The following is a 57,264-nucleotide window of genomic DNA, read 5'->3' on the forward strand; positions in this document are numbered from 1 at the left end:
GAAGGGGATCAGCGCCGGGCGTTCGAACAACACCTATCGCGGCCTCGTGCGCGTGGCGCCGGGCGCGGAGGGCGTGCGCAACTTCACCCAGTGCGACAGCCTGCTGCTGGGTGACCAATGCGGCGCGCATACCGTGCCCTATATCGAGGTGCGTAATCCCTCGGCGCAGATCGAGCATGAGGCGACCACCAGCAAGATCAGCGACGACCAGCTTTTCTACGCAATGCAGCGCGGGCTGGATCAGGAAAGTGCGGTATCGCTGATCGTGAATGGTTTTGCCAAGGAAGTGCTGCAACAGCTGCCGATGGAGTTCGCCGTCGAGGCGCAGAAGCTGCTGGGCATTTCGCTGGAGGGCTCGGTAGGATGACGCGAAATGCAGCCATCGTGAGTGACATAACTCTGTTGCTTACGGTGATGATTGCTGGGCCGATGATTGGATGGTTTTTCTCCAAAGGTTGGAAAACTGGGCTGGTCGAAACTTGGTATGGCAATTTCGTTAAATCTGAACGACCTGCCGCCTTTTGGCTTTTTATGATGATTTATGGCGCTGGCCTGTTGGTCGTAGCAGCCAGTTTTGTGATGGTTTGTGCGGACCTTTTCGGAAGCGTGACAAACTGAACAGCAAATTTGAGATTCTGAAGGACTGAAAGTTGAGCGACGAAGACGATATTCAGGATGCCCTCGCTGATTTCGCGGAGGATGTCGGCAATGGTCAGGCATGGACCGCCGCGATCCGCATCCTGACCGAGGATTATGAGTTGGAGGAGGGTGAGCTTCAGGCCCGCGCGGCCAAGGATTTCGGCGACCTCGACGCTTATCAGGCCGAATGCCGCGCCGCGCTGGAAAAGGGCGACCTCGCCTTTACCGAGAAGCTCAAGTCCGACAAGGCTTTCCACAAGGCCAAGGCGCCCAATCTCGCCCGCATGGGTCCGGTGACCGAGTTCGTGACCGGCGTGCTGGAAAAGGGCGCGCCCGAACCCGGCGCCGACTGGTGGCCCTATATGCCGATCAAGCGCCATATCGACACGCTATTCCCCGCGCCGGGCGATGTGCGGGACATGGCCTTCTGGACCGCGCGGACGCTCCAGCGCGCGCAGAGCAAGTGATTTTCGGGGATAAGAGATGCTGACGATTGAGAACCTCACCAACGAAATCGACGGCAAGGCGATCCTGAAAGGACTCTCGCTCTCCATAAACGCGGGCGAAATCCACGCGATCATGGGGCCGAACGGCGCGGGCAAGTCGACGCTGGCTTATACGCTGGGCGGCCGCCCCAATTATGAAGTGACCGGCGGCACCGCGACTTTCGAAGGGCAGGACCTGTTCGAACTGGAACCGCACGAGCGCGCCGCTGCCGGCCTGTTCCTCGGCTTCCAATATCCGGTGGAGATTCCGGGCGTTTCCAACCTGCAATTCCTGCGCGAGAGCCTCAACTCGCAGCGCAAGGCGCGGGGCGAGGAGCCGCTGTCGGGCGGCGAGTTCATCAAGCTCGCCAAGGAGAAAGCGGGCCTGCTCGGCCTCGACATGGAGATGCTGAAGCGTCCGGTGAATGTCGGCTTTTCGGGCGGTGAGAAGAAGCGCGCCGAAATGGTGCAGATGGGCATTCTCGACCCCAAGCTGGCGATCCTGGACGAGACCGACTCCGGCCTCGACATCGACGCGCTCAAGATCGTGGGTTCGGGCATCAACGCCATCATGCGCAAGCCCGACAAGGCGGTGCTGCTGATCACCCATTATCAGCGCCTGCTCGACTATGTGAAGCCGGACTTCGTCCACGTCCTCGCGGCGGGCAGGATCGTGAAGTCGGGCGGTCCCGAACTGGCGCTGGAACTGGAGCGCGAAGGCTATGCGGAGGTGGTGGCCGCGTGACCACGCTCACCCTTCCCACGCGCAAGGCTGAAGAATGGCGCTACAGCGATCTCGATGCACTGGCGACCGTCTGGCCCACGCCTGCGCCGACGCGCATCGATGTCGCCGCCGGGGAAACGGCGCGCCATCATCTGTTGCAGGACGTAGCCGATGGCGCGGCGGCGGTGCATGATTATGCGATCAGCATCGCGGACGGCGCTCGGCTGGCGTTCCATGTCCTCAACATTGGCGGCAAGTTCGGTCGCGTGACCTTCACCGTTACGCTGGGCAAGGGTTCGCATTTCGAGCTGAACGGCGCGATCATCGGCGGCGGGGACCAGACTCTGGAAATCATCACCGCCGTCACCCATGCCGAACCTGACGCGACCAGCGGCCAGACGATCCGTTCGATCCTCGGTCAGCACGCCACCGGCAGCTATCTCGGCTCGATCAATGTCGCCCGCGATGCGCAGCGCACCGACGCCTTCCAGTCGGTCAAGGCGATGCTGCTCGACCGCACCGCCACGGCTAATGCCAAGCCGGAGCTGGAAATCTACGCCGACGACGTGAAATGCGCCCATGGCGCGACCGTGGGCGAGCTGGACAAGCAGGCGCTCTTCTACATGGCCTCGCGCGGCATGGACCCGGCAACGGCCAAGACGCTGCTCTTGAAAGCCTTTGTCGCGGGCGTGTTCGACGATGTGGCCGACGAAGCCGTCAAGGACAGGTTCGAAGCCGCCGCGCTTGCCAAGCTGGAGACGCTGGTATGACGGACCTCGCTCAAGCCCTGCGTCTGCGGGATGATTTCCCCGGCCTTTTGAATAGTGAGGGGGGCAACTGGCACTATCTCGACAGCGCCGCCACGGCGCAGAAGCCCAATGCGGTGATCGACGCCATCGCCCGCGCCTATGGCCCGGACTATGCGACCGTCCATCGCGGCGTCTATGAGCGCTCGGCCAATATGACGCTCGCCTATGAAGCGGCACGCCGCAAGGTGGCGAATTTCATCGGCGCGGCGTCGGACAGCGAGGTCGTCTATGTTCGTGGCGCGACCGAGGGCATCAACCTCGTCGCCCAAAGCTGGGCTGGCTCGCAACTCAAGGCAGGGGACCGCATCCTGCTCTCGATGCTGGAGCATCACAGCAATATCGTTCCCTGGCAGATCGTGGCCGAGAAGGTCGGGGCTGAGATCGACGTTGTGCCGCTGACGGCGGACGGCAAGATCGACCTCGACGCCATGGCCGCGATGATCACCCCCGCGCACAAGATGGTCGCGCTGGCCCATGTGTCGAATGTGCTGGGCAGCGTCCTCGACGTCCGCCGCGCCGCTGACATCGCGCACAGCGTCGGTGCCAAGATCCTGATCGACGGCTGCCAGGCCGTGCCGCGCCTCGCCGTCGATGTGCGGGCGCTGGATTGCGATTTCTACGTCTTTTCCGCGCACAAACTCTACGGCCCGACCGGCATCGGCGCGCTCTGGGGGCGGAAGGAACTGCTCGATGCCATGCCGCCCTATCAGGGGGGCGGGTCGATGATCGACAAGGTGACGTTCGAGAAAACCACCTATGCCCCCGCGCCGACCCGGTTCGAGGCAGGCACCCCGCACATTACCGGCGTTGTCGGCCTGTCGGCGGCGATCGACTATGTGCAGGCCATCGGGCTCGACGCGATCCACGCCCATGAGTGCGCGCTGGTCGCCAAGGCGCGGACGGCGCTGGAAAGCCTCAACAGCGTGCGCGTCTTCGGGCCAGAGGATAGCGCCGGAATCCTCTCCTTCGAGGTAGAGGGGGTGCATCCGCACGATGTCGGCACCATATTGGACGAAACGGGCGTGGCGATCCGGGCGGGGCATCATTGCGCGCAGCCGCTGATGCGCCACCTCGGCGTTGAGGCGACCGCGCGGGCCAGCTTCGGCATCTACAGCGACGAAAGCGATGTGGATGCGCTGGTCAAAGGCATTGAACGAGTGAGGAAAATCTTCGCCCATGACTGAAGTAAATCGCGAAGAGCGCAAGATTTTGGTGGAAGAGGTCGAAGCGGTGGAAACCCCGCCCAAGGCGCGCGTGGATGAAGAACCCCGCCAGCGCGATTATCTTGACGGCTTCCTGAGCGCCAAGCCCACTGAAACGCCGAAGGGTGAACCGGGCGGCAGCCTCTATGACGCGATCATCGATGCGCTCAAGGAAATCTACGACCCGGAAATCCCGGTCAATATCTATGATCTGGGCCTCGTCTATGGCGTCGACGTGACCGGGGACGGCCACGCCGTCGTCACCATGACGCTGACCACGCCGCATTGCCCGGTGGCCGAATCCATGCCGGGCGAAGTCGAACTGCGTGTCGGTGCGGTGCCGGGCGTTGGCGATGCGCAGGTGAACCTTGTCTGGGACCCGCCATGGGACCCGCAGAAAATGTCGGACGAAGCCAAGCTCGAACTGGGAATGCTCTGATGACAGCAGAAACCAAAATCCGCGCCCGCCCCGCCGCCGTCATCCTGACGCCCAGCGCCGAGCAGCGCATCGCGGACCTGATGAACCAAGCGCCTGAAGGCACGATCGGCGTCAAGCTGTCGACCCCGCGCCGGGGCTGCTCGGGCCTCGCCTATTCGGTCGATTATGTGAGCGAGGAAGCCAGGTTCGACGAGAAGATCGAAACCCCCGGCGGCGTCTTCTACATTGACGGCGCGTCGGTGCTCTATCTGGTCGGTTCGACCATGGACTGGGTGGAGGACGACTTCACCGCCGGTTTCGTGTTCAACAACCCCAACGCCAAGGGAAGCTGCGGCTGCGGCGAGAGTTTCACGGTCTGAGGGGCTGTCCATGCCCCATATGCTGATCCTGGGGCTGGGCTACACGGCCTCCCGCCTCGCCACCCGTCTGCGCGCCGAGGGCTGGCAGATCACCAGCGTCCGTCGCACAGCCAACGCTGACGCCATCGCCTTCGATGACGAAAGCGCCGTCCGCACGGCCATCGCGCAAGCCACCCACATCCTCTCCTCCGTTCCGCCGGAGGGTGACGCGGACCCCGTATTGACCCGCTACGGCGCCGCCATAGCTGCCGCGCCCGCGATCTGGACCGGCTACCTCTCCTCCACCGGCGTCTATGGCGACGCGGCAGGGGCGTGGGTCGATGAAAGCAGCTCCATCGGCTTCGGCCGCCGTGCCGCACGGGCGCAGGCCGATGCGGACTGGGGGGCGCTGCGCCCCGACATGCGCCGCTTCCGCCTGCCGGGCATTTACGGTCCCGGCCGTTCCGCGCTCGACCGGGTGCGGGAAGGGCGGGCGCATCGCATCGACCTGCCCGATCAGATTTTCAGCCGCGCCCATGTCGATGACATCGTCGCGGGCGTCATCGCCTCGCTTCACCGGGGGCCACCCGGCATCTACAATCTCTCCGACGATCTGCCCTGCGCACAGAACCGGCTGATCGAGACCGCCTGCGTCCTCCTCGGCCAGCCAGTCCCGCCGCTGCTGACGCTGGAGGAAGCGCAACTCTCCCCGATGGCGCGGGCCTTCTATGCCGAAAACCGACGGGTCGCGAACGGCCGGGCCAAGCGCCTGCTCGGCTGGTCGCCGCTTTATCCCACCTATCGCGAAGGGCTGCGCGCCTGCCTTTGATGCAACTCACCGCAGAGCGAAAACATCGATAACATCTTATTAACCATCCATGCCCGACATGGCGCTGTCAGCTTTGCATGAGGACAGACAGATGGACCGCTTCGATCACGCCTTCACCGCTCTGGGCCAGCGCATCAGCGGCCTGTCCATGCCCGAACGCTCCGTATCCGCGCCGGTCCCGCTCGCCAGCCTGATCGACAGGGTGAACGCCGCCAAGCGGCTCTACCGGCCCGGCGTCCGCCGCTAAGCCTGCTTGGTCCTGAGCGCCACGACCATTCCGATAATCGCCAGCAACGCGCCCGTGATCGCCAGCGCTGTCCAGCGATAGCCCTCGGCCAAGGTCGAGATCAGCATGGCGAGCACTGGGATCAGCACGCTGGTATAGGCTGCCCGTCCCGCACCCATGCGCTGGATCAGCCGGAAATAGAGCGGGAAAGTCACCACTGACCCCGCCAGCCCCAGCCACGCAATCCCTGCCACATAGGCCAGCCGCGCCTCGAAAACCGGCGGGCCGGTCGTGATCCAGGCGAACAGCGCATTCACCCCCGCGCCGATCAGCATGGCCCATGCCAGCACCGCCACCATCGGCAGCCGCCGCGCAATCTCCATCCCCTGCATGACATTGGCGGTCGACGCGCTCAGCAGCCCGGCAATCGAAAAGCCCGCGCCCAGCAGCACCATATCGGGCCGCACGCTCGCCGCATGATATTCATGGGCCAGCATCAGCGCGATGCCCGCCACCGCAACCACCGATCCGGCGACAAAGGCCCGGCTCACCGGCTGGCGAAAGAAGAGGAAAGCCAGGATGCTGTTGGGGATCAGCAACATCGCATAGACCACCGCCACGACGCCGGAGGTCAGATAATGTTCCGCGCGATAGACGAAATTGAAGTTCAGCACGAACTGCGCCACGCCCAGCAGCCCGGCGAAGACCAGCCCCTTGCCGCCGATATTGAGCGACACCCCACGCGCTTTGGCAAAGATCGCCATCGCCACCCCGGCCAGCAGGAAGCGATAGCAGACCGACCAGCTTGCAGGCACGCTGCCCAACTGGTCGCGGATCACGATCCAGGTCGAACTCCAGATCAGTGTGACGAGAATAAAGGGCAGGATGATTCCACCCTTGCTGTCGGTCATGCCTTCAAAGCCCGCAGCGCCTCGGCCAAAGGCTGAACGCTGGCGGCGTCCTGCGACCAGTTGGTGACCAGCCGCGCCGCGCCCTCACCCCAATCGTAGAAATCGAAACCCTGCGCCCGCAGCGCCGCTGCCTCTTCCGCCGTCAGCCGAATGAACAGCTCATTGGCTTCCACCGGATGCATCAACCGTTCCTCGGTTCCCGCCGCGAGCGCGCCCCTTGCCAGAGTTTGGGCCGCCGCATTGGCCGTCCGCGCATTGCGCAGCCACAGCCCATCCTCGACCATCGCGAGAATCTGCGCCGCCAGATAGCGCCCCTTGGAAAGCAGATGCCCGCCCCGCTTGCGCCAGCGCGCCGCCTCCGCCGACCGTACTTGCGCCTGATCCCCGAAGAAGACCAAAGCCTCGCCCATCATCCCGCCATTTTTGACGCAGCCGAAGGAGAGGATGTCGACCCCCGCCCGCCACGTCACATCGCCCGGATGGCAACCCAGATGCGCCACCGCATTGGCGAAGCGCGCGCCGTCCATATGGAAGCCCAGCCCTTGGCCTTGCGCCACCGCGCCCAGCGCCGCCACCTCATCGGGCGTATAGGCCAGCCCATATTCGGTCGCCTGCGTGATGCTGATCGCCCGAGCGGGCACCTGATGCACGTCCGGCCGGATCATCTTCACCCGCTCGCTCACGGCGTCGGGCGACAATTTGGCGCCATTGCCGGGCAGCGCCATCAGGCTCGCGCCATGGGTGTAGAAGCCCGGAGCGCCGCATTCATCGACGACGACATGCGCCTCCTCATGACAGAGCACGCCGCCATAGGGTGGGCAGAGGCAGGCCAGCGCAATGCTGTTCGCCGCCGTGCCGGTCGCGATCCACAGCGCTTCGACCGGCGTGCCGAACAGATCGGAAAAAGCGCCGTTCAGCCGGGCGCTCCACTGGTCGCCGTCATAGCCATGATCGGCTCGGTCGGCCGCCGCGATCGCCGCCATGACCTCCGGGCACACCGGCGTCGCATTGTCGGAAAAAAAGTGCATGAATGGGGGGATAATCGGCCCTTGGCAAAGCGCAAGCGGGGAAGGTGAGGCCAATTGCGCTCCAATGGCCTTAAACGGTTTGCGCAATATTGTTTCAAAGCTCCAACTGTGACATAGGCGGCCCGTCCAACCCAAAGGAGCTTTTATCATGGACGTCCAGCAGACATCGCGCTTCACCGTCACCCGCAACAGCCAGGCTGTATCGGCTGACCAGCGCGCCGTACTGCTGCAGGACCCCGGTTTCGGGCGACTTTTCACCGATCATATGGTGACCATTCGCTATACCGAGGGGCAGGGCTGGCACAGCCTTGCCATCGGCCCGCGTGCGTCGTTCCAGCTCGATCCGGCCTGCGCCGTGCTGCATTATGCGCAGGAAATCTTCGAAGGCATGAAGGCCTATCGTCTGGAAGACGGCAGCATCGCCATGTTCCGGCCGGAGGAAAATGCCCGCCGCTTCGCCGAGTCGGCTGAACGCATGGCAATGCCTGTCCTGCCGGAAGACCTCTTCATGGAAGCGGTCGAGGAACTGGTGAAGATCGACGCCGACTGGATTCCTGGCGGCGAAGGCAGCCTCTATCTGCGCCCCTTCATGTTCGCGAGCGAGACTTTCCTGGGCGTGCGTCCGTCGAACGAATATATCTTCTGCGTCATCGCCTCGCCCGCCGGCGCCTATTTCAAGGGCGGCAAGAAGGCGGTTACGCTCTGGGTGTCGGAACATTTCACCCGCGCGGCGCGGGGCGGGACCGGCGCCGCCAAATGCGGCGGCAACTATGCCGCGTCGCTGGTCGCGCAAAAGGAAGCCACCAAGCATGGCTGCGATCAGGTCGTCTTCCTCGACGCTGCGGAAAACAAGTGGGTTGAAGAACTGGGCGGCATGAACGTCTTCTTCGTGATGGACGACAATTCGATCGTCACGCCCCCGCTGTCCGGCACCATCCTGCCGGGCATCACCCGCAACAGCCTGATCAGCCTTGCCCGCGCCAAGGGACATGAGGTGCGGGAGGAACTCTACAGCTTCGCCCAGTGGCGCGCCGACGCGCAGAGCGGCAAGCTGCGCGAGGCCTTTGCTTGCGGCACCGCGGCGGTCGTCACCGCGATCGGGACGGTGAAGAGCGTCGACGGCGACTTCACCGTCGGCAATGGCGATGGCGGCATCGTCACCGAAACGCTGCGCGCCGAGCTGACGGGCATCCAGCGCGGCACGGTGGCCGATCCGGCGAACTGGGTGCGCAAGCTGTAAGCCGATACTTCTTCATGAGGCAAAGCATCGCCCCCGCATTCCCGTCGAATGCGGGGGCGATGCTTTTCAAACGGATGGAGAACGCCTAGAAGAACCGCCATGCAACGGTTCGACGTGGTAATTTTGGGTGGCGGTCTTGTCGGCCTGACCCTTGGCATCGCTCTTTCCGGACATGGCGTGCGCTGCGCCGTGATCGACCCCGCCAACCCCGTGGAGACGACTGCCGCCGGTTTCGACGGCCGCGTGTCGGCCATTTCCTCGACCAGCTATGCGATGCTCTCGGCAATTGGCGTGGCGGAAAATCTGCATGGCAAGGGCTGCCCGATCGACCGCATCTGGGTCAGCGACGGCCTGCAACCGGGTGCGCTCGACTTCGCGCCCGATGAGGATGACGGGGTGATGGGGATCATGTTCCCCAATCGCGACCTGCGCGTCGCGCTGGCCCAGACGGGGAGCCAAGCGGAAAACCTTACCCGATTCCAGCCGGATCGAGCCACCCATGTCGACCGCAATGCCGATGGCGTGACGCTGACGCTGGCAAGCGGCGAAACCATCCATGGCGCGCTGCTGGTCGCTGCCGAGGGGCGCAACAGCCCGACCCGCGAAGCGGCGGGCATCCGCACGACGCGCTGGAACTACAAGCATGTGGCGATGGTGACGGCGCTCGACCATGAGGTGCCGCACGCCAATACGGCCTATGAAATCTTCTATCCCGGCGGCCCCTTCGCGTTGTTGCCGATGCTGCCGGGAACGCGCTCCGCCATTGTCTGGACGGTCCCGACGGAGCAGGCGCCCGCCATGCTCAAGCTTTCCGAACGGGGCTGGCTGGCCGAAGCGCAGAAGCGCATGGGCGGCTTCCTGGGCGATATCAAGCTGGCCGGGCCGCGTTCCAGCTATCCGCTCGGCTTCCACCATGCCGCGCGCATCACCGACACCCGGCTGGCGCTGGTGGGGGACAGTGCGCATGCCATCCATCCGATTGCGGGGCAGGGCCTCAATCTCGGCTTCCGTGACGTCGCGGCGCTGGTGGAGGTGCTGGTCGAAGGCATGCGTCTGGGCCTTGATCCGGGCGATGCGCAACTGCTCGCCCGTTATCAGCGCTGGCGGGGACTGGATGCGATGATGACCAGCGTCGCGATGGACGGGCTGGTTCGCCTGTTCGATGTGCCCGGCCGCATTCCTTCGCTCGTCCGCCGGGCCGGGCTGGCGGCGGTGCAGCGCACCTCCTTGCTCAAGAACCGCTTCATGGCGGAAGCGCGGGGCCGGTCAGGGGCTTTGCCGCGGTTGCTGACCGGCGAGATGGTCTGATCGCGTCAGATCATCCGCCGCAGCACATTGTCCCTCAGGATGAAATGATGGCGCAGCGCCGCCAGCACATGCACGACGATCAGCGCGGCCCAGGCGAAACCGATAATCTCATGCGTCTCGCCTGAAATCCCGACGATCGCATCGCCCTTCGACACGGCGAATTTCGGCACGTCGAACAGGAAGAACCAGTTCAGGGGCCGGTTGCCGGCGGAGGACATGATCCATCCGGTCAGCGGCATGACCAGCATGAACGCATAAAAGGCGAAATGCGTGCCATGCGCCGCCCCCTTTTCCCAGGCCGGCATTTCGGCGGGAAGGCGCGGCGCCCTGTGGGTGAACCGCCAAAGGAGGCGTGCGACCGTCAGGGCCAGCACCGTCAGTCCGACCGATTTGTGGACGGGCATCACCTGCCAGTCCCGGGGCAAGACGTCATGCGCGAAGCCCAGGACAAGATTGAAGAGGATGAGGATCGCTATGATCCAGTGCAGCGCGCGGGCAACATGATTATAGCGATCCACCAGCATCTCCCTGTTTGACGTCAACCCTGACGATTGGCGACCAGATTATCCACCACCGAGGGGTCGGCAAGTGTACTTGTGTCGCCCAGCGCCTGTGCCGATACCTCGCCCTCCGCGATCTTGCGCAGGATGCGGCGCATGATCTTGCCGGAGCGGGTCTTGGGCAGGCCCGGCGCGAACTGGATGACGTCGGGGGTGGCGATCGGCCCGATCTCGGTGCGCACCCATTTGATCAGCGTCTTGCGCAGTTCGTCGCTGGGTTCCTCGCCGCTGTTGAGCGTCACATAGGCGTAGATGCCCTGACCCTTGATGTCGTGCGGGAAGCCCACGACCGCCGCTTCCGCCACCGCTTCATGCAGCACCAGCGCGCTTTCGACCTCGGCCGTGCCCATGCGATGGCCCGACACGTTGATCACGTCATCAACGCGCCCGGTGATCCAATAATAGCCGTCCGCATCGCGCCGCGCGCCGTCGCCGGTGGTATATTTGCCGGGGAAAGTGGTGAAATAGGTCTGGAAGAAGCGCTCATGATCGCCCCAGACGGTGCGCATCTGCCCCGGCCAGCTGCCCGCGATGACCAGATTGCCCTCGGTCGCGCCCTCCAGCACATGGCCTTCGCCATCGACGATCTGCGGCACCACGCCGGGCATGGGCAGGGTGGCGGAGCCGGGCTTGAGATCGGTTGCGCCCGGCATCGGCGCGATCATCGCTGCACCCGTCTCGGTCTGCCACCAGGTATCGACGATCGGGCAGCGATCCTCGCCCACGACATGATGATACCAGCGCCAGGCTTCCGGATTGATCGGCTCGCCCACGGTGCCGAGCAGGCGCAGCGACTGGCGGCTGGTGGAATGGACGAACTCGTCGCCTTCCTTCATCAGTGCGCGCAGCGCGGTGGGTGCGGTGAAGATGGTCCGGACCTGATGCCGGTCGACCACTTCCCAGATGCGGCTGGGCGTCGGGTAATTGGGCACGCCCTCATACATCAGCGTCGTCGCGCCGTTGGCCAGCGGGCCGTAGACGATATAGCTGTGCCCCGTCACCCAGCCGATATCGGCGGCGCACCAGTAGATGTCGCCGGGCCGATAGTCGAAGCACAGCTCATGCGTCAGGCTGGCCCAGAGCAGATAGCCGCCGGTCGTGTGCAGCACGCCCTTGGGCTTGCCCGTGGACCCCGAAGTGTAGAGGATGAACAGCGGATCTTCCGCATTCATCGGCTCGGCCGGGCAATCGGCGGCGACCTTCGCGGCTTCGTCATGCAACCACAGGTCGCGGCCATCCTGCATCGCGATGGGACCGCCCGTCGCCTGGACGACGATCACCTTGCGGACGCTGGTGCATTCCTTGAGCGCCGCATCGACATTGGCCTTGAGCGGCACCTTCTTGCCCGCGCGACGGCCTTCATCGGCGGTGATCACCAGCGTCGAATCGCAGTCCACAATCCGCCCGGCCAGCGCTTCGGGCGAGAAGCCGCCGAACACGACCGAATGGATCGCCCCGATCCGCGCGCAGGCGAGCAGGGCAAAGGCCGCCTCCGGGATCATCGGCAGATAGACGGTGATGCGGTCGCCCTTCTTCGCGCCTGCCCCTTTCAGCACATTGGCGAAGCGGCAGACCTCCTCATGCACCTGATTGTACGTGTAGCGGCGCGGCTCTTCCTCCGGTGAATCCGGCTCCCAGAGGATCGCGGTCTGATCGCCCCGGTCGGCAAGATGCCGGTCGATGCAGTTGGCGCTGACATTCAGCATGCCGTCGGCGAACCACTTCACCCCGAAATCGGCTTCGGCAAAACTGCTCTCATTGGCTTTCGTCGGGAAATTCACCCAATCCAGCCGCTGCGCCCGCTCCAGCCAATAGGCGTCCGCATCCTCGATCGAGCGCGCATAGTCCGCCGCGCGCCCATCCCGGTCGAGCAGCGCCGAGGCCGCCCATTCTGCAGGAACCGGGAAGAAATCGTCAGACATGCAGCATCCTTTCCTTTGCGAAAACCTCGCTTTGCGTCGCTTCTAATGACTGGCCGTTGCGACCGGAAGCCCGGATCGTTCACCATCCTGCGCAGTTTCCACTTATATCGTCGGCAAATCAGCAGGATCATCCCATTTGCCGCTTTTCGCGCCGCCCTGCACGGCCTAACAGGAAGGGAATATGTGGCAACTTTTCCAATTTCCGCTCTGTCCCTTCTCCCGCAAGGTTCGCCTGTTGCTGGGGGAGAAAGGCATCGGTTACGACTTGGTGCGCGAATCGCCCTGGACGATGCGCGATGAATTTCTGGATCTCAATCCCGCCGGCACGACTCCCGTGATGGTGGATGAGGAAAAGAACATCACCCTGATCGACAGCCAGGCGATCTGCGAATATTTCGAGGAAACGGTCGAAAAATTCCCGCTGATTTCCGGCACGGCGGCGGGCCGGGCGGAAGTGCGGCGGCTGACGGCCTTTTTCGATCAGAATTTCTACGGCGATGTCGTCGGCCCCCTGCTGCACGAGCGGATGAAGAAGCGCCTGATCGAGCGGGCGCCGCCAGATGCCCGCGTCCTGCGGGAGGCGATGAAGCGGGCCAACGTCCATATGGACTATATGGACTATCTGCTGGACCATCGCAGCTGGATGGCGGGGGGCACGCTGAGCCTTGCCGACATCGCGGCGGCGGCGCATCTGTCGGTGGCCGACTATCTGGGCGGCATCGACTGGGCGGGGCATGAGACGGTGAAGCGCTGGTATGCCGGCTTCAAGTCGCGCCCTTCCTTCCGCCCGCTGCTGTCGGAGCGGATGGAGGTCATCACCCCGCCGCCCCATTATGAGAAGCCGGATTTCTGACCTCTGTTTGGAAATGCGCGAAAGCGCATTTCCTGTGCGGCGCCAGCCCTCTCCCCCATAAGATACTGCCCTTGGGCGGCCGGATGGGGGAGAGGGCTGGCGCCGGGTTCAGTCCCCCTCGACCGCCAGATACACCCGGTTGCGGCCATGTTCCTTGGCCAGATAGAGCGCCCGGTCGGCGGCCTTCAGAGCGGTGCGGGGATCTTCATAGGCCAGCACATTGGCCACCCCGGCGGAAAAGCTCACCCGCTCCATCCGCTCGCCATTGGAGCGGTTGACCAGGCTGCGGGTGGACAGATCCTCCCGCACGCCGTCCACCGCTTCGCAGGCTTCGGCCGCCGTCTTGCCGCGGAACAGCATGACGAACTCCTCCCCGCCATGGCGGGCGACATGACACTGGTCGTTGCTGATCCTGGCCAGCAGCCCCGCCACGAATTTCAGTACCCGATCGCCGGTGTCATGGCCGTGGGTGTCGTTGATCAGCTTGAAATGATCGATGTCGCAAAAGGCGACGGCCAGCGCCTGCCCCTGTTCCTGCGCCAGCTTCAATTCGTCGCGCAGCACATTTTCGAAAGCCCGGCGGTTGGGCAGGCCGGTCAGATGGTCATACTCGGCGGCGCGGCGCGCACTGTCCAGATTGGACTTCAGCAACTGTGTCTGCTTCTGATTGTCGCGCAGCTGGGTTTCGACCTGCCGCGTCTTTTCGACCATGGAACGGGTGAGCGCCACCAGCCGCGTCAGCACCGGCTGATTGTCCGCGGCGGCCGCCAGGCCCTTGACCTCTTCCTGCAGCGCCGCCCCATAATCCTTGGCGGAATTGCGGGATTCGGTCATGAGGCCGGTGACCTGGGCCAGATTTTCCTCGACCTTGTCGAGCATGGTGGCCAGGGCTTCGGGGGTGATCTCATCGGTGCGTTGTTCGGCGGCGACGCTTTCGATCCAGCCGTTGGTGATCTTGCCGCGCTCGGTCAGAACGGCCTTCACCGCCTTTTCCACGCCGATATGCGCGCCGGTCAGATAATCATGGGCGACACCGAAATTGAGCGGCGTCAGGTCCAGGTCATGGGCGAACAGGAAGTCGCCAATATCCCCATAGAGTTTGCGCCTTCTGGTGATTTCGCGGTTGCTCGCGCTGCCCGACCGGGCGCGCTGCGGCTCCGGCGGTTCGTCCGGTTCCTCATGATCGGCCTTCCCCGAAAGGCCCCGGGCCCAGCGGGCGAGACGATCGGTCAGGCCGTGCTGCACATTGGCGGTGGATGATGATGCCCCAGTCATGACCGCTAGAACGGCGGCAGCGAAACAAGGTTAAGACGCATCCGAGAAGAATCGAGACAAATGCCTCTATTCACGCTTTTATATGTCCGCACCGATCAGCCAGTCGCGGAAAATACGCACCGCGCGGGTCTGTAACGCCCGGGGACGGCAGACGAAATAATAGCGGTAGGGGCTTTTGACCTTGGTCGCCGGGAACAGGCGGACCAGCCGGGAGTCGCCCGATTCATTATAATGGCTGGCGTGCATCACTGCGACGCCCAGCCCCTGGGCTGCCGCCTCCAGCATGAGCTGTCCCGAATCATAATTGTCCACCGCCAGCGGCTGCAGGTCGGGCAGGTCCACCGCTTCCTTCCATGCGTCGAACGCCATTGTCATGTCGCGATGCAGCAGGACGGTGTGATTGGCCAGTTCCTGCGGGGAAGTCAGCGCGTTGGGCGCTTCCAGCAATGCCTTGCGCCCGATCAGATAGACTTCGTCATGATCCAGTTCATGGGCATAGAGCGCCGGATCGATATCCTTGGCCAGCACGATTGCCGCGTCCAGCCCTTCGCCCAGCCGCGCCACGGCATAGGGGGTGGTTTCGATATCGATGTGAAGCTGTGGGTGCCGTTGCCTGAGCGCCCCCAGATGGGGAAAGAGCCTCTGGGTCGCGAACAGCGGCATCACCGCCAGTCGCAGGCGAAGCTGGTTGCCGCCGCTCTGGATATTCTCCAGCGCCTGACTCAGCGAATCCAGCGCCGGGGCGATATCGTCCAGCAGCCGCTGCCCGTCGGCATTGATCTCCAGCGCCTGATGCTTGCGGTCGAACAGCGGGCGTCCGATGAACCGCTCCAGCGCCTGAACCCGGCGGCTGAGCGCCGGCGTGGACAGCGCAAGTTCCTCGGCAGCCGCCTTGACCGAGCCAAGGCGGGCGACCTGCACAAAGGCCTCCAGGGCCGTAAGAGGCGGCAATCTACGCATAAACAATCAATTTCATCTGACCGATCCCGCTGCGACGCATCATTGTCCTTCTCGAACGACGCGCGGTTCGGTTCTCAAGCATCCTCATTTCACTGAGCAGCAAAAAGGGGCGGTTGGCAAGATGCAAAAAATGCAACTCCTCGATTCTTTTCGCACTTGCGAAAATACATACTGCGCTGCACATAGGAAAGGCCTTTCAGGCATCCTCTCCTATAAACTTTCCGGGCTGGCCTTCGGGTCGGCCCTTTTTTTATTCCTTCCACGACGAACCACGCCCCCTTTTGTTCGGCGGCGACGTTTCCTATCTCGTTACGCAGTGACAAGAATGGGGATGGCGAGTGTCTGAGGAAGAAAGCACAGGACGCAGGATCCAGGTGGCCAATGCACGGCCGGAAGACGCGGGGCGCGGCCTTGCGCGGCTGCCGCTGGCGGTTATGGCGGAACTGCATCTGGCGGAAGGCGATGTGATCGAAATTGCGGGCAAGCGTGCGACGCCGGCCCGGGTGGTGCGCCCCTATAAGGAAGATGAAGGGCTCGACGTCCTCCGCCTCGATGGGCTTCAACGCGCCAATGCGGGGGTCGGCTCCGGCGATTTCGTGCAGATCAGGAAGGTGGAGCCGCGCCCTGCGCAGCGGGTCGTGTTCGCGCCTGCACAAAATAATTTGCGGCTACAGGGCAATCCCGATGCGTTGAAACGGGTGTTCTTCCAGCGGCCGCTGGCCTCCGGCGATATTGTGGCGACGGCCGGGCAGCAACAGGTGCCGCCGGGCGACATGCCGCCGCATCTGCGCCAGATGCTGGCCGCGCCCGCCTATGCCCTGCAGGAAATCCGGCTGGTGGTGGTGTCCACCATGCCCAAGGGCTTCGTCCATATTGATGCCGACACCGAAGTCGAGCTGCGCGCCGAATATGAGGAGCCGCGCGACATGCGCCGCGCCGACGTCACCTATGACGATGTCGGCGGCATGGCGGAGGCGATCGACCAGCTCCGCGAGATGGTCGAGCTGCCCTTGCGCTATCCCGAACTGTTCGAGCGGCTGGGCGTCGATCCGCCCAAGGGCGTCCTGCTCCACGGCCCGCCGGGAACGGGCAAGACGCGCCTTGCCCGTGCCGTCGCCAATGAATCGGAGGCCGAATTTTTCCTGATCAACGGCCCGGAGATCATGGGCTCGGCCTATGGCGAGTCGGAAAAGCAGCTGCGCGAGATTTTCGAGGCGGCCGCAAAATCCGCCCCGTCGATCCTGTTCATCGACGAGATCGACTCGATCGCGCCCAAGCGCGGCAATGTGACCGGCGAGACGGAAAAGCGGCTGGTCGCGCAATTGCTGACGCTGATGGACGGGCTGGAGCCGCGCACCAACCTCGTCGTCATCGCCGCGACCAACCGGCCCGAGGCGATTGACGAGGCGCTGCGCCGTCCCGGCCGTTTCGACCGCGAAATCATCGTCGGCGTTCCCGACGAACGCGGACGGCGGGAGATATTGGGCATCCATACGCGCGGCATGCCGCTGGGGGACAAGGTGGACCTGAGCGAACTGGCGCGCATGACCTATGGCTTTGTCGGCGCCGATCTGGCCGCGCTGACCCGTGAGGCGGCGATCGAGACGGTGCGCCGTTTCATGCCGCGCCTCAATCTGGAGGAAGGGACGATTCCGCCCGACGTGCTGGAGGAGCTGTCCGTCACGCGGGAGGATTTCATGGCTGCGATCAAGCGCGTCCAGCCTTCCGCCATGCGTGAGGTGATGGTGCAGGCGCCGAACATCGGCTGGGCCGATATTGGCGGGCTGGACGACGCGCAGATGCGGCTGAAGGAAGGGGTCGAGCTGCCGCTCAAGGACCCGGACGCCTTCCGTCGCATTGGTATCCGCCCGGCCAAGGGCTTCCTGCTCTACGGTCCGCCCGGCACCGGCAAGACCCTGCTGGCGAAGGCGGTGGCGCGAGAAGCGCAGGCGAACTTCATCGCGACCAAATCGTCCGACCTGCTCAGCAAATGGTATGGGGAGAGCGAGCAGCAGATTGCTCGCCTCTTCGCCCGTGCGCGGCAGGTGGCGCCGACGGTCATCTTCATCGATGAACTGGACAGTCTGGTCCCCGCCCGTGGCGGGGGGCTGGGCGAGCCGCAGGTGACGGAGCGGGTGGTGAACACCATCCTCGCCGAAATGGACGGGCTGGAGGAACTGCAATCCGTTGTCGTCATCGGAGCGACCAACAGGCCGACGCTGATCGATCCGGCGCTGCTGCGGCCGGGACGGTTCGACGAACTGATCTATGTGCCGGTGCCGGACAAGGCCGGGCGCAAGCGCATCCTGTCCATCCATACGGGCAAGATGCCGTTGGCGCAGGATGTCGATCTCGACCTGCTGGCTGAGAAGACCGAGCGTTTCACCGGCGCCGATCTGGAAGATCTTGTCCGTCGCGCGGGTCTGGTCGCGCTGCGCCAGTCGCTCTCGGTCGATCAGGTTCGTCAGGCCCATTTCGAGGCGGCGCTGGAGGATACCCGTGCCTCCGTCACGCCCGAAATGGAGCGCGAATATGAACAGATCCAGGCCACACTCAAGCAGAGCGTGATGCAGGTCGATCCCATCGGCTTCGTCGCGCCCGGCATGTTGCGCGCGCGCGGCACAAAGGCCTGATCGAAAACGGGCGGGGAAGGGGCATCCTTCCCCGCCGATTTCCCATTCAAAGTACCGCATTTCACCGCGAAGACGCTTGCAAGCCCGGCTGATTTTTGCGAGTCGGGCGTATGAAGGCAGACAGGCGAGAATTGATGGCCTCCATCCCCTTGAAGAAAAAGAATTTGGTTCGGCCCTCCACTTTCCTCGCGCAATGGGGGATGTTTTTTCGGCAGTTCGTCAAGCATCCGGGCATGATCGGGTCGATCATCCCGTCTTCGGCTTCGCTGGTCGACGCGATGTTGGCGGATGTCGATTGGGCCCGTGCCCGTTTGTTCGTCGAATATGGGCCGGGGGTGGGCACCTTCACGCGGACCGTTCTGGAAAGGATGCACCCGGACGCGACCTTGCTGGCGATCGATCTGAACCTCGATTTCGTCGCCTTCCTCGAAGCGCAGATCGACGATCCCCGCCTGCGCGTCGTGCATGGATCGGCGGCCGACGTGCGTCGCTTCATTCGGGAATCGGGGCATCGTCAGGCGGACTATATTCTCTCCGGCATTCCCTTTTCGACCCTGCCTGAAGGAGTCGGCGAGGACATCTGCGCTGAAACGCGGACCGCGCTGAAACCGGACGGGGCTTTTCTGGTCTATCAATATTCCGCCTATATGCGCCGCCTGCTCTCGCCGCAGTTCGAGGAACTGCAGGAGCGGGTCGAATGGCGCAATGTCCCGCCGTGCCGCATGTTCACCGCGACGAAACGGGAAGTCCTGGCCCAGGCGGCCTGATCCTTCCCCTTTCCGCCTGAAATTCGACGATTGCGACAGGAATTTCCGCATTTTCGCGCACATATACCCCATTCGGGGTATGCGCGTGTCGGACCTCCGCGCTACGCCTGAGAAAGAGGCAGTTTCCACTGCCTGCCAGCGATTGGGCCATTTGCGACCCATGGCCCGGTCGCTGGCTTCGGGACCTGCCCGCAGCCGATGGTTTCGCTTTGACGCGCTTTCATGATAAGGCCCGCGCAAACATGGCGAGACCTTTCATGAACGACCTGACCCAGACCCCCGAAATGCTGATTGCGACCATGGGCGCGCGCGCCCGCACGGCTGCTCTCACACTGGCATCGGCCAGCGACGCGCAGAAGATCGACGCATTGTGCCGCGCTGCGCAGGCCTTGCGGGATCAAGCGCCGCAGATCATCGCCGCCAATGCCCGGGATATGGAAAATGCCGCCGCCAACGGTCTTTCGCCAGCCATGCTGGATCGGCTGCGTCTGGATGAGGACCGCATCGCCGCCACTGCGGCGGGCGTGGAGCAGGTCGCGACGCTCGACAATCCGCTGGGCAATGTGATCGACAGGCAGGTTCGACCCAATGGCATGGAACTGTCCCGCGTCCGCGTGCCGCTGGGCGTGATCGGCATCATCTACGAAAGCCGCCCCAATGTGACCGCCGATGCCGCCGCGCTCTGCCTGCGCGCCGGCAATGCCGTGATCCTGCGCGGCGGCAGCGAGGCAAAGGAAAGCAACCGCGCCATCCACGCCGCCATGGCCGAGGGTATCGCCGCCGCCGGCCTGCCCGCCGAGGCGGTGCAACTGGTGCCGACGACCGACCGCGCTGCCGTGGGTGCGCTGCTCAAGGCGGCCGAATATATCGACCTCATCGTGCCCCGTGGCGGCAAGAGCCTGGTCGCCCGCGTGCAGGAAGAGGCGCGCGTGCCGGTCCTCGCGCATCTCGACGGCATCAACCATAGCTATGTTGATGGCGCGGCCGATCCCGACATGGCGCAAAAGCTGGTGGTGAATGCCAAGATGCGCCGCACGGGCATTTGCGGCGCGACCGAGACGGTGCTGATCGACAAGGCTTTCGGGGCCGCGCCCGTCATCGTGAAGGCGCTGCTCGACGCCAAGTGCGAAGTGCGGGGCGACGAAGCGGTGCAGGCGATGGACGCCCGTGTCGTCGCTGCCGCGGACGAGGATTGGGACACCGAATATCTCGACGCCATTGTCTCGGTCCGTCTGGTTGACGGGCTGGACGAGGCGCTCGCCCATATCGCGAACCATGCCAGCCACCATACTGATGCGATCATTACCGAGGACGCGGAAAGGGCAGAGCGCTTCCTGAACGCGGTCGACAGCGCGATCGTCATGTGGAACGCGTCGACCCAGTTCGCGGACGGCGGCGAATTCGGCCTTGGTGCGGAGATCGGTATATCGACCGGCCGCCTCCATGCCCGCGGCCCGGTCGCGCTGGAAGGCCTCACCACCTATAAATGGGTCGTGCGCGGGACGGGCCAGACGCGCCCCTGATTTTGACCTGATGCGGGCAGGTGAGGGGGCTTACCCCTTCACCGCCCCATCAATTGCCTTCAGCTTCTCCAGCAACGGCCCGACCCACTCGACCGGCAGCATCACCGGCCCGTCGGAGGGCGCATTATCGGGATCGTCATGCGCCTCGGCAAAGATCGCCGCGACCCCCGCCGCGACCGCGCTGCGCGCCAGCACCGGCGCAAATTCGCGCTGCCCGCCCGAAGCGGAACCCAGCCCGCCCGGCTGCTGCACCGAATGGGTGGCGTCGAACACCACCGGATAGCCCGTCTGTGCCATCACCGGCAGCGAACGCATATCGCTGACCAGCGTATTGTAGCCAAAACTCGCCCCGCGCTCGGTCAGCAGAATGCGCTCATTGCCGGTCGACGCCACCTTCTGCGCCACTGCCGCCATGTCCCAGGGCGCGAGGAACTGCCCCTTCTTCACATTGATGACCGCGCCGGTCTTTCCCGCCGCCAGCAGCAGGTCGGTCTGACGGCACAGAAAGGCTGGGATTTGCAGGATATCCACCGCCTCGGCCGCTGCCTCGACCTGCCCGGCTTCATGCACATCGGTCAGCACCGGGCAGCCGAAATGAGCCTTCACTTCGGACAGAATTGCCAGTCCCGCATCGATCCCCACGCCCCGTTTCCCCGACACGGAGGTGCGGTTGGCCTTGTCGAAGGAGGATTTGAACACGAACGGCACGCCCGCCTTCGTCGCCGCGCCGGACAGCCTTTCCGCCATCTTCATCGCATGGTCGCGGCTTTCGATCTGGCAGGGGCCGGAGATCAGGACGAAGGGCAGGTCATTGCCGACCGTCACCGGCCCGATGGAAACATGTCTGGTCATGCCGCTCACTTCGGCGCTTTCACGAAACGGCGCAAGAGCTGCCCCCGCCAAAGCCCCTTGCCCGGATGATAATTCCAGCAGAACCAGCCGAAACACAGGCACGCCAGCAAGGAAGGCAGGGCCATGGGATCGCCTTCCCCCTTCATGTGCCGGTAAAAGGCCATGTCCGCCCGCCACCGGTCCCGCTCGCTGCCGCCGCCATTGATGCCATAGGCATTGTCATGGCGCCGACAGCCGATGTTTCGGTTGTATTTGCGGTGGTCTATGAAATAGCAGTAGTCGCGTTCGGGTGTCGTCATGGCCCGATGTGGACAGGGGCCATGGAAAAGTTCAAGCGCAAACTCTTCTACCTTGGCGGATTCGACCCGCGCGGGGTGCGTTTCTACCACCAGATGTACCGCGAGCAGGCGGAAAATTACACGCGCCTGTCGGGCGAGAGGCTGGAGGTCAGCGCCCGCAGGTCCGGCCCGGCCTCGTCCGCGATCTGGACCGTCACCAATCATGGCGCAGGCGTCGAAACCGACTATGAATTCCTCCGCTGGGAGGATCTGGTCGGCAAGGTGTGGATACGCAATCCGCTGCTGTTGGCGTGGCGCTCGCTGGCCACCTACAGCGCCCATGCCCGGCACATGCAGTTCGCCCGGATGCGCAGGCTGCGCCAAGGCCCGGTCATCACCATCCTCTATCCGCCGCTGCTGGCGGTGCTGATCCCGCTGGCGCTCGCACTGATCCCGGCATTGCTGCTCTCGCTGCTGCTCCCCTTCTGGGCGAGCGCGCTCATCGGCATGGCGGTCAGCGTGCTTCTGTCGGGCCGCCTGCTCAACAAGCTGATCGTGCCCTGGCTGCTGCGTTTCATGTATTATAACCACAGCGTCGCCGCCGACGGTCCCGGCGCGGAGATGGATGCCCGCCTCGACCAGTTCGCCGCCCGTATCGTCGAGGAAATGGACGGCCCCTATGACGAGGTCATCTTCGCCTCCCACAGCAACGGCACCATCTATGCGATGAGCGTGTTGCGCCGGATTCTCGAACTGCGCGGCACGCTCCCGGACAATTTCACCGTCCTGACACTGGGGCAGGTCGTCCCGGTCATCGCGCTGCGCAAGGACGCGCGTTGGTATCATGCCGACCTGAAAGCGCTGGACGACAAGCCCTTCCGCCTTGTCGACTTTTCTGCCCCTGCGGACGGCGCGGCCTATCATGACGTCCATCCGATCCACCTCGTCTCGGACCGGTGCGCCGCCCGTGTGGAGTTGCTGTCGCCGCGCTTCCACCTCTTCTACGATCCGGAAAACTACAATAACGGCTGGTCGAACAAATATGAGGCGCATTTCGACTATCTGCGCGTGGGCGACCGCCTCTCGCCGGTGGACTATATCAGCCTCACCGCAGGCCGCCGCACCATCGACGAAGCCATCGCCGCCTTCAGGACATGCCCGTGACGCAGCCCTTCACCCCGCCCTATCCTGAGCCGCCCCGCACCAAGCGCGGCCTGATGAAGCGCTTCCTGCGCGGCTGGCACAGTTGGATTCATGTGCTGTTCGAAAAGAGCTACACGATGAAGCTGGGCGAAATCCGCATGCCCGGCCAGACCATGTATATCGCCAATGAGCTGCCGCTGGTGGACCAGATTCTGCGCGGCGGCACGGCATACCCGAAGCATCGCGAGCTGGTCCGCAACCTCTCGCCGCTGATCGGCAACAGCGTCTTTTCCGCCAATGGCGAGGACTGGGAAAGCCAGCGCGCCATGGTCAACCCGGCCTTCGCCCATACCGCGCTCAACCGCTCCATGCCGCTGATGGTCGCAGCGGCCGACGACCTGCTCGCCCGCCTCGACGCCGCCGACAAGGCCAAGCCCGTCGACATCGATCCGATGATGACCCATGTGGCGGCCGACATCATCTTCCGCACGCTCTTCTCCGAGGCTTTGGACGAGCGGCGCTCCAACATCATCCACAACGCCTTCGGCAAGTTCCAGCGCTTCGCCCACAGCGCGTCGATGCTGCGGCTCTATGGAGCGCCCGCGCGCTGGTTCGAGAAGCGGTCATTGAAACCGGCCAAGGCGATCCACGACGTCTTCCGCCCGATCGTGGAGGCCCGCCATGAAGGTTTCCACCAGCGCGGCGAAGCCCCGCATCGCGACATACTCCAGTCGTTGATCGAGGCGAAGCATCCCGAAAGCGGCGAGCCCTTCACCCTGCAACAGGTGATGGATCAGGTCTCGACGGTCTTCCTCGCGGGCCATGAAACCTCGGCCAGCACCATGACCTGGGCACTCTATATGCTGGCCGAATGCGCCCATATCCAGAGCGCCGCCCGCGCCGAAGTGACGGGGCTTGCCGGGCAGGCGCCGCTGACAGCCGCGATGCTCAAGGATATGGGGCATGTCCGCAACATCTTCCGCGAAACGCTGCGCCTCTATCCGCCGGTGGCCTTCTTCCCGCGTGAAGTCACCTGCCCGATGCCGATGCGCGACAAGCAACTGGAGGAAGGCGCGATGCTGATCGTCGCTCCCTGGCTCACCCAGCGCAACAAGGATAATTGGGCCTGCCCGCACAGCTTCGATCCCGAGCGTTTCGAAGACCCCGCCAATGCGGACATGGTGAAGCAGGCCTGGTTCCCCTTCGGCCGAGGCCCGAGGGTTTGCGTCGGCGCGGGCTTTGCCCAGCAGGAGGTGATGACCGTGATCGCCAGCGTCCTGCGGCGTTATCGACTGTCGGTGCCGAAGGGCTTCAGGCCGGAACCGATCAGCCGTCTGACGATCCGGCCCAGAACGGGCATGAAGCTGCTATTCGAGGCGGTTTCGTCCACCTGAACAGGCCGAAGCAGCCCGTTACCCTTCGATCCGCAGCCGCGCATAACGGCGTTTCAGCACCACGCTCACCGCCAGCAGCGGCACGCCCGCCATGATGCACGCCGCCCCCAGCATCGGCGGCCAAAAGCCGAACAGGCTATGCACATTCAACGCGGAGGGCGTCAGCAGCAGCAGGAAGCCCGCCGTCAGCAGCCACAGCCCCCAGCGGCGCGGCCTGACCGCCACCATGCGCATTTCGTGGTGATGCGCCTTGCGGCCTTCCTCGGTGGACAGATCGGGATGCTTCATCGCGCACGAGTAAAGCGGAAAAGCAGGAACCCTGTCCAGCATTGCAATAGGGCTTTCGTTCCGGGGCGGCTTGGGCTATCGCTGCCCCATCCCCGGGGGACCGTCCACAGACGGTTGAGAGGCGGCTGACGTGGCCGCGACCCGTTGAACCTGATCTGGTTGAGACCGGCGTAGGGAGGGACGGCTTGTTCGCAAAAGACAGACCGCACCCCGTCCTTCGCCCATATTAGAGGCGAATAGGAGGGCGGCCCATGGACATGATTTCCGTTCTGACCCTGCGTCTGGCTGAAGCCATGGGCCTCTACATGATCGTCATCGGCATAGGCGGCCTTACCGCACCCCAGCGCTGGCGGCAGATGATGGACGATCTGGAACGCTCGCCGGGGCTGGTGATGGCGCTGGGCTTCCCGGTTTTCGCGGTCGGCGCGGCGCTTGTCCTTATCCACAGCATCTGGCGCGATCCGCTGTCTTGTCTCGTTTCGGCCATCGGTTATGTCGCGCTGATCGAAGGCGCATTGCTGCTCGCTGTCCCCGGCCCGCTGATCAAGATCGGCCGCTGGTCCCTCAACTTCATCCGTGTCTGGGCGATCATCAGCATCGTCCTCGGCATCCTCCTGTTCCTCGCTGGCCTCACCGGCCGCGCCACCGTCATCGCCTGAAAGGAAAGCATATGGCCGACGTTCCTGCCCGCACCGAAATGCGCGTCACTACCGGCCCCATTCGGGGTAGCCGGAAAATCCATGTCGGCCCGCTCAAGGTCGCGATGCGCGAGATCGACCTCGAACCCGGCAGCGGCGAGCCGCCGGTCCGCGTCTATGACACTTCCGGTCCCTACACCGACCCGAATGCGCGCATCGACATCATGGCGGGCCTGCCGCAACTGCGCCGCGACTGGATCATCGGCCGGGGCGATGTCGAGGAATATGACGCACGCGCCATCCAGCCCGAGGATAATGGCCTGAAAGGTCCCGACCGCAGCGGCGGCGTCCAGCCCTTCCCCAATACGGTCAAGCGCCCCCTGCGCGCCAAGCCCGGCGCTAATGTCTCCCAAATGCACTATGCCCGCCGCGGCATCATCACGCCGGAGATGGAATATGTGGCGGAGCGCGAGAATCTGGGCCGCGCTCGCCTGGCCGAATATGTCCGCGACGGGCAGGACTGGGGCGCGTCAATCCCCGATTATGTGACGCCGGAGTTCGTCCGCGAGGAAGTCGCGCGCGGCCGCGCCATCATCCCCAACAACATCAACCACCCGGAATCGGAGCCGATGGCGATCGGCCGCAACTTCCTGGTGAAGATCAACGCCAATATCGGCAATTCGGCGGTCGCCTCCGACGTGGCGAGCGAAGTCGACAAGCTGGTCTGGTCGATCCGCTGGGGCGCCGACACGGTGATGGACCTGTCGACCGGCCGCAACATCCACGACACGCGCGAATGGATCATGCGCAACTCGCCGGTCCCGATCGGCACCGTGCCCATCTATCAGGCGCTGGAGAAGGTCGGCGGCATTGCCGAGGAACTGACCTGGGAAATCTTCCGCGACACGCTGATCGAGCAAGCCGAGCAGGGCGTCGACTATTTCACCATCCATGCGGGTGTGCGCCTGCCTTACATCCCGCTGACCGCCAAGCGCGTCACCGGCATCGTCTCGCGCGGCGGGTCGATCATGGCGAAATGGTGCCTCGCCCATCACAAGGAATCGTTCCTCTACGAACATTTCGATGAAATCACCGAGATCATGAAGGCTTATGACATCGCCTACAGCCTTGGCGACGGCCTGCGCCCCGGATCGATCGCGGACGCCAATGATGAAGCGCAGTTCGCTGAACTCTATACGCTGGGCGAACTCACCAAGCGGGCCTGGGAACAGGATGTGCAGGTGATGATCGAAGGCCCCGGCCATGTGCCGATGCACAAGATCAAGCAGAATATGGACAAGCAGCTCGAAGCCTGCGGCGAGGCGCCCTTCTACACGCTGGGGCCGCTCACCACCGACATCGCGCCGGGTTACGACCATATCACCAGCGGCATCGGCGCCGCGATGATCGGTTGGTACGGCACGGCGATGCTCTGCTATGTCACGCCCAAGGAGCATCTGGGCCTGCCCGACCGCGATGACGTGAAGGTGGGTGTCGTCACCTACAAGCTTGCCGCCCACGCTGCTGACCTTGCCAAGGGCCACCCCGCCGCCAAGGTCCGCGATGATGCGCTGAGCCGCGCCCGCTTCGAGTTCCGCTGGCGCGATCAGTTCAACCTGTCGCTCGACCCCGACACGGCCGAGAAATATCATGACCAGACCCTCCCGGCGGAAGGCGCCAAGACCGCGCATTTCTGCTCCATGTGCGGCCCCAAATTCTGCTCGATGAAGATCACGCAGGAGGTGCGCGACTTCGCCGCCAAGCAGAACCAGCCCGCCGACAGCTTCATCGCGGCGGAGGATGCCGAAAAAGGCATGGCGCAAATGAGTGAAATCTTCCGTGAAACCGGCAGCGAACTCTATATGGGCGCCGGAAGCCGCGAGCATGATTGATTGAAATGGAAGGCCGTAGGGGCTGGCCCGGCGCCGGCCCCTACCGCATCGCGGCAGCTTCTGCCGTTGCCCTGCTTGTCCCGCCTCCATGTTATTATTGGAGGATTTATATGGCCGGGGTACCGGAGCCTTGTTCGTAGGCGTCCGCGGTTGCGTGCTGGTGGATTAAATTGCTCGGTGGTAGACGAGCCAAAAATTAAAAAAGGCCGCCGACCGGCGACCCTTTTTATTTCTTGTTTTCCCTAGGAAAACTGGAGCGGGCGAAGGGATTCGAACCCTCGACCCCAACCTTGGCAACTTCGATGAGCGGCTTCTCCAAGCTTTCCGAGCCTACCCCATACTACGATTTGTTCAGTAGTTATTGATATTTAGCCTATCCTATCGTATCCTGCTGCTGGACGCAATTGGGCGTCCCGTGGAGACAATTTGGAGACAAAGCCCCTTTCGACGAGCTTTGTCTCCAACTGGAGGATCACGATGGCAACCAGCAAACTGACCAAGCGCGCGATCGATGCGCTCGTGCCGCCGGTGAAGAAGCAGGCTGTCCTTTGGGACACGGAGGTGAAGGGCTTCGGCGTGCGGGTGCTGCCGTCCGGCCTCAAGACCTTCATCGTCCAGTATCGCAATGCCGAGGGCATCAAGCGCCGTATCAACATTGCGCGCTATGGCGTGCTGACCGTCGACCAGGCGCGCGATCAGGCCAAGCTCAAGCTGGCGGCCGTCATCGGCGGTGAAGACCCCGCCGACGAAGTTCGCCAAGCGCGAAAAGGTATGACGGTCGAGGAGATGTGCGATTGGTATCTGACCGAAGCGCGGACGGGGAACATCCTCGGCCGCAAGAACCTGCCGATCAAGAAATCGTCGCTCGACATGGATGAGAGCCGGATCAGGACACACATCAAGCCGCTCCTAGGCAAGCGGGTCGTGAAGCATCTGACCATCGCGGATGCCGAGCAGATGCAGACCGACGTGAAGGACGGGAAGACGGCGAAGCCGCGCAGCGGCGGCCGGGGTGGTATGGCGACCGGCGGCGCCGGTGTCGCGGCGCGCTGCGTGGGCACGCTCCAGGCCATCATCGGACATGCGAAGCATAAGGGCCTGCTCGACACTCATCCGACGCAGGGTGCGAAGAAGCTGGCTGGTAAGAAGAGGACGCGGCGTCTGAGCGCCGCCGAGATCGTGATAATGGGCAAGGCGATAGCCTATGCCCAGCGCAACGGCGAGAACCCCGTCGCTCTCGGTGTGCTGCGCATGCTGCTGCTGACCGGATACCGCCGGGAAGAAGCTCAGGCGATGCACCGCGCCTGGGTCAACGGGGCTGCTGGCTATGTCGCGTTCCCGGACACCAAGGGGGGTGCGCAGCTTCGGGCGATCGGCCCTGCGGCTGTCAGGGTCATCGAGAACCAGCCCGGCATCGTGGGCAATCCGCACGCCTTCCCCTCGGAAGTCGGAACGGGGCCGTTCACGGCGGTCAGTGCCTGCATCCAGCGCGTTTGCGCACTGGCGGGAATCGAGGGCGTCACACCGCACACGCTGCGCCATACCTTCGGCAGCGTGGCCGGTGAGCTAGGTTTCTCGGAGCTGACGATCCGCGCCATGCTCGGCCACGCCTCACAGAATGTTACGCAGGACTATGTCCACATTGACGAGGCACTGAAGCTCGCCGTGCGGCGGACATCGGATGAAATCGAGCGGCTGCTTGCTCTGGGCGCTGCGAAACTAGAGACGATGCGGCTCGCCGCTTGGACCACAAAGAGTCGGGGTCGATGCGGCCACACCGCCGGATTCGAATCCCCATGTGGGAGCGTGATGGTGCGAACTGTGTAAATCGAAAATTGTGAGAGACGGAGCAACATGCTTGCGCGGCGGGCGATGGCGACGACCAGAACTGGATCTTCCGGCCTCGCTCACTGTGCGGGCTTCGATAATCGCAAAGTTCAACTTGCTTGGAGGACGATCGGACTTCGTCGCTCCAACCTGCCTGATCCCGATCAAATTACCCGCTAATCACGCATGATCCCGACCGGGAGGCAGAGCTTCAAAACTGCCGTATAGCCCCTTAAAAAACAGGAGCGGATAACCGGGAGGTCCTTCCTCCAGCTATTCCACAAAACCAATCACGATTTCATGGTCACCTGCATCATGTATTTGCGAAATCTTACAGCCGACCCATGCTAACGCTCCCTCTACTCGCAGGAAGCCGTCCTGCATCGACAGGTTCAGACCCGCTATCGCTTCGTTGGGCTCTGCACGAAAGATGGACTGGCACAAATCAATATGCTCGATCGCGAGAACGTTCACGCAGAATTTCCCGGTCTCCCGAATAGATGTCCAACTCCTCGATGCGTTAGACGGCATAAAGGCCACCAAAGGGGGGTCGATGGAAACGGAGGTGAATGTTCCGACAACCTAAGTAATTGGCCGGCGCATTTCGTCACCAGATATTATAACACAAACGCTGGTTGGATGGTTACCGAGGACACGGCGAAAGTAACGTTCGTCTATTTTTATATGGGCGATGTGCCCTTCCGGAATTTCCGAACTCATCACGATTTCCTGGCCGTCATATCAAGTGCGACATCGACAATCATGTCTTCCTGGCCACCGACCATTTTGCGTTTACCAAGTTCGACCAGAATCGCGCGGGTATCGACGCCATATTCCACACTCGCCTTCTCTGCATGACGCAGGAAGCTGGAATAAACGCCGGCATAGCCCAACGTCAGCGTTTCGCGGTCAACCCGTACCGGGCGGTCCTGCAGCGGACGCACCAGTTCTTCCGCCGCATCCATGAGCGCGTAGAGATCGGTGCCATGGTTCCAACCCATCCGGTCGGCGGCCGCGATGAATACTTCGAGCGGCGCGTTACCCGCTCCCGCGCCCATGCCCGCCAGCGAGGCATCGACCCGGATCGCGCCGTTCTGCACCGCGACAATGCTGTTGGCGACGCCCAGCGAAAGGTTGTGGTGCGCGTGCACGCCGCGCTGCGTCTCCGGCTTGAGCACCCGGTCATAGGCCTGGAGCCGCGCGGCATAATCGTCCATCGACATGGCCCCGCCGCTGTCGGTGACATAGACGCAATGCGCGCCATAGCTTTCCATCAGCTTGGCCTGGCCGGCGAGCGCGTCGGGCGGCGACATATGGCTCATCATCAGGAAGCCCGACACGTCCATACCAAGCCCGCACGCGTATTCGATATGCTGCCTGGCGACATCAGCTTCGGTGCAATGGGTGGCGACCCGCACCGAGCGCACGCCCAGCTCATAGGCATGCTTGAGATCATGAATCGTGCCGATGCCAGGCAGCAGCAGGGTAGTAAGGACGGCATGTTCGAGCACCTCGGCCACCGCGCCGATCCAGTCCCAATCGGTATGGGCGCCGAAGCCGTAGTTGAACGAGGAACCCGACAGCCCGTCTCCATGCGCGACTTCGATGGCATCGACTTTCGCCCGGTCAAGCGCCCTGGCGATCGCCTGGACGTGGTCCAACCCGTACTGGTGGCGGATGGCGTGCATCCCGTCGCGCAGGGTGACATCCTGGATATAGAGCTTGGTGGTGGTCGGATCGAAGCTCATGCCGCGCTTCCTTCATGCATTCTGGCCGCCATGCGTTCGGCGGTCCTGAGCGCCGCCGACGTCATGATGTCGAGATTGCCGGCATAGGCCGGGAGATAGTGGGCCGCGCCCTCCACTTCGAGGAAGACGGAGACCTTGAGCCCGGTGAACTCGCCGTTCATCTCGGGAATGCGTAGCGGCTGGTTCGAACCGATATGCTCGAACTGGACCTCCTGCTTCAGCCGATAGCCGGGAACATAAGTCTGCACCTGGGCGACCATGTCCTTGACCGATTGCGCGATTAACGCCTGATCGCCGTCCTCGCACAGGCAATAGACGGTATCGCGCATAATCAGCGGCGGTTCGGCCGGGTTCAGCACGATGATCGCCTTGCCCCGCGTCGCTCCGCCGACATCGACGATTGCCTGGCTGGTGGTTTCGGTGAACTCGTCGATATTGGCGCGGGTGCCGGGCCCGGCGCTCTTGGACGCGATGGACGCGACGATCTCGCCGTAATGCACTTTGGCGACGCGGTTGATCGCATGCACTATAGGAATGGTCGCCTGGCCGCCGCAGGTGACCATGTTGACGTTGGGCGCGTCGAGATTGGCGCTGCCGTTGACGGGCGGGATCGTATAGGGGCCGATGGCCGCAGGCGTCAGGTCGATCACGCGCTTGCCCGCCGCGCGCAGCAGCGAATCGTGATGCTTGTGCGCCCCGGCCGACGTCGCATCGAACACGATCTCGATCTCAGAAAATTCCGGCATGGCGATCAGGCCTTCCACGCCCCCGGGCGTGATTGGCACGCCCATGCGCCGGGCCCGCTTCAGCCCGTCGGATTCGGGATCGATGCCCACGAACGCGGCCATCTCTAGCGTGTCGGACAGTCTCATGACCTTGATCATCAGGTCGGTGCCAATATTGCCCGAGCCGATGATCGCGACTTTCGTCTTCGTGCCCATAATCCTAGCTTTCGTAAGTGAAACCGACGGAGCCGAGCCCGCCAATTGTGGCCTTCACGCTGTCGCCCGGCTGCAGCGCCACCATGGGGCCGAGCGCGCCCGTCAGCACGACATCGCCCTTGCGCAGCGGCTCGCCGCGTTCGGCCAGCGTGTTGGCCAGCCAGGTCGCCGCGTTCAGCGGATGACCGAGGCAGGCCACACCGGCACCGAGCGAGGCCACGGCGCCGTTGACTTCCAGCGCCATGCCGCATGTCCAAAGGTCCAGCCCGGCAAGCGGCTTGCGGTCCTTGCCAAGAACGAACATCGCGGAAGAACCGTTATCGGCGACGGTGTCGGCGAAGGTGATTTTCCAGTCCGCGATCCGGCTGTCGACGATCTCGATGGCTGCAACCACGCTCTCGACCGCCGCCGCAAGCTCCTCGCGGGTAACGGTGTGGGCTGGAAAATCGTCGCCAATGACAAACGCGACCTCGGCTTCCGCTTTCGGTTGGAGTAGCCTGCCTGATGGCAGTGCATCGCCATCAGGCAATTCCATATCCTCGAACAGGACACCGAAATCCGGCTGATCGACGCCGAGTTGCTGCTGCACCGCCTTCGCTGTCAGCCCGACCTTGCGCCCGATAATCCGGCGTCCCGCCGCTTCCCAAAAGCGCGTGTTGATAGCCTGGATGGCATAGGCTGCTTCTACATCACGGGGATCGAGGTCATCGCGCATCGGGGGAATTGCCTGACCGGCATATGCCTCGCGAAGCCGCGCGGCCAGATCGTTCCAGATGGATGTGTTCACCATCGTCACTCCTAAACAAGATATCGCTAGTCGACGTAATAAGGAGTCTGCGCTGGCTCAATCACGCTTTACTCCGTATAACTCACGAAATGAGACAAGGTACACCCAGGCTAAACTCGCTCGATCGCTCGCTGGACCTCCTCGAGTGCATCATTCTCGATCAAGGGCGCAGACCGGCGCATGAAATCGGGCGACAGCTCAACCTCAAGCGCGCGACTGTCTACCGTATAGTCAAGTCTCTTGAGGAATTTGGCCAATTGCGCGCGTGTCGACGAGGCCATTATGTCGCCGGGCCCCGGATTTTACATATGCTGGCATCGGTCGATCCTCATCACATTCATGCGGAAATTGCACGACCACTGATACGGAAACTTGCCAAATCGGTGGGGCATACCGTCCATCTGGGCGTCCTGGAAGGAGACATGACGACCTACCTGGTCAAGGAAGGGCGTGTCGACGACGGCTTGCTCACCCGCGAAGACATGCAGCTCGAATCCTATTGTTCCGGCATTGGCAAGGTGCTGCTTGCCTATCTGTCCGAGGCGGACCGGCAACGCTATTTGTCCGGCGGACCTTTCGTGCGCTTGACGCAAAATACTATCGTTGATCCGGACGCGCTTCGCGAACATCTGCAAACCGTCAGAGCCTCGGGCTATGCAATCGACGATCGCGAGATCGCTCCCGATCTTTGCTGCCTGGCTGTCCCCATCTTGCAACCCGATCGCTCCGCTACGCTGGCTCTATCCGTCTCAAGCATCGATCAGCGGAAGTTTGAGAAATCCCACGACGCCCTGCTTCGAAAGCTCACGCAAACATCAGAGCAAATTGCGCGGCGTTTATGGGTTGAGACGGTCTGAGTCCCGCATTCGATGGGGAAAGCTGAAAGCGGCTTTGAGCGGACTATCATCGGGTGACATTGCCTCTTGCTAAGGGCGCCATCCAGATGCTGGCGGGCGCCCATGGATTGACAATCTATCGATTCAGATGGATGTTATCGATAAATCGACATGCCGGGTCGGATCAGCAAGATCGCACGCCAGCATGGATCAAGACAGTGATGCGAAAATCGCGCGCTGCGCATGCAAGTGGAGAGGGAGTTTCGGTTTCATGGCCGATGATGTTGCGTTCGGTATTACTTCAGGCCGGGCTGATAGAAATGGCATCCGGTTGCCGGGCCGTATCGTGGCCGAGGTGGACGCCAAGACGCTTTCCGAGCGGACATATGAACAGATCCGAGCCGACATTCAGTCCGGGATGCTTGCGCCTGGCTCGAAACTGTCCACCATAGCGCTCAAGAACAAATATGGCACAAGTCTGAGCACTGTTCGCGAGGCGCTCACCCAGCTTGCGGGAAATGCGCTCGTAACGCAGGAAGGCCGGAAGGGGTTTCGAGTAGCGCCGGTCTCGCAGGACGATCTTCAGGATCTGATCTTCATTCGCAAGTTGCTCGAAGGCGCGGCCATTGCCCGCTCGATCAGCTTCGGCGGCGACGCATGGGAAAGCGCGGTTGTCGGCGCCTATCACGAGCTTCAGCATGTCGAAAAGCGTCTCGCGGCGGCGATCGCGCGGGACGGCGAGGAAGAAATTTCTCGTCTGGACTCGATCTGGGACGAAAAGAACGACCAATTCCACATGGCCGTTGTTTCGGCGTGTGAATCGCCTCGTCTTCTCCAGCTATATCGGGATCTTTACGAACACACCGCCCGATACAGGCGGGTGACGTTCAAGCGTGCGGCCCCTGTCCTCAGAACGGTTGATGAGGAGCACAAGAATATCTTCGAAGCGGTCATCGCGAGAAATATCGAGAAGGCGCAAGCCTTTTCGGCCGAACATCTGGAAGGAATACTGAGCTATTTCACGAAATGAGATTGAGTGAATTACAACAGGAGGGTGAGAGGATCATGCAGGGACCATGAGTCTACAGGAGACAATCACTACCAGGAATGTTGTTATCGAAGGACGAAAGCGTCAGGTCGAAGCAATTTCCGCAAAGCGCCTTGTAGCCGTTGGTTACACGGAGGATCTCCACAGCCATGATGAGGCTCAGCTTCTTCTGGTTGTTCGGGGCATGGCGACATTCGATGTCGGAAAAAGCCGCTGGCTGGTATCGCCGCAAAGCGCGATATGGATACCGGCTGGCGTAGAACATTGCATGAGCAGCACGGGCGAAGTCGAGCTGCATTGCCTGTATCTCAAATCCTCTTTCCTGGATCTGCCATTTTCAGGCACCCGGGCCTTGAATGTCCCGCCATTGATGCGAGAGTTGATATTCGAGATGTCGAACCTGCCGGAACGCATCAATGTCAATGGTCCCCATGCCCGTCTGACCAGGGCGCTCATCGACCAGCTCGCGCGAACACCAGTCGGCCCTCGACAGGTGGCGATGCCTGAGCACCCAAAGCTGCGAAGGGTTGCCGACGCCTTGATTGTTGACCCTTCCGAAAGGAGGACGGTTTCCGAATGGGCCAAAGCAATCGGGATGAGCGAACGCACATTCCAGCGGACTTTTTTGCAGGAAACGGGGATGAGCTTCGGTGTTTGGCGGCGTCAGCTCCACATCCTGCTGGCGCTTCAACGTCTCGGCGAGGGCGAAGCCGTCCAGACCATTGCTTACTTTCTTGGCTATGACAGCCCAAGTGCGTTTACAGAGATGTTTCGTAAGACCGTGGGAAAGCCGCCGATGAAGTTCTTGACCGAGCATTGACCGATATTAGACAGACACATTGATATACCTCGCTCTACCTCGCGTTGCCGATCCGATCATGAACAGGCACTTGAGCGATCTAGCCGAACTCAGTTGTCGAAGGTCCCCTGATATTCGGGAGCGGCGTCGACGCGGGTATTGATCTCGAACATCACACCGCCGGGCGCACGGCAGAAGAAGCGCGAGCCCCTGTCGTTGTTGAAGACGCCAGTTTCCATATGGACGCCGTCAGCCTTGAAGCGGTCATGCATATCACGGACGGCTTCGACGCTGGGCAGTTCGAAACCAATATGAAAATTTTGTGGCCAATCGGGCGTATACCCCTCGGCCTTATCGATCACCACATCGAATCCCGGATATTTGAGGACATAGGAGCCTCCAACCTCCGCCGACAGGGTAAAACCCAGATACGTCATAAAGAACTCAGCCGTCGCCAGGCCATCGTTGGACGGAAAGCTGAGGTGATTGAGCTTCATGCTTGTGCCTGGCATCGTCGTATCGCTCCGTAAGCTGTTCATTCGATGGGCCAGGGCAAGTCGCGGTCAATATTACCGCTATTTGCCCCGCCCTTTTGCCACTGCTCTCAGAAATTGTACCGGATGGTGGCGCCATAAGTCCGTGGTGCCGCATAGCGGGGCTGTGACGCTCCGAAAACCTCCGGATTAGCCAGCGCAGCCCCCAAGCTGTATGAAGCGAACCAGAAGTCGTTGCCGTAAATGACGATATTTTCGTTCGTCAAATTCTGCCCCCAGATCGAGAACTCCCATCCGGACGACAGCTTGTATCCGAGGCTGGCATTCACGAGTGATTTTGTTCTCGACACAAACTGCGGGGCATCGTTGAATTCCAAGCCATAAGGATCCTTATGGGTGAAATCGACATGGGCGATGAAGCTATCGCCATTGCCGAAGGGATATTCGAAGTCGGCTGCTATCATATAGGTGTTGGGGATCGTCCCTTGCGGCGGCGTGCCCGGTGCGATTTCGGCTGCGGCGGGGATGCCCGAGGATGTGCCGTCCTGATGACTGTAATTGGCCGAAAGAGTGAGAAAGTCCGTCACAGCGGCAACCGCCTCCACTTCGATACCGCGCACCCGCGCCTTGCCAGCATTGGTTGTGAGAGACGAGCCGCCTGATGTGAAAAAGAACTGCAGGTCGGTATATTCGACATTGAACGCCGCGACATTCAATTGCAGCCGGTTATTCAGCCAGCGGCTCTTGAATCCCAGTTCGTGACTGGTCGCCGTTTCGGGGTTCACGGGTTGCCCGACCAATACGGCATCGGACTGGGCCGCGTCGAAAACACCGCTGCGAAAGCCGGTGGCGCGGGTGCCGTAGATCATGATGTTCCTGGTCGGCTTGTACTGAAACCCGACGCGATAGGTCAGCTTTTCCCAGCTTTTGCTGTTCGCAACGGTCTGGCCGGTGAAGGGCAGACCGGTCGCAGGGTTGATGTCAGCCGACACTGGCGGATTCCAGAAAAACTCCGGATCGCCCCCGGTTGTCGCGTTGAACCGCTTCTTGTCGTGGGTATAGCGCAGGCCGCCAAGCAGCGTAAAACCGTCGAACAGTTCGAAATTGCCATCGGCATAAGCCGAGTAACTCGTCGTGCGATTCCGTTCATTCACGAATGAGCGGTTCGGGCCGAATAGCCCCGGGAAGGTGGCGATGCAGGCAGGCGTGACGATCCCATTTTCGAAATCCGTAGGATCCTGAAGTGGACAAAAGGTGGCCGATTGCAAGACGCCGGTATATGTCTGCTCATCCCATGCCGAAAGAACGTCGATATTACGCCTCTCGTCGGACGAGAAGAAATAAAGTCCCCCTACCCAGTTAAAGGGTCCGTCATAAGTCGACGTGTAACGCAGTTCCTGCGAGAAGGATTCGACGGACCGAGGCTCCGCCAGCTCAAACGTCGGTGAAGGCGTACCGATGAGCGAAGCCCCGACTTCGTGACTCTTGAAATTCCGATAGGTTGTAACCGAAAGCAGCGATGCGTTGGGAAGCTTGTATTCGGCCCGCAAGTTTCCCGTCCATTGGCGGCTCTTATATCCGCCGTCACTGAACTGCTGGACAACGCGCGGATCATTGTCGGGCACAAAGCCGAGATCGATCAAATCCTGGTTTGTGACGGGTACGTTCGGAAAGATTGCATCGCGGGCGCCACCAAGTTCGTTTGCGCGGCTATAACCGACCGTCGCGGTTATATCGAAGTCCGGGCTGGCTTCCCACAGAAGCTTGCCGCGGAAGGACGTCCGATTGGTGTCCTCGATATGATTTCCGGTGGTCCGGTTCAACGAGGTGCCGTCCCGTTCACGTGAGGAAAAAGCAATCGAGCCGTAGAGATTGCCGGCCAGCGGCCCGGAGACGTAGCCGCGCGCCTCGATCGCATCATAATTGCCGATCGTGGCCTCGACCTTGCCTTCCATTGTCTGAGTGGGACGGCGTGTCACGACGTTGATGCTGCCGCCGGTAGTATTTCGTCCGAACAGCGTACCCTGCGGTCCGCGAAGAACCTCAATGCGCTCAATGTCGAATAGATCGATCTCGAAGTCGCCCGCGCCACCGAAATACTGGTCATCGATGAAGAGGCCAACGGCCTGCTCTGCTCCGGCTGAAGCCAGGGATGATGACCCGCCACGCAGCGACGGATTCATGCGCGATTTGGACAGAGAGTTGATGCTCAGACTTGGAACGCTGGTGCTCAGACTCTGAATGTCGGTGATGCGGCGCGTTTCCACTGCTTCCGCATTGAACGAGTTGACTGCGATCGGGACATTCTGAAGATTCTGTTCGCGTCGCTGAGCGGTGACGACAATGTCTCCGAGGCCGACACCTGTTTGGTCGACTGTTTCCTGCCCAGCGGCTGTCGTATCTTGAGCGAACGATGGACTGGCGCTTGCCCATAGCGCAATTCCAAGAACTCGGACACAGTTCGATGCCAAGCCTGAACGGTAAGTTTTCATGTTCCCTCTCCCCAATTTTGCTAGCCGGACATCGATCATGCCGGGCTATATATCTGATTTAGTGAGATTTGTCGGTCGACTGCCACCGCGGCTTATTCAAAGGACCTCATTGAAAAAGCTGGCCATTGCCTTCCATGATCGCGCATCGGCGACCTCGTCATATTTCGCGCCTTCGGTGCCGAACTGGTCGGCATGCGGTATGGTGAAGGCGTGGACGATCCCGGCATAGGCGATGACCTGGCAATCAACGCCGGCGGCCGACATTTCCTCAAGAAACTCGCCAAGCGTTTTTGATTTCACGTCGCCACCCAATCCCATCAGCGGAGCTTCCCCCGCAAAGGGATCATCGGCACCATGACAGACCAGCAGCTTTGCGCTTACCGCGCCTGGCGCCGCAGCCTCCGGCGTGGCCAGTACGCCATGAAAGCTCACGCCCGCGCGAAGATCGCTGTTGCCCGAGCGTGCGAGTGCAAGAACGGTCGCACCGCCAAAGCAGAAGCCGATGGCACCCAGATGGCCGTTGCAGCGCGGGTGGCGTTTTAGGGCATTCAGCGCCGCCGCCGCGCGCCGGGCGAGATCGCGAGGTTTCGAAATCCACGAGGCGACAACATCCTGCGCATCGGGGAAACCAGGAAAGATCCCGTTGCCATAAACGTCCGCTACCAATGCGACATAGCCCAATTCCTCGGCCAGGCGGTGCGCTCGGCCAAGGGAATGTTCGCCAATGCCCATAATGTCAGGAAACACGACCACGCCGGGGCGCGGATCATTACCTGACGGAAGCACAAGGCGCCCCTTGCAGGTAATGTCGCCGTCCTGATAGTCGAACTCCTCGTCCGTTTTCGCCATTTTCCGATCCTCTGTTCGTAATTATCGTGTGATTTCGGGGAGCGCTTAACGCATCGCGCCAGCCACCCCCCCATCGACTGCGATGGTCTGTCCGGTGATCGACCTCGACCTAAGGAAGGCGAGAAGCTGGGCGGCAATGTCCTCGGGAGTTGCACCCGTTCCCAACAATGTCCCCGCCCGAGCGGCTTTCTGGGCGTCGGCATCCATGGCGCGGTCTGCCATGCGCGTGTTCTCGACCAGGCCCGACGCGATGCAATTCACCGCGACATCCGGAGCAAGAGCGACCGCCAGACAGCGCGTCAGGTGATTGAGCCCCGCCTTGCTGCACGCATAGGCAATGCTGCTGCCGATGGGCGTGATGCCGCCGATCGACGAGATGTTCACGACATGCCCACCACCATCGGCCTTCAATAGAGGCGCGCACGCCTGCGCCAGCAGGAAGGGGCCGCGCAAGTTGGTTTCGAGGATTCGGTCCCAGATATCGACCGAAAGCGCGTCCAGATCGCCAAACGGCACAGCGACGTTCCAGGCCGCATTATTGACCAGAATGTCGAGCCGGCCATGCCGCTGCCGGATGACCTCCACCAGCGCGCTTATGCTCTCAGGCGAACGCTGGTCGAGTTGCTCGGCGTGGCACGCACCGCCTGCCTCGCCAATTTCGCGCGACAATGACTGCATCGCATCCGCCGCGTCCGCATACGTCGCGACGACTGTTGCGCCGGCATCCGCGACATATCGCGCGACGGTAGCGCCGATGCCGCCCGAGGCTCCGGTTATCAGCGCGACATTGCCCTTCAGATGAAGCTCGCTCATTGACAGTTCAATCCGTAGCCATGGCCAGACCCGATCAGCCTTTCCTCAGAGGAGACATCCCATGCTGTGGCGCATGAGCGGCGGCGCTGGCGGCGATCCCAACAGCGCGGAGGAGTGAAGCGGCGCCCAGGTCTCGTAGACATTGAACGGATGGTTCCGCATGCCCATGATGTCGCGGAGATAGCGCTGGAACGGCTTGCTCTTGTCCATCACGCCGCCGCCACTGATCTGGAATATCTTCATCGCAGCGTCCAGACACTGCGCCACCGCATAGGCGCCTTCAAACCGGCAACGGACCCTGGCTTCGGCGGAAATCTGGCCGCCCGCCTTCACCGTTTCGTACATGTCACTCCAGGTCGTGACGATCCGCGCGCGTGTATCGCGGGCAATGATCGATGCTTCGGCTAGGCGGACATGCAGTGTCGTGTTTTCGGCGGCGGCCTTGTGAGTCAAGGCAGAGACCCGGCTGCGATTGTCTTCGATGAAGGCATCGATCGCACCTTGCAGTGCGCCGACCGCCGGCATCGCCACGGCGTAGGAAAATCTGGAAAGCCAGGGCAGTTGAAAAATCGGTCCGGTATTCAGCACCTTGCCCGGCTCGGTGCCGTTGTACACTTCCTCAATGGTCTGCGTCCGATATTCAGGAACGAAGCAGTCAATATCGACTTCCTTGCTGCCCGTCCCCTGCAACCCTTCGACTTGCCAGCTGTCCTGATCGATCGCGAACCCGCTCGCCGGCAGCATGAAGCTCCTATATTCGGGGCCGTTCCCGTCATCGGGCACGATCCCGCCCACGATAATCCATTCCGAATGATCGACGCCGCTCAGGAATTTCCAGCGCCCGCTCAACTGGAAGCCACCTTTGACGCGCTCGACCTTGCCCGTCGGCGCAAAGGACGTGGCAATCCGCACATCTTCGCCCTTCGCCCATAAATCATGCTGCGCTTCATCCGGGAACATCGCGGCATGCCATGAATGACCGCCAACGACCCCGGCAATCCAGGCAGAAGAAGGACAGGCAGTACCGATGCGGACGACGGCTTCATACCAGGTTACGGGATCGATTTCCGTTCCGCCCCAGCGCTTGGGCATGCCCGCCCGGAAAACGCCCGCGCCGGTCAAAGCCTGAATGGACACATCTGACAGACGCCGCAATTTTTCCGTCTCGGCGGCATTGGCTTTCAGGATCGGGACGATCTCGTCGATCTGCTTTAGAAAGTTGGATGAGGCGTCCGCGCCACTCTCGCTATCCATCACAGGCCGGACCGAAGCACTCGTCATAATCGTTCATCCTCTCACTATTGGTCGGTGATTCAGAGTGACCCGCAGCCCGCTCCACATTCGAAGCGCCGGGACACCACTCGGTTCTAGCTAAGCCTCATGAGCAGAACCCTATCGAATGCAGATCGTCTGCCATCCCAGCATCCAGCCAAATTCTATTGGAAACCCGCCAAACGGATGTGATGGCACCGCTAATGGCGGGTTTCCGATATGTTTTGACGGCCTCGCTTAGTGCCTCCGGCCTGGAGCGACGCTAAGACGAACATATCGAAATGTGAGTTGTCTGACAGAAGCCGGCGCGGCTCTCGACCAGTCTGCTTTGGATGGCTGGCGCTGCAACGACATCATTGTCGGGGGCCCTTCGCGTTCGACACAGCTTTTGGAGAGAGATTATGTCGATCAGGACAGCTTATTTTGGTTTTGCGGTATCGGATCTTGATGCCTGGGAGCGTTATGCGGGATTGATCGGTCTTGGCATCGAGCGGTCGGATAACGGATTGTTCTGCCGTATTGACGAGAAGGCCCGGCGCTTCCACTTTCTGGAAGGATCGACCGACGACATCGCCTGCGTCGGCTGGGATGCGGGGAGCCAAACGAGCTTCGACCACCTGCGCTCGCATCTTGAAAGCCTTGGTATCCCCACGCATGATGGCGACGATGCGTCCGCCCGATTGCGGGGCGTTGACCGGTTTTTCCATTTCGTAGGACCTGTCGGAGCGCGGCACGAGATCGCGCTGGGCCTGGAAGATGCGGGCTCCCCGTTCGTTTCCGACAAGGTGCCGCATGGTTTCGTGACGGGCGATCAGGGGCTCGGTCATGTCGCCTTCAACTCAACCGATCACAAGGGCGACGAGAAGTTCATGCGCGAAGCGCTGTTCGCGCAGCTTTCCGACTATATCTATCAGCCACTGCCCGACGGCAGCACGATGCACGCCTCGTTCCTGCACACCAGCCCGCGACACCATTCGATTGCCTTTGCCGAAGGGCTCGGAGGAGACAGCAAACTCCACCACTTCGAGCTTGAGATGAACAAGCTGGAGGATGTCGAAAGGGCGTATGAACGCGTGCAGGCGGCCGGGATCGGTATCGGACTCACGCTGGGCCAGCATTCGAACGACAAGATCGTGTCCTTCTATGCGCACACGCCTTCCAAATTCATGATGGAGGTAGGCTATGGCGGCCTGCGGATTGATGACGAGGAAAGCTGGGAGCCGGTGATCCACGACCGCATCAGCGAATGGGGCCACGAGTTCCAGGCCGTCTGAATGATCGAGGAGACAGACGTGCTTCCGGGACTGATGCAGAATGCCCCACTCAATATCGCCGACATCCTGCGTTTTGCGGCTGCGGCGCATTGCGACCGGGAGATCGTGTCGAAAAATGTCGATGAGCCGATATGGCGCTATGATTATGCGGGGGCCTGGACGCGCGCGGCGCAAGCGGCCCATGCGCTTCTCCGATTGGGCGTGGTGGCTGGCGACCGCGTAAGTTCGCTCGCCTGGAACACGCACCGGCATTTCGAGCTGTTCTTCGCGGTGCCGGGCATAGGCGCGGTGCTGCATACCGCCAACCCGCGCCTGCCCGACGACCATCTCGTCTTCACCATCAACCATGCCGGCAGCAAAGTACTGCTGCTCGATCGCAACATGGTCGAGATCGTTGATCGGATCCGCGACCGGCTGGAGACGGTCGAGCATTATGTCGTGCTGAGCGATGCTGAGCGCGCGATCGATGGTTGGGGCTGCTATGAGCGCCTGATCGCCGGTGAGGCCGGAGACTTTGCCTGGCCCCGGCTCGACGAGAATGCGGGCGCGTTCCTGTGTTATACGTCGGGGACGACGGGCGATCCCAAGGGGGTGCTCTACTCGCACCGTTCGGTCGTGCTGCACGGGCTGGCGGCGGGCCTGAGCGGCGCGCTCAACTTCTCCGCCTTCGACGTGGTCATGCCGTGCCAGTCGCTCTATCACGCGACCGCCTGGGGTCTGCCCTTTGCGGGTGCGATCAACGGTGTGAAGTTCGTCTTCCCCTGCGACAGGTTCGACGGCGCCAGCCTGCAGCAACTCATAACGAGCGAAGGCGTCACCTTCTCGGGCGGCGTGCCGACGATCTGGACGCTGTATCTCGATCATCTGGCGCGAACCGGCGAGACGCCGGGCAGCCTGCAACGGGTGATCATTGGCGGTTCGGCCGTGCCGCGCGACATGGCGGTGGCGTTCGACAAGCTCGGCGTCGTGGTGCAGCAGATCTGGGGCATGACCGAGACCAGCCCGCTCGGCGTCGTCTCCACGCCCACGCCCGCGCTGGCCGCGTTGGGCAAGGACGAGGAGAACGAAACCATCTGGACCCGGCAAGGCCGGATGATGTTCGGTATCGCGATGAAGATCGTCGATGAGGACGGCAATAACCTGCCGCATGACGGCGAAGCATCGGGTGCCTTGATGGTGCGCGGACCCTGGGTGCTGGAGCGCTATTATCGCACCGAAGCTTCGGCAACCGATAGCGAAGGCTGGTTCGACACCGGCGACATCTCCACCATCGACCGGTTCGGCTTCATGCGGATCACCGACCGCAAGAAAGACGTGATCAAATCGGGCGGCGAATGGATCAGCTCGATCGATCTGGAAAATATCGCGGCCGGGTGTCCAGGCGTGAAGGTGGCTGCCGTGGCCGGGGTGCATCATCCCAAATGGGAGGAACGCCCGATCATGCTCGTCGAACCCCTGGAAGAAGGATCGGTGTCGGACGCGGCGATGCGCAGTTGGCTGGAACCTCGCATCGTCAAATGGTGGATGCCCGACCGCATCATCATCGACACAGTCCCGCTCACAGCCACTGGCAAGATCGACAAGAAGGCGATCCGCGACAGATACGGCCAAATGCTTGCCGAACCGGCAGCCTGAGGGCGGTCCCGGCGAACCTCACCTTCATACCCCATTACATCTGGAGACGATAATGACCGATACCCTGGCGCCCGAAAGCCGGTTCGCCGATGCCGCCGATGGCCGCGTCCACTACCATAGCTGGGATAGCTGGGGCGAAGGACCGGCCATCATCCTGATCCACGGCGGTGGTCCGGGCGCCTATGGCTACAGCAATTATCGAAAGAATATCGGCCCGCTCTCGCGGCGCAACCGGGTCATCGTCCTTGACCTGCCAGGTTATGGCCAGTCCGCGCCGCGCGCTCAGCCTGACGGCCTCATCGTCGCGCTCGCCAATTCGGTGCGCGATGTCATGGACCATGCCGGCATAGAAACTGCCAGCCTGGTGGGTAACTCGCTGGGCGGCATGACGTCCCTGCGCTTGGCGCTCGACACCCCCGAGCGGGTCGACAAGCTGATCCTGATGGGGCCGGGTGGCGGTCTGCCGACCTTGTCGCCGTTCCCGACAGAAGGGTTGCAGCGCATGCTCGACTTCTATGGCGGGGAGGGACCGACGCTCGAAAAGCTCGCGCGGGTCACCGACCTGCTGGTTTACGACCGCTCATCGATCACATCGGAGTTGCTGGAGGAACGCCTCAGGATCGCCTCGCTGCCCGAGACGGTCGCCAATCCGCCCCTGCGCACCTTGATGGCGCACCCCAAGGACCATCTCTGGAAACAGGGGCTCGAAAGGCTCGCAAGCCCGACCCTCATCGTCTGGGGCGCCGAAGATCGCGTCCTACCGCTCGACGCCGGGTTCATCCTGCGCAAGCTCATCCCCAATGCCGACATGCACATCTTCTCCAAATGCGGCCACTGGGCACAATGGGAACGTCCCGACGAGTTCAACGCACTGGTGGATAACTTCGTTAATCGGTGACTCCTTACCAGGCACGGTTCTTGGAGACCGCAGACCCTCGGAAACTCGGACGACTTTTGGCAACGCGTGAGCGTTAGATGTCATGGGAATGGCCAGAGCAAAGTATAAGACGGGCTATGAACGGTTCGGCGCCCAAAAGGGCGATTAGGGATCGGCGGGCGAGCTGGCTGGCAGCGCCCACAACGACGTCGTTGCGAGCATATACCTGAATATGGTGGCGAGTTGCTCGGCTGACCAGTCGCCGACGGATCACCCCCCCGAGACCGCCTATCGCAGCGCTCTAGGCCGCGAGTTCGGATATCGCTCTGTGCAGACGCATAAACCTAAGAAGTGCCCAATTGAGGCTATGCGGATATAAAAGGTCAACGTGCTGACGGGCGTCGCATTGTAACCAGCAGAATTCATTCCCTGTCCGCCGCGTAACCTCGCCGAGCGCACCTATAACATCACACGCTGGCAACCGATGTCTGCAGGCGACGATATGCGGCACTGGAGGAGCCGCTCTCCTTCGCGGGCGAGATACGTCGTCTTTCCCATTTCCTCGAGCGCGCAGCCCTTAGCACCGCCGAAGCACTGCCCCGCCAAACGGGGCCGGCGACGAGTCGGAACGGACACAACCTGACCTCCTTGCCCGCTTCGGCGACTCCGATCACGGTCGAGGCGCCTCAGCCTCGGTGGCACGCCGACAAACTCCGCATCATGTTTGATATTGTTATCAGCTGTGATAATTGTGTTCCGAATTGTCCTTATCCGTCTCCAGGTGCCTTACTCAAAGAGTTCGTGACGACGACGATTCCTGAGGAAGGCAAATGCTTCAACGCAGCAGATTTTCCGATTTAACTTAATATAAACAATCACATCGTCCTTTTCGATGCGTCGCCATCTCAGATGGCACGGAAGTTGCTGTATCACGGAGGAGCGCCTGAGGATTGTCACCTGAGTCAAGTGCTGCGCCCGGCAACTAATCGCATCAGCGATGAACGCCTGCGCAGCCGTGGTCCACTCCTTGAACGCAGCAATGAGAAAATCGCCGTAGTTGGATACGGCATCTGGAGATGATAATGTCGAGTAAGACGGAAACCCAGCTTCTAAATCGTTCGGTTCTTATTTCCGGTGCTGGCTCAGCAGGGCAAAGTGTCGGCTACTGGCTGCGTCGTTACGGCTTCGAGCCAACTGTCGTCGAACGCTCGCCTGGCCCACGCAAGGGCGGCTTTGCAATAGATCTTCGCGGTGCGGCGGTCGAGGTGGCCGATCGCATGGGCATATTGGAAGCCTGTCGCAAGGCGGCGGTCAACATGCGCGAGATCCGACGGTACAATGCCGAAGGTGAGGTCATCTGGCAGACCGACGGAAACTTCGGAGCGGGCGAAGGTGTCGCTGGCGACGTCGAGGTGCTGCGGGACGACCTGACCGACATGCTTCAGGAAAGCGCCTGCGAGGGGGTCGAATATATCTTCGGGGACTCGATCAAGTCGATCGCCCAGGACGAGGACGGCGTTGACGTGACGTTCGCGCATGGCGCGCCGCGCCGCTTTGATCTGGTGATCGGTGCGGATGGACTACATTCCAAGGTTCGCGAGCTTGCATTTGGTCCTGCGGATCAGTTTAAGCGACCGCTGGGGCTCTATGCCGGAATTTTCACGATCCCCAATACGCTGAAGCTCGACCGTCAATGGCTGATGCGTCAGATGCCCGGAAAGATGATCAGCAACATCGACTATGGCCCGGGCAAGCACACGCGCGGCCTATTGGTATTTTCATCGCCACCACTGGATTTCGATAGAGGCGACCTGGAAGCGCAGAAGGCAATCCTGGCCAAAGCGTTTGATGGCGATACAACCTGGGGCGTGCAGACTCTGCTCGATGGGCTCCGCATCAGCACCGACCTGTACTTCGACGAGGTCACTCAGATACACATGCCTCGCTGGTCGAACGGGCGTGTCGCGCTGATCGGCGACGCCGCATCTGCGCCCACATTGCTGACTGGGCAGGGAACCAGTCTCGCGGTTGTGGAGGCCTATGTCCTCGCTGGCGAATTGAAGGCGGCGGATGGCGACTACCAGATCGCCTTTGCACGCTATGAAGAACAAGCGCGGCCATATGCCGAGCAGAACCAGCGAATATTGACCGATTGCCCCGAGATGTCGGTGCCCGCCACGAAAGAGGAAGTCGACAGGAGGGAAGAGCGATTTCGCCTCCTGAAGGATGGCTCGAATGCCGTGGACGACGATGACTCTGCCGGTAGTTTTATCCAGTCTGCGGCAAATGCCATCCGATTAAAGGATTACGAGAAGCTGTGACTGTCTCGCGGGGTTCCTTTCCCCGCGCATCGATCAGTCGCGAAACGGGTTTCGGCAGGTTCTCATGATTGTCGGCTGCGCCGTCCGTCACTGCCGATGCATGATTTACGCCCGGCATTGGAAGATTTTAAGACATTTTTGAATAGGAAGAGGATTAATCATGGGTATCAAAACCGGGGATGACTATAGGACTTCGCTTCGTGATAATCGACAGTTGTTTGTCGACGGAAAGTTAATCACGGACGTAACCGAATATGGCCCGCTGAAAGGTGTAATCAACACCATCGCTCGCATCTACGACCAGCAGAACGATCCGTCGTTCCAGGAGATGCTAACCTTCAGGTCGCCTTCCACTGGAGACTTGGTGAGTAAAACCTATCTGGAGGCAAGGACGAAGGAAGAGTTCGAGCAACTGGCCGCCTGCTATCATGTTCGCGCTCAGAGTACCTTTGGCCTGATGGGGCGATTGACCGATTTCATGTCGGCCTATCTCATGGACCAGGTTTGTGCGTTGCGCGTCCTGGGCAAGAGCGAGGCGGCCGACAAGGCCCAGAAGATCATCGACAATTGCCGGGAGAATGATCTTCAGGTCACCCATGCACTCATCGATCCGCAGACGGACCGGTCGAGGGATGACGCGCCCAACGAGGCCGTTCGGGTCGTCGAGCGCCGGGCCGATGGTGTGGTGGTAAGCGGCTGCCGCCTGCTTTCGACGCTCGCCCCTGTCGCAAACGAATGCTATATTGGCCCCTATTTTCCGCGCAAAGCGGGAGAGGAAGACTTCGTTCTTGCCTTCCAGTTGCCCATGAACGCACCGGGCCTCTCGATCCTGGCGCGCCAAACCTATGATAACGGCCAGAATTCCTTCGACCGTCCCTTGACCAGCCGCTTCGACGAGGGGGACGCCATCCTCGTCTTCGACAAGGTTTTCGTCCCGAACGATCGCCTGATCGTCAACGGTGATTTGGAAGCCTATAACGGGATCATGCAGTTCGGCGCTGGCTATATGGTGATCCAGGCTTGTACGCGTTCGACTATGAAGACGCGTTTCCTGACCGGGATGGCAACGGCCGTCGCACGCATGAACAAGCGCGACAAGACGCCCAAATTCCAGGCTGCCATCGGCGAGCTTGTCGGTTGGGTCAACATCGCCGAAGGTATCCGAACCGCGAGCATCGTCGATGCCCAAAAGCGCATCGAGGCATTTGCTAAGGGCGAGAAAATAGCTGCGGGTGACGGCCTGTCCAGTCCGGTTTTTCAGACCGTTTCGGGCTTCGCGGCGCTCAATTTCCTGTTTCCCTATATCAATACCAAGGCGGTAGACGTCCTGCGATTGGCTGCGGGATCGGGCGTCCTGGCCCCGACCGAGGCCGACTATGACCGGCCGGAGGTGGGATCGATGATGGATCGCTACCTCATAGCGGAAGGCTTCGATTCCAAGGAGCGCCTGAAATTGCTGAAAATGGCCTGGGACATGACGGGCACCGAATTCGGTTCCCGGCAGGGCTTGTACGAGCGCCTCTACTCGGGCGATCCGGAGCGTAATGCCATTAACTGGTTCAAAAATCCGAGCACGGGGGAGTGCGCCTCGCTGATAGACAAGTTTTTCCAGATGTGAGGAAGCTGCGGCCGACCCGCTCTCCGGCGGATTGGGGGTCGGCCGCACCGCTTCGGCGCAAGTCGAAGCGGCATTTCCGCTTCATTCGCGGCGGTGTCTTGAGCCACTAAAGAGGTGGGAAACCGTAATACAACGCGGCGTTCGACACACCGTTAACTTGACACCTTTTAGCGAAATCCTGCGCGCACGCGGAGGCTGATCGCGGTGGCGGCTGCTAGAGACGGATACCCCCTTGATCGTCGGTCATGCCGCTCGAGTTTTGGCAAGATTGTTCATTTGCAACCAAAGCAAACTGATTAGGCAGCGGCGTGCTGGCCAGAACTTCCGCCTGCATCACCGAGATGCCGATTATGCGCAGGGACAACTCAATGCACTCGTCCTCGAAGGACTGATCCCGGCTATGAGCGAGAATGTCCTGGATCGCGCCATGCAGGCAGGCAAACACCATTCTCAAGGCCCGCTCCACATTGAGGAAATGGATCTGGCCCAACTGCTTGCCAACCGAGAACTGCGTCCTGAAGAGCCTGGAAAAGTCGGAGCTGTAAGTGTCACTCGCCACCAGCTCTTTTGCCATGCATCGCGCCCACAGGTGATCCGCCCGCGATCGACACAGCACGAGCCGCAGGAGATATGAAATATTCCGGGTGACGTCCGATTCATCGGAGATCATGTCGCGCGCGACAGCAACGAAATCCGCGCTGCAGCTGTCGTAGATGGCGTCGAGTATGTCCTGCTTCGAGCTGAAGTGATTATAGAAACTGCCGAAGCCTACATCAGCTTCCTCGGTGATATCGGCGATAGTGGCTGCTTCGGGATTCCGGTTCATCATGATGCGTCGTGTCGCGTCGATAAGTTTCTGGCGCGTCATCAGCCGCGTCCGGGTCGAACGCCTCATCGTAGCGGTAGACCTCTCCGTCACAAAACCTCCATTGCGATCATTGCTTGCCGTCCAGCCGCTTAATCCGATGATCGAGCTGCCCACGCGAAATCTTGAGCAAGCGTGCGGCGTGCGACACATTGCCGTCGGTGGCCTTGAGAGTCGCACGGACCACGGCGTCTTCGATCTCGAACAGGCCCAGGCCTTGATTGACCACTGCATTTTCGGCAATCGAAGCGATCGAGCCGTTGTCGGCTAGGGCGCCCGTAGCGTCGCCTTCTGGCATGGCACCGCCGGCATTCAGCACAATCCGGCCGAACTGATTCAACCCAAGCAGGCTGGACTCGCTGAAGGCGCTGTCGAGCGTGAAGAGATGCTCGATATCGATCGGACAATGCGCATCGGCGAGGACGACGCCACGCTCAAGCACGTTCTCAAGTTCCCTAATGTTGCCGGGCCAAGGATAGCTGATCAATGCATGAAGCGCCCGCGTGGATATCCCCGGGATGCTCCGTCCGTGCTTCTCCGCAAATTTCTGAAGGAACCGCCTGACCAGGATGGGGATGTCGTCCTTACGGTCGCGCAAGGGCGGTACCATGATTGGGATGACGTTCAATCGGTAGTAGAGATCTTCGCGAAATCCCCGCGTCCTCACGGCCTCGGTGAGATCCTCGTTGGTCGCCGCGATCACGCGGACGTCCACCCTTACCGTCTTGTTGCTTCCCAGCCGTTCCAGTTCGCCGGTTTGGAGGACGCGAAGCAGCTTTCCCTGCGAGCCCGGAGAGAGGAGTCCGACTTCATCGAGGAAGATTGTGCCCCCATCTGCAGCCTCGAAGCGCCCCTTGCGCGATTCAGTGGCGCCGGTAAAGGCGCCCTTCTCGGCCCCGAACAGTTCGGATTCGAGGAGTTGGTCTGGAATCGCGGCGCAATTGAGCTCAACGAACGGCGACTTGGGATGACCCATCCGGTGAAGCTCGCGGGCGAACATGCTTTTGCCGACGCCGCTTTCGCCTTGCAGGAACACCGTGGCTCGCGTCGGAGCCGCTCTCGCAATCCTGCGCATCACCATTCTGAACGCGGGGGAGTCGCCTACCGGGCTCTCCGGCGCCCCCCCCACCTCGCCTTCGCCCTCATCCGCTGAAGCGCCCGACGGCGGCGAATCTCCAGCGCGGACGGACCCGGAATGGCGCAGATTGTCGTGGCCGGTCCCGCAGTGATGGTCCTCACCTGCCAGCACTTCCCAATCGTCCGCGCGCTTGCAGACCACGCGGCAGACAGGGAAACCCATTGAGCGGCATTCGACCTCGCGCGCCAAGATCGACTTCCCGGTAAAGGCGCTCAAATAGCCCGACGCATATCCTGCCTGCATCCAGCATGTGGGCTCCTGCGACTTGCCGTAGGTTGTCGTGTGCATCTCTTCCTCGGCGCAGTCGCGCCACAGGAACTCGCCGTAGAAATGTTCATCTTCCTCGCTGATCTCCAGCTTGACTAGTTCGACGGTCACGATCCCTTCGATCGAATGGAACTGCATTCCCGTCGCAATGGCTTCGATAACGCCGGTATTGCTGTCGCTTAGCTTGCGGGCCATTTGCCCGTCATCTTCTCCCGAGAGATAGCCGATCCGGGCCAGCAGGCCCTTGGTCAGTTCAAGCCCCACCGTATCGATCAGTTCGGACCTGAGCACGCCGAGGAATTTCGCCTGCAGGAGGATCATGCGCCGGTCGTCGAACCAAATCCGTCCACGCGCCGGATCGAACATCAGGCGTTGAAGGAGGTCGGTAATCCGGTGGCCGTTGATCCGGCTCGCGCCGGTTTCGCCGGCCAGCATTATGTGGCCGCGATCCTGAAAAGTATCCTTATTCTGGACGGTCGCCAATAGCCCTCTCCTGGCACCTGCTTAGTTATTTTCGATGCGGTCGCCGCGATCCAGCTTGTCGCCTTCTCGCGGGCGGAGCGCCGCGACACCGAGCATTGTTACATAGTTATCGTGGTAGATCGTAGGGCCGAATGTGTCAATGTAGCTGATGAGCGCGTCAAATATGATGGATCATTTCCTGTTTGTCGATTGACGCTGGCCCCAAAAAACATGGCTTTCCGTGAAAGCAGCTCGAGAGAACCGAGACACACGAAACAATCGATGATCGCGTTCAGCATCGCACCCATTTCTCTCAAAATTTGTTGTTTAATCTCAATGGGTTGATTTTGAGTGTCCGGCCGTTACGGCTCGCGGCGCAACTTGGCACATCCTTTGCATAGGAGGGCGCAATACAAGCACTGCCTAGTGCATCAAGGGCTGGGCGAATAAACAAGCGAGGGGATGTTCGGATGAGGAAAGTTATAGGCAGGTCGCAACAAGTTTCGCTGTGTTCGATTGCGCTCGTGTTATCTTCGTTCGGCCTTGGCTACGCGCCGGCTTTCGCCCAGACGCCGCAGGACGGCGCCGATGCGAATATTGCCGATATCGTCGTCACCGCTAACAAGCGGGAGCAGAAGCTCAACGATGTGGGCCTCACCGTCGCCGTCGTTTCCGGCGACGCGCTCAAGAACCAGCAGATCAACTCGCTGGCGGATTTGGCACAAACAATTCCAAGCCTGAGCTTTACAAACACATCAAGCAATACACCTGTCTATACGCTACGCGGCGTCGGCTTTTACGAAACGTCGATTGGCTCCTATCCCACCGTCAGTGTATATTCCGACGAGGTGCCACTGCCTTTCCCCGTGCTGGCTTCGCATTCGGCTTATGATCTGGAACGGGTCGAGGTGCTAAAAGGCCCGCAGGGCACGCTGTTCGGTCAGAATGCAACGGGCGGTGCGATCAATTATGTTGCGGCCAAGCCCACCGACATATTCCATGCCGGCGCAGATCTCAGCTACGGCAGGTTCAACGAGGTGATTGGCGAAGGCTATGTCAGTGGCCCGCTATCGGACACCCTCAAGGCCCGGCTGAGTGGTCGAGTGGAGCGCGCCGATGGCTGGCAGATCAGCAACTCGCGCCCGAATGACCGCAACGGCAAGGTCGAAAACTATATGGGCCGGTTGCAGGTCGCCTTTGAGCCGTCGGACGGCGCTCGCTTCTTGCTGAACATCAACGGTTGGAAGGACAAAAGTCAGACAGCTGCGGCGCAATATATCGGCTTGACGCCACAAAATCCAATTCTCGATCCGGGCGTCGCGGCCGCTACCTTCTCGCCACTGACAGCGCGCGCTGCTGACTGGACGCCCGGATTTCCGTTCGCGGACAACCGTATGTGGCAGTCATCTCTCCGTGGGGACATCGATGTGACTGATGCGATCACACTCACCTCGCTCACTGCCTATGTCGATTACAAGCAGCGGCAGGGAACCGATGGCGATGGCTTGCCAACGCGCGATGTGGATCTGGTCCGCGACCGTGGCACGATCAAGAGTTTCTCCCAGGAACTTCGGCTATCCAATGGGAGCCACCAAGCTTTAAGATGGGTGGTCGGCGTTAATTATGAACACAGCAAGATTGATCAGATCGTCGATGGCGATATCTCCGCATCATCATCCAATGCGACGCTTGGCGCTGTGCTCGGATATCCGATCCGGAGCGAAACCCATTCGGCCCTTCAGAGAATGACCAACTATGCCTCATTCGCAAACGTCGAGTATGATATCTCGCACACCCTGACGCTGAAGGCCGGCGCTAGATATACCAACGCCAAAACATCCGTTGACAGCTGTAACCGAGACTTGAGTGGTGACGCCAAGGGCAGCGGCCCGTTCTTCTACGATGTTCTGCTGGGCGGCGCGTTTGGACCCTATCAGACCGGCGATTGTTTCGCGGTTAACCTATTGTCTCACGCGGTCGGCAATGTGGCGCCTGGATCGCCGGGCAATTACGTCGATACGCTCCACGAAGATAATGTGTCCTGGCGGGTGGGCGTCGACTGGAAGCCACGACCTGGCGTGCTGCTCTATGGCAACGTTGCCAAGGGCTACAAGGCTGGTAGCTTTCCAACCGTTTCCGCGTTCGAGTTCACCCAATATCTTCCGGTCAAGCAGGAGTCCGTGCTGGCCTATGAGGCCGGCTTCAAGGCCTCTCTGCTGGATCGGGCGCTGCAGTTCAACGGCGCCGCCTTCTACTATGACTACAGGAACAAGCAGTTGCGCTCGAAAGAGGACGCGGGGCCGTTCGGTATTCTCGATGTGCTGCAGAACATCCCGAAGTCGACGATCAAGGGATTCGAACTCGAGATCGTAGCCAGGCCAATTTCATCGCTGACGGTGAGCAGCACATTCACTTATCTTGACGCCAAGATTGACAGATTCGCGGGCATAAATGCCGGTGGTGTCCCGGCAAATTTCGCCGGTGTCGCCGTCCCGTACACGCCAAAGTATCAGGTCGGGACGAACGTCGACTATGAGTTCCCGATCAGCGATGCTGTCAATGGTTTCCTCGGGGCGAGCCTAACCTATCGTTCGAGTACTGTCTCGGTGATCGGCGGCAACCTCAACCCGTCAACCCTTACGGCGTCAGCCGTCGGTGCGGCGCCTCTTTTCCGCATCAACGACTATGCGTTGGTCGACTTGCGTGCGGGCGTTGAATCGCCCGATGGACGCTGGCGCTTTTCCTTCTGGGGAAAAAACGTTCTCAACAAATACTACTGGAACAATGTGGTCGCGGGTTTCGACACCGTCGTGCGCTATGCCAACAAGCCAGCGACCTATGGCGCCAGCGTGGCGTTCAAATACTGATGGTGAAAGACGGCGGCCATCAGGGCATGCGGTCCGCTCATGGGGTAGCGCTATGTTCGGTGGCCAGGCCACAAACTGCCCTACCGGTCGCATGGAGTCACTTCGAGATCCCGCTGGCCCCCAATAGTCGGACTGACATGCCACAATAACGGCGATGCTCGTGAAAGGAAATGCAGATGATAATCAGGACTGCCTATTTTGGCTTTGAGGTATCGGATCTGGATGCGTGGGAGCGTTATGCGGGGTTGATCGGTGTTGGCGTCGAGCGGTCGGGCGATGGGCTGTTCTACCGGATCGACGAGAAGGCCCGGCGCTTTCACTTTGTGAACGGACCTGCGGACGACATCGCCTGCGTCGGCTGGGATGCGGGGAGCCAAACGAGCTTCGACCACCTGCGCTCGCATCTTGAAAGCCTTGGTATCCCCACGCATGATGGCGACGATGCGTCCGCCCGATTGCGGGGCGTTGACCGGTTTTTCCATTTCGTAGGACCTGTCGGAGCGCGGCACGAGATCGCGCTGGGCCTGGAAGATGCGGGCTCCCCGTTCGTTTCCGACAAGGTGCCGCATGGTTTCGTGACGGGCGATCAGGGGCTCGGTCATGTCGCCTTCAACTCAACCGATCACAAGGGCGACGAGAAGTTCATGCGCGAAGCGCTGTTCGCGCAGCTTTCCGACTATATCTATCAGCCACTGCCCGACGGCAGCACGATGCACGCCTCGTTCCTGCACACCAGCCCGCGACACCATTCGATTGCCTTTGCCGAAGGGCTCGGAGGAGACAGCAAACTCCACCACTTCGAGCTTGAGATGAACAAGCTGGAGGATGTCGAAAGGGCGTATGAACGCGTGCAGGCGGCCGGGATCGGTATCGGACTCACGCTGGGCCAGCATTCGAACGACAAGATCGTGTCCTTCTATGCGCACACGCCTTCCAAATTCATGATGGAGGTAGGCTATGGCGGCCTGCGGATTGATGACGAGGAAAGCTGGGAGCCGGTGATCCACGACCGCATCAGCGAATGGGGCCACGAGTTCCAGGCCGTCTGAATGATCGAGGAGACAGACGTGCTTCCGGGACTGATGCAGAATGCCCCACTCAATATCGCCGACATCCTGCGTTTTGCGGCTGCGGCGCATTGCGACCGGGAGATCGTGTCGAAAAATGTCGATGAGCCGATATGGCGCTATGATTATGCGGGGGCCTGGACGCGCGCGGCGCAAGCGGCCCATGCGCTTCTCCGATTGGGCGTGGTGGCTGGCGACCGCGTAAGTTCGCTCGCCTGGAACACGCACCGGCATTTCGAGCTGTTCTTCGCGGTGCCGGGCATAGGCGCGGTGCTGCATACCGCCAACCCGCGCCTGCCCGACGACCATCTCGTCTTCACCATCAACCATGCCGGCAGCAAAGTACTGCTGCTCGATCGCAACATGGTCGAGATCGTTGATCGGATCCGCGACCGGCTGGAGACGGTCGAGCATTATGTCGTGCTGAGCGATGCTGAGCGCGCGATCGATGGTTGGGGCTGCTATGAGCGCCTGATCGCCGGTGAGGCCGGAGACTTTGCCTGGCCCCGGCTCGACGAGAATGCGGGCGCGTTCCTGTGTTATACGTCGGGGACGACGGGCGATCCCAAGGGGGTGCTCTACTCGCACCGTTCGGTCGTGCTGCACGGGCTGGCGGCGGGCCTGAGCGGCGCGCTCAACTTCTCCGCCTTCGACGTGGTCATGCCGTGCCAGTCGCTCTATCACGCGACCGCCTGGGGTCTGCCCTTTGCGGGTGCGATCAACGGTGTGAAGTTCGTCTTCCCCTGCGACAGGTTCGACGGCGCCAGCCTGCAGCAACTCATAACGAGCGAAGGCGTCACCTTCTCGGGCGGCGTGCCGACGATCTGGACGCTGTATCTCGATCATCTGGCGCGAACCGGCGAGACGCCGGGCAGCCTGCAACGGGTGATCATTGGCGGTTCGGCCGTGCCGCGCGACATGGCGGTGGCGTTCGACAAGCTCGGCGTCGTGGTGCAGCAGATCTGGGGCATGACCGAGACCAGCCCGCTCGGCGTCGTCTCCACGCCCACGCCCGCGCTGGCCGCGTTGGGCAAGGACGAGGAGAACGAAACCATCTGGACCCGGCAAGGCCGGATGATGTTCGGTATCGCGATGAAGATCGTCGATGAGGACGGCAATAACCTGCCGCATGACGGCGAAGCATCGGGTGCCTTGATGGTGCGCGGACCCTGGGTGCTGGAGCGCTATTATCGCACCGAAGCTTCGGCAACCGATAGCGAAGGCTGGTTCGACACCGGCGACATCTCCACCATCGACCGGTTCGGCTTCATGCGGATCACCGACCGCAAGAAAGACGTGATCAAATCGGGCGGCGAATGGATCAGCTCGATCGATCTGGAAAATATCGCGGCCGGGTGTCCAGGCGTGAAGGTGGCTGCCGTGGCCGGGGTGCATCATCCCAAATGGGAGGAACGCCCGATCATGCTCGTCGAACCCCTGGAAGAAGGATCGGTGTCGGACGCGGCGATGCGCAGTTGGCTGGAACCTCGCATCGTCAAATGGTGGATGCCCGACCGCATCATCATCGACACAGTCCCGCTCACAGCCACTGGCAAGATCGACAAGAAGGCGATCCGCGACAGATACGGCCAAATGCTTGCCGAACCGGCAGCCTGAGGGCGGTCCCGGCGAACCTCACCTTCATACCCCATTACATCTGGAGACGATAATGACCGATACCCTGGCGCCCGAAAGCCGGTTCGCCGATGCCGCCGATGGCCGCGTCCACTACCATAGCTGGGATAGCTGGGGCGAAGGACCGGCCATCATCCTGATCCACGGCGGTGGTCCGGGCGCCTATGGCTACAGCA

The 57,264-nt window shown here is 61.5% G+C and carries 52 protein-coding genes, 3 pseudogenes and 1 riboswitch (2 of these 56 running past the window's edge); of the genes and pseudogenes, 34 read left to right on the forward strand and 21 right to left on the reverse strand.

What is annotated here, in order from left to right:
• The 10 genes from sufB to HUK73_RS13675 all read left to right on the forward strand — a co-directional run.
• Positions 1–367 carry the 3' end of a Fe-S cluster assembly protein SufB gene (gene sufB / locus HUK73_RS13630; protein ID WP_176592380.1) on the forward strand. It extends 1,118 nt beyond the left edge of the window, so only the last 367 of its 1,485 coding nucleotides appear in the window; its start codon lies beyond the left edge, outside the window; its stop codon occupies positions 365–367.
• On the forward strand, positions 364–618 hold the full coding sequence (locus HUK73_RS13635) for a hypothetical protein (RefSeq protein WP_176592381.1): 255 nt from the start codon (positions 364–366) through the stop codon (positions 616–618). Before sufB ends, HUK73_RS13635 begins: the two co-directional genes overlap by 4 nt.
• A gap of 32 nt (positions 619–650) precedes the next feature.
• Complete coding sequence (locus HUK73_RS13640; protein ID WP_176592382.1) at positions 651–1,106, forward strand: hypothetical protein; 456 nt, start codon at positions 651–653, stop codon at positions 1,104–1,106.
• A 16-nt stretch (positions 1,107–1,122) separates the two neighbouring features.
• A complete protein-coding gene (gene sufC, locus HUK73_RS13645; protein WP_176592383.1) occupies positions 1,123–1,869 on the forward strand; it encodes a Fe-S cluster assembly ATPase SufC in 747 nt (248 codons plus the stop codon).
• On the forward strand, positions 1,866–2,618 hold the full coding sequence (locus HUK73_RS13650) for a SufD family Fe-S cluster assembly protein (RefSeq protein WP_176592384.1): 753 nt from the start codon (positions 1,866–1,868) through the stop codon (positions 2,616–2,618). The genes sufC and HUK73_RS13650 overlap by 4 nt, the downstream gene beginning before the upstream one ends.
• Entirely contained in the window at positions 2,615–3,841 is a 1,227-nt protein-coding gene (locus HUK73_RS13655; RefSeq protein WP_176592385.1) for a cysteine desulfurase, read from the forward strand. Before HUK73_RS13650 ends, HUK73_RS13655 begins: the two co-directional genes overlap by 4 nt.
• Positions 3,834–4,298: an SUF system Fe-S cluster assembly protein gene (locus tag HUK73_RS13660; protein WP_176592386.1), complete on the forward strand. Its 465-nt coding sequence runs from the start codon at positions 3,834–3,836 to the stop codon at positions 4,296–4,298. Before HUK73_RS13655 ends, HUK73_RS13660 begins: the two co-directional genes overlap by 8 nt.
• Positions 4,298–4,657 carry an iron-sulfur cluster assembly accessory protein gene (locus tag HUK73_RS13665; RefSeq protein WP_176592387.1) on the forward strand — a complete coding sequence of 120 codons (360 nt, stop codon included), beginning with the start codon at positions 4,298–4,300 and terminating at the stop codon, positions 4,655–4,657. Before HUK73_RS13660 ends, HUK73_RS13665 begins: the two co-directional genes overlap by 1 nt.
• Positions 4,658–4,667: 10 nt before the next feature.
• Complete coding sequence (locus tag HUK73_RS13670; protein ID WP_176592388.1) at positions 4,668–5,465, forward strand: SDR family NAD(P)-dependent oxidoreductase; 798 nt, start codon at positions 4,668–4,670, stop codon at positions 5,463–5,465.
• 91 nt (positions 5,466–5,556) lie between these two features.
• Positions 5,557–5,712 carry a hypothetical protein gene (locus tag HUK73_RS13675; protein ID WP_176592389.1) on the forward strand — a complete coding sequence of 52 codons (156 nt, stop codon included), beginning with the start codon at positions 5,557–5,559 and terminating at the stop codon, positions 5,710–5,712.
• Here HUK73_RS13675 and HUK73_RS13680 read toward each other — a convergent pair.
• Both HUK73_RS13680 and HUK73_RS13685 read right to left on the reverse strand, forming a co-directional pair.
• Positions 5,709–6,602 (reverse strand): DMT family transporter, encoded by an 894-nt coding sequence (locus HUK73_RS13680; RefSeq protein ID WP_176592390.1) that lies wholly within the window; start codon positions 6,600–6,602, stop codon positions 5,709–5,711. The two genes, HUK73_RS13675 and HUK73_RS13680, sit on opposite strands and share 4 nt — an antisense overlap.
• Positions 6,599–7,630: a low specificity L-threonine aldolase gene (locus HUK73_RS13685; RefSeq protein ID WP_176592391.1), complete on the reverse strand. Its 1,032-nt coding sequence runs from the start codon at positions 7,628–7,630 to the stop codon at positions 6,599–6,601. The genes HUK73_RS13680 and HUK73_RS13685 overlap by 4 nt, the downstream gene beginning before the upstream one ends.
• A gap of 148 nt (positions 7,631–7,778) precedes the next feature.
• Here HUK73_RS13685 and HUK73_RS13690 point away from each other — a divergent pair, with 148 nt between their 5' ends.
• Both HUK73_RS13690 and HUK73_RS13695 read left to right on the forward strand, forming a co-directional pair.
• Positions 7,779–8,870: a branched-chain amino acid aminotransferase gene (locus HUK73_RS13690; protein WP_176592392.1), complete on the forward strand. Its 1,092-nt coding sequence runs from the start codon at positions 7,779–7,781 to the stop codon at positions 8,868–8,870.
• Between the two features lie 99 nt (positions 8,871–8,969).
• Positions 8,970–10,178, forward strand: coding sequence for a UbiH/UbiF/VisC/COQ6 family ubiquinone biosynthesis hydroxylase (locus tag HUK73_RS13695; protein ID WP_176592393.1), 1,209 nt, complete (start codon positions 8,970–8,972; stop codon positions 10,176–10,178).
• Positions 10,179–10,183: 5 nt separating this feature from the next.
• On the opposite strand, the gene HUK73_RS13700 is transcribed toward HUK73_RS13695, so the two are convergent.
• Positions 10,184–10,696 (reverse strand): cytochrome b, encoded by a 513-nt coding sequence (locus tag HUK73_RS13700; protein WP_176592394.1) that lies wholly within the window; start codon positions 10,694–10,696, stop codon positions 10,184–10,186.
• Between the two features lie 20 nt (positions 10,697–10,716).
• A complete protein-coding gene (gene acs / locus HUK73_RS13705; protein ID WP_176592395.1) occupies positions 10,717–12,660 on the reverse strand; it encodes an acetate--CoA ligase in 1,944 nt (647 codons plus the stop codon).
• Between the two features lie 181 nt (positions 12,661–12,841).
• Here acs and HUK73_RS13710 point away from each other — a divergent pair, with 181 nt between their 5' ends.
• Positions 12,842–13,513: a glutathione S-transferase family protein gene (locus HUK73_RS13710; RefSeq protein WP_176592396.1), complete on the forward strand. Its 672-nt coding sequence runs from the start codon at positions 12,842–12,844 to the stop codon at positions 13,511–13,513.
• A 108-nt stretch (positions 13,514–13,621) separates the two neighbouring features.
• Here HUK73_RS13710 and HUK73_RS13715 read toward each other — a convergent pair whose 3' ends face one another.
• Together HUK73_RS13715 and HUK73_RS13720 are read right to left on the reverse strand one after the other, a co-directional pair.
• Complete coding sequence (locus tag HUK73_RS13715; protein WP_176592397.1) at positions 13,622–14,788, reverse strand: diguanylate cyclase; 1,167 nt, start codon at positions 14,786–14,788, stop codon at positions 13,622–13,624.
• A gap of 78 nt (positions 14,789–14,866) precedes the next feature.
• Positions 14,867–15,748 (reverse strand): LysR substrate-binding domain-containing protein, encoded by an 882-nt coding sequence (locus HUK73_RS13720; protein ID WP_176592398.1) that lies wholly within the window; start codon positions 15,746–15,748, stop codon positions 14,867–14,869.
• A gap of 338 nt (positions 15,749–16,086) precedes the next feature.
• On the opposite strand from HUK73_RS13720, the gene HUK73_RS13725 reads away from it, so the two are divergent.
• The 3 genes from HUK73_RS13725 (at position 16,087) to HUK73_RS13735 (ending at position 20,671) form a co-directional block, all read left to right on the forward strand.
• Positions 16,087–18,381, forward strand: a complete 2,295-nt coding sequence (locus tag HUK73_RS13725) for a CDC48 family AAA ATPase (protein WP_176592399.1) — start codon at positions 16,087–16,089, stop codon at positions 18,379–18,381.
• A 134-nt stretch (positions 18,382–18,515) separates the two neighbouring features.
• On the forward strand, positions 18,516–19,148 hold the full coding sequence (locus HUK73_RS13730; RefSeq protein ID WP_176592400.1) for a class I SAM-dependent methyltransferase: 633 nt from the start codon (positions 18,516–18,518) through the stop codon (positions 19,146–19,148).
• A gap of 257 nt (positions 19,149–19,405) precedes the next feature.
• Positions 19,406–20,671 carry a glutamate-5-semialdehyde dehydrogenase gene (locus HUK73_RS13735; protein WP_176592401.1) on the forward strand — a complete coding sequence of 422 codons (1,266 nt, stop codon included), beginning with the start codon at positions 19,406–19,408 and terminating at the stop codon, positions 20,669–20,671.
• Positions 20,672–20,701: 30 nt separating this feature from the next.
• Here HUK73_RS13735 and kdsA read toward each other — a convergent pair whose 3' ends face one another.
• Positions 20,702–21,523, reverse strand: a complete 822-nt coding sequence (kdsA, locus tag HUK73_RS13740) for a 3-deoxy-8-phosphooctulonate synthase (RefSeq protein ID WP_176592402.1) — start codon at positions 21,521–21,523, stop codon at positions 20,702–20,704.
• Positions 21,524–21,528: 5 nt separating this feature from the next.
• Positions 21,529–21,822: a hypothetical protein gene (locus tag HUK73_RS13745; protein ID WP_176592403.1), complete on the reverse strand. Its 294-nt coding sequence runs from the start codon at positions 21,820–21,822 to the stop codon at positions 21,529–21,531.
• Between the two features lie 21 nt (positions 21,823–21,843).
• Between HUK73_RS13745 and HUK73_RS13750 the strand changes: the two genes are divergently transcribed.
• Positions 21,844–22,965, forward strand: coding sequence for a hypothetical protein (locus HUK73_RS13750; RefSeq protein ID WP_176592404.1), 1,122 nt, complete (start codon positions 21,844–21,846; stop codon positions 22,963–22,965).
• Complete coding sequence (locus HUK73_RS13755; RefSeq protein WP_176592405.1) at positions 22,962–24,338, forward strand: cytochrome P450; 1,377 nt, start codon at positions 22,962–22,964, stop codon at positions 24,336–24,338. Before HUK73_RS13750 ends, HUK73_RS13755 begins: the two co-directional genes overlap by 4 nt.
• An 18-nt stretch (positions 24,339–24,356) precedes the next feature.
• Here the strand turns inward: HUK73_RS13755 and HUK73_RS13760 are convergent, their stop codons facing one another.
• Complete coding sequence (locus HUK73_RS13760; RefSeq protein ID WP_176592967.1) at positions 24,357–24,626, reverse strand: hypothetical protein; 270 nt, start codon at positions 24,624–24,626, stop codon at positions 24,357–24,359.
• Between the two features lie 83 nt (positions 24,627–24,709).
• Positions 24,710–24,820, forward strand: a riboswitch (TPP riboswitch).
• Positions 24,821–24,877: 57 nt separating this feature from the next.
• Between HUK73_RS13760 and HUK73_RS13765 the strand changes: the two genes are divergently transcribed.
• The 3 genes from HUK73_RS13765 to HUK73_RS13775 all read left to right on the forward strand — a co-directional run bounded on the left by HUK73_RS13765 (position 24,878) and on the right by HUK73_RS13775 (position 28,983).
• Positions 24,878–25,285 (forward strand): DUF2065 family protein, encoded by a 408-nt coding sequence (locus tag HUK73_RS13765; RefSeq protein ID WP_176592406.1) that lies wholly within the window; start codon positions 24,878–24,880, stop codon positions 25,283–25,285.
• Between the two features lie 11 nt (positions 25,286–25,296).
• Positions 25,297–27,156, forward strand: a complete 1,860-nt coding sequence (thiC, locus tag HUK73_RS13770) for a phosphomethylpyrimidine synthase ThiC (RefSeq protein ID WP_176592407.1) — start codon at positions 25,297–25,299, stop codon at positions 27,154–27,156.
• A gap of 477 nt (positions 27,157–27,633) precedes the next feature.
• Complete coding sequence (locus tag HUK73_RS13775) at positions 27,634–28,983, forward strand: site-specific integrase (RefSeq protein ID WP_255326283.1); 1,350 nt, start codon at positions 27,634–27,636, stop codon at positions 28,981–28,983.
• Positions 28,984–29,256: 273 nt separating this feature from the next.
• On the opposite strand, the pseudogene HUK73_RS26780 reads toward HUK73_RS13775, so the two are convergent.
• The 4 genes and pseudogenes from HUK73_RS26780 to HUK73_RS13795 form a co-directional block, all read right to left on the reverse strand.
• Positions 29,257–29,550, reverse strand: a pseudogene (locus HUK73_RS26780) (flavin reductase family protein); the annotation flags it as partial.
• Positions 29,551–29,702: 152 nt separating this feature from the next.
• On the reverse strand, positions 29,703–30,731 hold the full coding sequence (gene dmpG / locus HUK73_RS13785; protein WP_176592408.1) for a 4-hydroxy-2-oxovalerate aldolase: 1,029 nt from the start codon (positions 30,729–30,731) through the stop codon (positions 29,703–29,705).
• The gene (locus HUK73_RS13790; RefSeq protein WP_176592409.1) at positions 30,728–31,672 is read right to left on the reverse strand and encodes an acetaldehyde dehydrogenase (acetylating); all 945 of its coding nucleotides are present in this window, start codon (positions 31,670–31,672) and stop codon (positions 30,728–30,730) included. The genes dmpG and HUK73_RS13790 overlap by 4 nt, the downstream gene beginning before the upstream one ends.
• A 4-nt stretch (positions 31,673–31,676) precedes the next feature.
• Positions 31,677–32,387: a 2-keto-4-pentenoate hydratase gene (locus HUK73_RS13795; protein WP_304413754.1), complete on the reverse strand. Its 711-nt coding sequence runs from the start codon at positions 32,385–32,387 to the stop codon at positions 31,677–31,679.
• A gap of 161 nt (positions 32,388–32,548) precedes the next feature.
• Here HUK73_RS13795 and HUK73_RS27165 point away from each other — a divergent pair.
• From HUK73_RS27165 to HUK73_RS13810, 4 genes and pseudogenes are all read left to right on the forward strand, one after another.
• Positions 32,549–32,710, forward strand: a pseudogene (locus tag HUK73_RS27165) (helix-turn-helix domain-containing protein); the annotation flags it as partial.
• A 57-nt stretch (positions 32,711–32,767) separates the two neighbouring features.
• Complete coding sequence (locus tag HUK73_RS13800; protein WP_255326284.1) at positions 32,768–33,316, forward strand: IclR family transcriptional regulator; 549 nt, start codon at positions 32,768–32,770, stop codon at positions 33,314–33,316.
• Positions 33,317–33,443: 127 nt separating this feature from the next.
• Positions 33,444–34,325, forward strand: a complete 882-nt coding sequence (locus tag HUK73_RS13805; RefSeq protein WP_176592412.1) for a GntR family transcriptional regulator — start codon at positions 33,444–33,446, stop codon at positions 34,323–34,325.
• A gap of 46 nt (positions 34,326–34,371) precedes the next feature.
• Entirely contained in the window at positions 34,372–35,163 is a 792-nt protein-coding gene (locus HUK73_RS13810) for a helix-turn-helix domain-containing protein (RefSeq protein WP_176592413.1), read from the forward strand.
• Positions 35,164–35,252: 89 nt separating this feature from the next.
• Here HUK73_RS13810 and HUK73_RS13815 read toward each other — a convergent pair whose 3' ends face one another.
• The 5 genes from HUK73_RS13815 to HUK73_RS13835 all read right to left on the reverse strand — a co-directional run bounded on the left by HUK73_RS13815 (position 35,253) and on the right by HUK73_RS13835 (position 41,071).
• Entirely contained in the window at positions 35,253–35,639 is a 387-nt protein-coding gene (locus HUK73_RS13815) for a VOC family protein (RefSeq protein WP_176592414.1), read from the reverse strand.
• A 107-nt stretch (positions 35,640–35,746) separates the two neighbouring features.
• The gene (locus tag HUK73_RS13820; RefSeq protein ID WP_176592415.1) at positions 35,747–38,128 is read right to left on the reverse strand and encodes a TonB-dependent receptor; all 2,382 of its coding nucleotides are present in this window, start codon (positions 38,126–38,128) and stop codon (positions 35,747–35,749) included.
• 96 nt (positions 38,129–38,224) lie between these two features.
• Entirely contained in the window at positions 38,225–38,977 is a 753-nt protein-coding gene (locus tag HUK73_RS13825; RefSeq protein ID WP_176592416.1) for a dienelactone hydrolase family protein, read from the reverse strand.
• A gap of 45 nt (positions 38,978–39,022) precedes the next feature.
• Positions 39,023–39,790: an SDR family NAD(P)-dependent oxidoreductase gene (locus HUK73_RS13830; RefSeq protein WP_176592417.1), complete on the reverse strand. Its 768-nt coding sequence runs from the start codon at positions 39,788–39,790 to the stop codon at positions 39,023–39,025.
• Positions 39,791–39,835: 45 nt separating this feature from the next.
• The gene (locus HUK73_RS13835; RefSeq protein WP_176592418.1) at positions 39,836–41,071 is read right to left on the reverse strand and encodes a hypothetical protein; all 1,236 of its coding nucleotides are present in this window, start codon (positions 41,069–41,071) and stop codon (positions 39,836–39,838) included.
• 392 nt (positions 41,072–41,463) lie between these two features.
• On the opposite strand from HUK73_RS13835, the gene HUK73_RS13840 reads away from it, so the two are divergent.
• The 3 genes from HUK73_RS13840 to HUK73_RS13850 are packed head-to-tail and all read left to right on the forward strand — an operon-like array spanning position 41,464 to position 44,869.
• Complete coding sequence (locus HUK73_RS13840) at positions 41,464–42,336, forward strand: VOC family protein (RefSeq protein WP_176592419.1); 873 nt, start codon at positions 41,464–41,466, stop codon at positions 42,334–42,336.
• Positions 42,337–43,971 carry a long-chain fatty acid--CoA ligase gene (locus tag HUK73_RS13845; RefSeq protein ID WP_218036458.1) on the forward strand — a complete coding sequence of 545 codons (1,635 nt, stop codon included), beginning with the start codon at positions 42,337–42,339 and terminating at the stop codon, positions 43,969–43,971.
• 52 nt (positions 43,972–44,023) lie between these two features.
• Entirely contained in the window at positions 44,024–44,869 is an 846-nt protein-coding gene (locus HUK73_RS13850; protein WP_176592420.1) for an alpha/beta fold hydrolase, read from the forward strand.
• Between the two features lie 552 nt (positions 44,870–45,421).
• Here the strand turns inward: HUK73_RS13850 and HUK73_RS26785 are convergent.
• Positions 45,422–45,570: pseudogene (locus HUK73_RS26785) on the reverse strand (alcohol dehydrogenase); the annotation flags it as partial.
• 360 nt (positions 45,571–45,930) lie between these two features.
• Here HUK73_RS26785 and HUK73_RS13855 point away from each other — a divergent pair.
• Positions 45,931–47,169, forward strand: coding sequence for an FAD-dependent monooxygenase (locus tag HUK73_RS13855; protein WP_176592421.1), 1,239 nt, complete (start codon positions 45,931–45,933; stop codon positions 47,167–47,169).
• A 160-nt stretch (positions 47,170–47,329) separates the two neighbouring features.
• Positions 47,330–48,787, forward strand: a complete 1,458-nt coding sequence (locus HUK73_RS13860; RefSeq protein WP_176592422.1) for a 4-hydroxyphenylacetate 3-hydroxylase N-terminal domain-containing protein — start codon at positions 47,330–47,332, stop codon at positions 48,785–48,787.
• A gap of 214 nt (positions 48,788–49,001) precedes the next feature.
• Here the strand turns inward: HUK73_RS13860 and HUK73_RS13865 are convergent, their stop codons facing one another.
• Together HUK73_RS13865 and HUK73_RS13870 are read right to left on the reverse strand one after the other, a co-directional pair.
• Positions 49,002–49,655: a TetR/AcrR family transcriptional regulator gene (locus HUK73_RS13865; protein ID WP_176592423.1), complete on the reverse strand. Its 654-nt coding sequence runs from the start codon at positions 49,653–49,655 to the stop codon at positions 49,002–49,004.
• 67 nt (positions 49,656–49,722) lie between these two features.
• Positions 49,723–51,540, reverse strand: a complete 1,818-nt coding sequence (locus HUK73_RS13870) for a sigma-54-dependent Fis family transcriptional regulator (RefSeq protein WP_176592424.1) — start codon at positions 51,538–51,540, stop codon at positions 49,723–49,725.
• A 449-nt stretch (positions 51,541–51,989) separates the two neighbouring features.
• On the opposite strand from HUK73_RS13870, the gene HUK73_RS13875 reads away from it, so the two are divergent.
• The 4 genes from HUK73_RS13875 to HUK73_RS13890 form a co-directional block, all read left to right on the forward strand.
• A complete protein-coding gene (locus tag HUK73_RS13875) occupies positions 51,990–54,386 on the forward strand; it encodes a TonB-dependent receptor (RefSeq protein WP_176592425.1) in 2,397 nt (798 codons plus the stop codon).
• Positions 54,387–54,562: 176 nt separating this feature from the next.
• The gene (locus tag HUK73_RS13880) at positions 54,563–55,435 is read left to right on the forward strand and encodes a VOC family protein (protein ID WP_176592426.1); all 873 of its coding nucleotides are present in this window, start codon (positions 54,563–54,565) and stop codon (positions 55,433–55,435) included.
• The gene (locus HUK73_RS13885) at positions 55,436–57,070 is read left to right on the forward strand and encodes a long-chain fatty acid--CoA ligase (protein WP_218036458.1); all 1,635 of its coding nucleotides are present in this window, start codon (positions 55,436–55,438) and stop codon (positions 57,068–57,070) included. It abuts the gene before it with no gap.
• 52 nt (positions 57,071–57,122) lie between these two features.
• Positions 57,123–57,264, forward strand: the 5' end (the start) of a protein-coding gene (locus HUK73_RS13890) for an alpha/beta fold hydrolase (protein ID WP_176592420.1). The gene runs 704 nt beyond the window's last position; only the first 142 of its 846 coding nucleotides appear in the window; it begins with the start codon at positions 57,123–57,125; its stop codon lies off the right edge, out of view.

Origin of the sequence: Sphingobium sp. EM0848 (assembly GCF_013375555.1) — a bacterium.
Taxonomy (GTDB): Bacteria; Pseudomonadota; Alphaproteobacteria; order Sphingomonadales; family Sphingomonadaceae; genus Sphingobium.

Bases quoted from the DNA above. Each gene is read 5' to 3' on its own strand.
- kdsA (WP_176592402.1), bottom strand. From the start codon at position 21,523: ATGACCAGACATGTTTCCATCGGGCCGGTGACGGTCGGCAATGACCTG.
- HUK73_RS13835 (WP_176592418.1), bottom strand. From the start codon at position 41,071: ATGACGAGTGCTTCGGTCCGGCCTGTGATGGATAGCGAGAGTGGCGCG.
- HUK73_RS13850 (WP_176592420.1), top strand. From the start codon at position 44,024: ATGACCGATACCCTGGCGCCCGAAAGCCGGTTCGCCGATGCCGCCGAT.
- HUK73_RS13680 (WP_176592390.1), bottom strand. From the start codon at position 6,602: ATGACCGACAGCAAGGGTGGAATCATCCTGCCCTTTATTCTCGTCACA.
- HUK73_RS13765 (WP_176592406.1), top strand. From the start codon at position 24,878: ATGGACATGATTTCCGTTCTGACCCTGCGTCTGGCTGAAGCCATGGGC.
- HUK73_RS13670 (WP_176592388.1), top strand. From the start codon at position 4,668: ATGCCCCATATGCTGATCCTGGGGCTGGGCTACACGGCCTCCCGCCTC.
- HUK73_RS13790 (WP_176592409.1), bottom strand. From the start codon at position 31,672: ATGGGCACGAAGACGAAAGTCGCGATCATCGGCTCGGGCAATATTGGC.
- HUK73_RS13710 (WP_176592396.1), top strand. From the start codon at position 12,842: ATGTGGCAACTTTTCCAATTTCCGCTCTGTCCCTTCTCCCGCAAGGTT.
- HUK73_RS13730 (WP_176592400.1), top strand. From the start codon at position 18,516: ATGGCCTCCATCCCCTTGAAGAAAAAGAATTTGGTTCGGCCCTCCACT.
- HUK73_RS13800 (WP_255326284.1), top strand. From the start codon at position 32,768: ATGCTGGCATCGGTCGATCCTCATCACATTCATGCGGAAATTGCACGA.
- HUK73_RS13825 (WP_176592416.1), bottom strand. From the start codon at position 38,977: ATGGCGAAAACGGACGAGGAGTTCGACTATCAGGACGGCGACATTACC.
- HUK73_RS13750 (WP_176592404.1), top strand. From the start codon at position 21,844: ATGGAAAAGTTCAAGCGCAAACTCTTCTACCTTGGCGGATTCGACCCG.
- HUK73_RS13795 (WP_304413754.1), bottom strand. From the start codon at position 32,387: ATGCGCGATGACCTCGATCCCCGTGATGTAGAAGCAGCCTATGCCATC.
- HUK73_RS13820 (WP_176592415.1), bottom strand. From the start codon at position 38,128: ATGAAAACTTACCGTTCAGGCTTGGCATCGAACTGTGTCCGAGTTCTT.
- HUK73_RS13720 (WP_176592398.1), bottom strand. From the start codon at position 15,748: ATGCGTAGATTGCCGCCTCTTACGGCCCTGGAGGCCTTTGTGCAGGTC.
- HUK73_RS13880 (WP_176592426.1), top strand. From the start codon at position 54,563: ATGATAATCAGGACTGCCTATTTTGGCTTTGAGGTATCGGATCTGGAT.
- HUK73_RS13635 (WP_176592381.1), top strand. From the start codon at position 364: ATGACGCGAAATGCAGCCATCGTGAGTGACATAACTCTGTTGCTTACG.
- HUK73_RS13775 (WP_255326283.1), top strand. From the start codon at position 27,634: ATGGCAACCAGCAAACTGACCAAGCGCGCGATCGATGCGCTCGTGCCG.
- HUK73_RS13735 (WP_176592401.1), top strand. From the start codon at position 19,406: ATGAACGACCTGACCCAGACCCCCGAAATGCTGATTGCGACCATGGGC.
- thiC (WP_176592407.1), top strand. From the start codon at position 25,297: ATGGCCGACGTTCCTGCCCGCACCGAAATGCGCGTCACTACCGGCCCC.
- HUK73_RS13860 (WP_176592422.1), top strand. From the start codon at position 47,330: ATGGGTATCAAAACCGGGGATGACTATAGGACTTCGCTTCGTGATAAT.
- HUK73_RS13840 (WP_176592419.1), top strand. From the start codon at position 41,464: ATGTCGATCAGGACAGCTTATTTTGGTTTTGCGGTATCGGATCTTGAT.
- HUK73_RS13665 (WP_176592387.1), top strand. From the start codon at position 4,298: ATGACAGCAGAAACCAAAATCCGCGCCCGCCCCGCCGCCGTCATCCTG.
- HUK73_RS13815 (WP_176592414.1), bottom strand. From the start codon at position 35,639: ATGAAGCTCAATCACCTCAGCTTTCCGTCCAACGATGGCCTGGCGACG.
- HUK73_RS13875 (WP_176592425.1), top strand. From the start codon at position 51,990: ATGAGGAAAGTTATAGGCAGGTCGCAACAAGTTTCGCTGTGTTCGATT.
- acs (WP_176592395.1), bottom strand. From the start codon at position 12,660: ATGTCTGACGATTTCTTCCCGGTTCCTGCAGAATGGGCGGCCTCGGCG.
- HUK73_RS13805 (WP_176592412.1), top strand. From the start codon at position 33,444: ATGGATGTTATCGATAAATCGACATGCCGGGTCGGATCAGCAAGATCG.
- HUK73_RS13830 (WP_176592417.1), bottom strand. From the start codon at position 39,790: ATGAGCGAGCTTCATCTGAAGGGCAATGTCGCGCTGATAACCGGAGCC.
- HUK73_RS13690 (WP_176592392.1), top strand. From the start codon at position 7,779: ATGGACGTCCAGCAGACATCGCGCTTCACCGTCACCCGCAACAGCCAG.
- HUK73_RS13715 (WP_176592397.1), bottom strand. From the start codon at position 14,788: ATGACTGGGGCATCATCATCCACCGCCAATGTGCAGCACGGCCTGACC.
- sufC (WP_176592383.1), top strand. From the start codon at position 1,123: ATGCTGACGATTGAGAACCTCACCAACGAAATCGACGGCAAGGCGATC.
- HUK73_RS13760 (WP_176592967.1), bottom strand. From the start codon at position 24,626: ATGAAGCATCCCGATCTGTCCACCGAGGAAGGCCGCAAGGCGCATCAC.
- HUK73_RS13865 (WP_176592423.1), bottom strand. From the start codon at position 49,655: ATGACGCGCCAGAAACTTATCGACGCGACACGACGCATCATGATGAAC.
- HUK73_RS13845 (WP_218036458.1), top strand. From the start codon at position 42,337: ATGATCGAGGAGACAGACGTGCTTCCGGGACTGATGCAGAATGCCCCA.
- HUK73_RS13695 (WP_176592393.1), top strand. From the start codon at position 8,970: ATGCAACGGTTCGACGTGGTAATTTTGGGTGGCGGTCTTGTCGGCCTG.
- HUK73_RS13810 (WP_176592413.1), top strand. From the start codon at position 34,372: ATGAGTCTACAGGAGACAATCACTACCAGGAATGTTGTTATCGAAGGA.
- HUK73_RS13745 (WP_176592403.1), bottom strand. From the start codon at position 21,822: ATGACGACACCCGAACGCGACTACTGCTATTTCATAGACCACCGCAAA.
- dmpG (WP_176592408.1), bottom strand. From the start codon at position 30,731: ATGAGCTTCGATCCGACCACCACCAAGCTCTATATCCAGGATGTCACC.
- HUK73_RS13855 (WP_176592421.1), top strand. From the start codon at position 45,931: ATGTCGAGTAAGACGGAAACCCAGCTTCTAAATCGTTCGGTTCTTATT.
- HUK73_RS13675 (WP_176592389.1), top strand. From the start codon at position 5,557: ATGGACCGCTTCGATCACGCCTTCACCGCTCTGGGCCAGCGCATCAGC.
- HUK73_RS13660 (WP_176592386.1), top strand. From the start codon at position 3,834: ATGACTGAAGTAAATCGCGAAGAGCGCAAGATTTTGGTGGAAGAGGTC.
- HUK73_RS13885 (WP_218036458.1), top strand. From the start codon at position 55,436: ATGATCGAGGAGACAGACGTGCTTCCGGGACTGATGCAGAATGCCCCA.
- HUK73_RS13655 (WP_176592385.1), top strand. From the start codon at position 2,615: ATGACGGACCTCGCTCAAGCCCTGCGTCTGCGGGATGATTTCCCCGGC.
- HUK73_RS13685 (WP_176592391.1), bottom strand. From the start codon at position 7,630: ATGCACTTTTTTTCCGACAATGCGACGCCGGTGTGCCCGGAGGTCATG.